The organism is Tissierellales bacterium, assembly GCA_025210965.1.
Lineage (GTDB): Bacteria > Bacillota > Clostridia > Tissierellales > JAOAQY01 > JAOAQY01.
In genome coordinates this window covers 1-57,671 of sequence record JAOAQY010000181.1, presented here as the reverse complement: position 1 = coordinate 57,671, position 57,671 = coordinate 1, and the positions used below count along the sequence as shown (strand labels likewise).

Annotated in this window: 54 protein-coding genes (1 of these 54 running past the window's edge); 27 read left to right on the top strand and 27 right to left on the bottom strand. The window is 28.6% G+C overall.

From position 1 onward, the window contains the following. Positions 1-78, top strand: partial view of a DNA polymerase IV gene (locus N4A40_12760; GenBank protein MCT4662725.1) — the final stretch only. 1,185 nt of this gene lie to the left of the window's left edge; the window shows 78 of its 1,263 coding nt (coding positions 1,186-1,263); its start codon lies off the left edge, out of view; it ends in the stop codon at positions 76-78. 17 nt (positions 79-95) lie between these two features. Here N4A40_12760 and N4A40_12755 read toward each other — a convergent pair whose 3' ends face one another. The 18 genes from N4A40_12755 to N4A40_12670 all read right to left on the bottom strand — a co-directional run bounded on the left by N4A40_12755 (position 96) and on the right by N4A40_12670 (position 18,240). Then, positions 96-446, bottom strand: coding sequence for a helix-turn-helix domain-containing protein (locus N4A40_12755; GenBank protein ID MCT4662724.1), 351 nt, complete (start codon positions 444-446; stop codon positions 96-98). Positions 447-938: 492 nt separating this feature from the next. Continuing rightward, the gene (locus N4A40_12750) at positions 939-1,670 is read right to left on the bottom strand and encodes a hypothetical protein (protein ID MCT4662723.1); all 732 of its coding nucleotides are present in this window, start codon (positions 1,668-1,670) and stop codon (positions 939-941) included. A 141-nt stretch (positions 1,671-1,811) separates the two neighbouring features. Continuing rightward, a complete protein-coding gene (locus N4A40_12745; protein ID MCT4662722.1) occupies positions 1,812-2,480 on the bottom strand; it encodes a hypothetical protein in 669 nt (222 codons plus the stop codon). Between the two features lie 38 nt (positions 2,481-2,518). Continuing rightward, positions 2,519-4,150, bottom strand: a complete 1,632-nt coding sequence (locus N4A40_12740; GenBank protein MCT4662721.1) for a hypothetical protein — start codon at positions 4,148-4,150, stop codon at positions 2,519-2,521. A 19-nt stretch (positions 4,151-4,169) separates the two neighbouring features. After that, complete coding sequence (locus N4A40_12735) at positions 4,170-4,865, bottom strand: hypothetical protein (protein ID MCT4662720.1); 696 nt, start codon at positions 4,863-4,865, stop codon at positions 4,170-4,172. A 6-nt stretch (positions 4,866-4,871) separates the two neighbouring features. Next, positions 4,872-5,285, bottom strand: coding sequence for a hypothetical protein (locus tag N4A40_12730; GenBank protein MCT4662719.1), 414 nt, complete (start codon positions 5,283-5,285; stop codon positions 4,872-4,874). 78 nt (positions 5,286-5,363) lie between these two features. Next, positions 5,364-6,179 carry a hypothetical protein gene (locus tag N4A40_12725; GenBank protein MCT4662718.1) on the bottom strand — a complete coding sequence of 272 codons (816 nt, stop codon included), beginning with the start codon at positions 6,177-6,179 and terminating at the stop codon, positions 5,364-5,366. A 67-nt stretch (positions 6,180-6,246) separates the two neighbouring features. After that, entirely contained in the window at positions 6,247-7,311 is a 1,065-nt protein-coding gene (locus N4A40_12720) for a hypothetical protein (GenBank protein ID MCT4662717.1), read from the bottom strand. Then, on the bottom strand, positions 7,312-8,982 hold the full coding sequence (locus N4A40_12715) for an NlpC/P60 family protein (GenBank protein MCT4662716.1): 1,671 nt from the start codon (positions 8,980-8,982) through the stop codon (positions 7,312-7,314). A gap of 58 nt (positions 8,983-9,040) precedes the next feature. Then, on the bottom strand, positions 9,041-11,980 hold the full coding sequence (locus N4A40_12710; protein MCT4662715.1) for a hypothetical protein: 2,940 nt from the start codon (positions 11,978-11,980) through the stop codon (positions 9,041-9,043). A 2-nt stretch (positions 11,981-11,982) separates the two neighbouring features. Further along, positions 11,983-13,932, bottom strand: coding sequence for a DUF87 domain-containing protein (locus N4A40_12705; GenBank protein ID MCT4662714.1), 1,950 nt, complete (start codon positions 13,930-13,932; stop codon positions 11,983-11,985). After that, entirely contained in the window at positions 13,925-14,929 is a 1,005-nt protein-coding gene (locus N4A40_12700; GenBank protein ID MCT4662713.1) for a hypothetical protein, read from the bottom strand. The genes N4A40_12705 and N4A40_12700 overlap by 8 nt, the downstream gene beginning before the upstream one ends. Then, positions 14,930-15,247, bottom strand: coding sequence for a hypothetical protein (locus N4A40_12695; GenBank protein ID MCT4662712.1), 318 nt, complete (start codon positions 15,245-15,247; stop codon positions 14,930-14,932). A 54-nt stretch (positions 15,248-15,301) separates the two neighbouring features. Continuing rightward, positions 15,302-15,685 carry a hypothetical protein gene (locus tag N4A40_12690; protein ID MCT4662711.1) on the bottom strand — a complete coding sequence of 128 codons (384 nt, stop codon included), beginning with the start codon at positions 15,683-15,685 and terminating at the stop codon, positions 15,302-15,304. Further along, the gene (locus N4A40_12685; protein ID MCT4662710.1) at positions 15,682-16,059 is read right to left on the bottom strand and encodes a hypothetical protein; all 378 of its coding nucleotides are present in this window, start codon (positions 16,057-16,059) and stop codon (positions 15,682-15,684) included. Before N4A40_12685 ends, N4A40_12690 begins: the two co-directional genes overlap by 4 nt. Positions 16,060-16,156: 97 nt before the next feature. Next, positions 16,157-16,807 carry a hypothetical protein gene (locus N4A40_12680; protein ID MCT4662709.1) on the bottom strand — a complete coding sequence of 217 codons (651 nt, stop codon included), beginning with the start codon at positions 16,805-16,807 and terminating at the stop codon, positions 16,157-16,159. After that, a complete protein-coding gene (locus N4A40_12675) occupies positions 16,794-16,964 on the bottom strand; it encodes a hypothetical protein (GenBank protein ID MCT4662708.1) in 171 nt (56 codons plus the stop codon). The genes N4A40_12680 and N4A40_12675 overlap by 14 nt, the downstream gene beginning before the upstream one ends. Further along, positions 16,957-18,240 (bottom strand): hypothetical protein, encoded by a 1,284-nt coding sequence (locus N4A40_12670; protein ID MCT4662707.1) that lies wholly within the window; start codon positions 18,238-18,240, stop codon positions 16,957-16,959. The genes N4A40_12675 and N4A40_12670 overlap by 8 nt, the downstream gene beginning before the upstream one ends. A gap of 210 nt (positions 18,241-18,450) precedes the next feature. On the opposite strand from N4A40_12670, the gene N4A40_12665 reads away from it, so the two are divergent. Beyond that, complete coding sequence (locus N4A40_12665; GenBank protein ID MCT4662706.1) at positions 18,451-19,341, top strand: tyrosine-type recombinase/integrase; 891 nt, start codon at positions 18,451-18,453, stop codon at positions 19,339-19,341. After that, the gene (locus tag N4A40_12660) at positions 19,342-20,892 is read left to right on the top strand and encodes a hypothetical protein (protein ID MCT4662705.1); all 1,551 of its coding nucleotides are present in this window, start codon (positions 19,342-19,344) and stop codon (positions 20,890-20,892) included. Positions 20,893-21,002: 110 nt separating this feature from the next. Here N4A40_12660 and N4A40_12655 read toward each other — a convergent pair whose 3' ends face one another. The 4 genes from N4A40_12655 to N4A40_12640 all read right to left on the bottom strand — a co-directional run bounded on the left by N4A40_12655 (position 21,003) and on the right by N4A40_12640 (position 25,794). Beyond that, on the bottom strand, positions 21,003-21,695 hold the full coding sequence (locus N4A40_12655; GenBank protein ID MCT4662704.1) for a helix-turn-helix transcriptional regulator: 693 nt from the start codon (positions 21,693-21,695) through the stop codon (positions 21,003-21,005). After that, positions 21,685-24,786, bottom strand: coding sequence for a type IV secretory system conjugative DNA transfer family protein (locus tag N4A40_12650; GenBank protein MCT4662703.1), 3,102 nt, complete (start codon positions 24,784-24,786; stop codon positions 21,685-21,687). The genes N4A40_12655 and N4A40_12650 overlap by 11 nt, the downstream gene beginning before the upstream one ends. Before the next feature lie 2 nt (positions 24,787-24,788). Next, positions 24,789-25,142, bottom strand: coding sequence for a hypothetical protein (locus tag N4A40_12645; protein ID MCT4662702.1), 354 nt, complete (start codon positions 25,140-25,142; stop codon positions 24,789-24,791). 442 nt (positions 25,143-25,584) lie between these two features. After that, a complete protein-coding gene (locus N4A40_12640; protein ID MCT4662701.1) occupies positions 25,585-25,794 on the bottom strand; it encodes a hypothetical protein in 210 nt (69 codons plus the stop codon). Positions 25,795-28,024: 2,230 nt separating this feature from the next. On the opposite strand from N4A40_12640, the gene N4A40_12635 reads away from it, so the two are divergent. The 6 genes from N4A40_12635 to N4A40_12610 all read left to right on the top strand — a co-directional run bounded on the left by N4A40_12635 (position 28,025) and on the right by N4A40_12610 (position 33,073). Next, the gene (locus N4A40_12635) at positions 28,025-28,963 is read left to right on the top strand and encodes a hypothetical protein (protein ID MCT4662700.1); all 939 of its coding nucleotides are present in this window, start codon (positions 28,025-28,027) and stop codon (positions 28,961-28,963) included. 833 nt (positions 28,964-29,796) lie between these two features. Next, complete coding sequence (locus tag N4A40_12630) at positions 29,797-30,045, top strand: hypothetical protein (GenBank protein MCT4662699.1); 249 nt, start codon at positions 29,797-29,799, stop codon at positions 30,043-30,045. A 476-nt stretch (positions 30,046-30,521) separates the two neighbouring features. Then, positions 30,522-30,899: a helix-turn-helix domain-containing protein gene (locus tag N4A40_12625; GenBank protein ID MCT4662698.1), complete on the top strand. Its 378-nt coding sequence runs from the start codon at positions 30,522-30,524 to the stop codon at positions 30,897-30,899. A gap of 7 nt (positions 30,900-30,906) precedes the next feature. Then, positions 30,907-31,938, top strand: a complete 1,032-nt coding sequence (locus N4A40_12620) for a hypothetical protein (protein ID MCT4662697.1) — start codon at positions 30,907-30,909, stop codon at positions 31,936-31,938. A gap of 188 nt (positions 31,939-32,126) precedes the next feature. Next, complete coding sequence (locus N4A40_12615; protein ID MCT4662696.1) at positions 32,127-32,729, top strand: hypothetical protein; 603 nt, start codon at positions 32,127-32,129, stop codon at positions 32,727-32,729. Positions 32,730-32,845: 116 nt separating this feature from the next. Continuing rightward, positions 32,846-33,073, top strand: a complete 228-nt coding sequence (locus tag N4A40_12610) for a hypothetical protein (GenBank protein MCT4662695.1) — start codon at positions 32,846-32,848, stop codon at positions 33,071-33,073. A 220-nt stretch (positions 33,074-33,293) separates the two neighbouring features. Here N4A40_12610 and N4A40_12605 read toward each other — a convergent pair whose 3' ends face one another. The 5 genes from N4A40_12605 to N4A40_12585 form a co-directional block, all read right to left on the bottom strand. Then, positions 33,294-34,112: a hypothetical protein gene (locus N4A40_12605; GenBank protein MCT4662694.1), complete on the bottom strand. Its 819-nt coding sequence runs from the start codon at positions 34,110-34,112 to the stop codon at positions 33,294-33,296. Positions 34,113-34,140: 28 nt separating this feature from the next. Beyond that, positions 34,141-34,353, bottom strand: coding sequence for a hypothetical protein (locus N4A40_12600; GenBank protein ID MCT4662693.1), 213 nt, complete (start codon positions 34,351-34,353; stop codon positions 34,141-34,143). A 491-nt stretch (positions 34,354-34,844) separates the two neighbouring features. After that, complete coding sequence (locus N4A40_12595) at positions 34,845-35,156, bottom strand: hypothetical protein (protein ID MCT4662692.1); 312 nt, start codon at positions 35,154-35,156, stop codon at positions 34,845-34,847. Beyond that, on the bottom strand, positions 35,153-36,055 hold the full coding sequence (dcm, locus tag N4A40_12590; GenBank protein MCT4662691.1) for a DNA (cytosine-5-)-methyltransferase: 903 nt from the start codon (positions 36,053-36,055) through the stop codon (positions 35,153-35,155). The genes N4A40_12595 and dcm overlap by 4 nt, the downstream gene beginning before the upstream one ends. Then, a complete protein-coding gene (locus N4A40_12585) occupies positions 36,052-36,600 on the bottom strand; it encodes a hypothetical protein (protein MCT4662690.1) in 549 nt (182 codons plus the stop codon). Before N4A40_12585 ends, dcm begins: the two co-directional genes overlap by 4 nt. 548 nt (positions 36,601-37,148) lie before the next feature. On the opposite strand from N4A40_12585, the gene N4A40_12580 reads away from it, so the two are divergent. The 18 genes from N4A40_12580 (at position 37,149) to cas9 (N4A40_12495) (ending at position 57,074) form a co-directional block, all read left to right on the top strand. Then, positions 37,149-38,156, top strand: a complete 1,008-nt coding sequence (locus tag N4A40_12580; GenBank protein ID MCT4662689.1) for an AAA family ATPase — start codon at positions 37,149-37,151, stop codon at positions 38,154-38,156. Between the two features lie 2 nt (positions 38,157-38,158). Continuing rightward, on the top strand, positions 38,159-39,079 hold the full coding sequence (locus tag N4A40_12575; GenBank protein ID MCT4662688.1) for a ParB/Srx family N-terminal domain-containing protein: 921 nt from the start codon (positions 38,159-38,161) through the stop codon (positions 39,077-39,079). Then, the gene (locus N4A40_12570; protein ID MCT4662687.1) at positions 39,057-39,608 is read left to right on the top strand and encodes a hypothetical protein; all 552 of its coding nucleotides are present in this window, start codon (positions 39,057-39,059) and stop codon (positions 39,606-39,608) included. The genes N4A40_12575 and N4A40_12570 overlap by 23 nt, the downstream gene beginning before the upstream one ends. A gap of 97 nt (positions 39,609-39,705) precedes the next feature. Next, positions 39,706-40,011 (top strand): hypothetical protein, encoded by a 306-nt coding sequence (locus N4A40_12565; protein ID MCT4662686.1) that lies wholly within the window; start codon positions 39,706-39,708, stop codon positions 40,009-40,011. 249 nt (positions 40,012-40,260) lie between these two features. Beyond that, positions 40,261-40,893, top strand: coding sequence for a hypothetical protein (locus N4A40_12560; GenBank protein MCT4662685.1), 633 nt, complete (start codon positions 40,261-40,263; stop codon positions 40,891-40,893). Positions 40,894-41,237: 344 nt separating this feature from the next. Then, positions 41,238-41,420, top strand: a complete 183-nt coding sequence (locus tag N4A40_12555) for a hypothetical protein (protein ID MCT4662684.1) — start codon at positions 41,238-41,240, stop codon at positions 41,418-41,420. Between the two features lie 110 nt (positions 41,421-41,530). After that, on the top strand, positions 41,531-42,280 hold the full coding sequence (locus N4A40_12550; GenBank protein MCT4662683.1) for a hypothetical protein: 750 nt from the start codon (positions 41,531-41,533) through the stop codon (positions 42,278-42,280). A gap of 205 nt (positions 42,281-42,485) precedes the next feature. After that, complete coding sequence (locus tag N4A40_12545) at positions 42,486-42,635, top strand: hypothetical protein (protein ID MCT4662682.1); 150 nt, start codon at positions 42,486-42,488, stop codon at positions 42,633-42,635. 29 nt (positions 42,636-42,664) lie between these two features. Continuing rightward, complete coding sequence (locus N4A40_12540; protein MCT4662681.1) at positions 42,665-43,102, top strand: hypothetical protein; 438 nt, start codon at positions 42,665-42,667, stop codon at positions 43,100-43,102. Positions 43,103-43,169: 67 nt separating this feature from the next. Further along, the gene (locus N4A40_12535) at positions 43,170-43,652 is read left to right on the top strand and encodes a hypothetical protein (GenBank protein ID MCT4662680.1); all 483 of its coding nucleotides are present in this window, start codon (positions 43,170-43,172) and stop codon (positions 43,650-43,652) included. A 159-nt stretch (positions 43,653-43,811) separates the two neighbouring features. Then, complete coding sequence (locus N4A40_12530; protein MCT4662679.1) at positions 43,812-44,627, top strand: hypothetical protein; 816 nt, start codon at positions 43,812-43,814, stop codon at positions 44,625-44,627. A gap of 48 nt (positions 44,628-44,675) precedes the next feature. After that, the gene (locus N4A40_12525) at positions 44,676-45,257 is read left to right on the top strand and encodes a hypothetical protein (protein MCT4662678.1); all 582 of its coding nucleotides are present in this window, start codon (positions 44,676-44,678) and stop codon (positions 45,255-45,257) included. 128 nt (positions 45,258-45,385) lie between these two features. Next, positions 45,386-45,748: a helix-turn-helix domain-containing protein gene (locus tag N4A40_12520; protein ID MCT4662677.1), complete on the top strand. Its 363-nt coding sequence runs from the start codon at positions 45,386-45,388 to the stop codon at positions 45,746-45,748. Positions 45,749-45,814: 66 nt separating this feature from the next. Further along, complete coding sequence (locus tag N4A40_12515) at positions 45,815-46,831, top strand: ParA family protein (GenBank protein ID MCT4662676.1); 1,017 nt, start codon at positions 45,815-45,817, stop codon at positions 46,829-46,831. A gap of 51 nt (positions 46,832-46,882) precedes the next feature. Then, positions 46,883-47,227 (top strand): hypothetical protein, encoded by a 345-nt coding sequence (locus N4A40_12510; protein MCT4662675.1) that lies wholly within the window; start codon positions 46,883-46,885, stop codon positions 47,225-47,227. Positions 47,228-47,341: 114 nt separating this feature from the next. Further along, complete coding sequence (locus N4A40_12505; GenBank protein MCT4662674.1) at positions 47,342-47,707, top strand: hypothetical protein; 366 nt, start codon at positions 47,342-47,344, stop codon at positions 47,705-47,707. Between the two features lie 364 nt (positions 47,708-48,071). Further along, positions 48,072-52,046, top strand: coding sequence for a type II CRISPR RNA-guided endonuclease Cas9 (cas9, locus tag N4A40_12500; GenBank protein MCT4662673.1), 3,975 nt, complete (start codon positions 48,072-48,074; stop codon positions 52,044-52,046). 1,101 nt (positions 52,047-53,147) lie between these two features. Beyond that, positions 53,148-57,074, top strand: coding sequence for a type II CRISPR RNA-guided endonuclease Cas9 (cas9, locus tag N4A40_12495; protein MCT4662672.1), 3,927 nt, complete (start codon positions 53,148-53,150; stop codon positions 57,072-57,074). Positions 57,075-57,671: the final 597 nt, after the last annotated feature.

Sequence of the window (57,671 nt, the reverse complement as noted above, 5' to 3'; positions counted from 1 at the left end):
TTAGATTCAGGATTCCATTCAATGACTGGTGGCAATCCTGGAGGAAGTGAAGTACCAAATATGAGAAGTGAGTTATAAATCTTAGAATATATTTTTTAAGGCTCTAGTAAACCGTGTGAATCAAGTTCTGTCTCCATTTCGGCAAGATTTTTTATAAGACTAAATATAAAATCCGCGAGTTCCTTATTCTCAATGTTACTATACAGGTGCTCTATCTCCAATTCATTCATTTCAATTTTTTGATTCTTTTGTAAAAATTGATTTACATTAACTTTTAAAACTTCAGCAACATTATTTAGTTCTGTGTTTTTTATTGCTTTCTTGCCAAGTATAATTTTATTAATGACTCCTACTGAAGTTCCAAGGTCATGAGCTAAATCAAGTCTAGACTTCTTTTGTTCTTTCATATACATTAATATTGTATTTCCAAGTTCCACGTTATTCATCAATCTCTCCTCATTATAATTTGATTGAAACAGAGTAATTTAAATCTATTTATAAGTATATACTGTCTATCCACGTCCTTATTCTTAAACAGTATATCATAAAAAAATAAAATTTATAAAATCCTAAAACTTTCTTATATTTTATCATAATAAGCTGATTTTAGGTTTTTTTATGTGTCTAAATAATACATGATATAAAAAAGCCTATCAAAAACTATAAAAACACTACGTGAGTTTATACATAAAAAATACAGCATTGTATTACTTTTTTTATGAAGTACCTAATATTCAAAGTAAGTTAATTTTTCATTTTTTCAATTTTCACTATACCTTTGTATCCCTATTCCCTTAATCCTTTTCTCAATCTTCTACACTTATCCCATTGCTTAAAATACTTTTGTGCAAATTCCTCACAGGTCATAATATTTACCTGAATATCATTGCAAAATTTTTATACATACATGCTATGATGATTATTTTCAAAGTACTATCCTATAATCTCAAATTAATACTTTCTATAAAATCATCTGTTTTCATACTAACTAATTTATATAATTCATCAAACTTATTAAAGTTACCTATCATCTCTTCATCAGACACTTCTTCTATATTATAGGAATCCTTGATTTTTGAAATTTGTTTATAACATCCATCCATACTTTGAGTTAACAACGACCAAGAATCTATTTCATCTTTCTCACAATATTGCGTAAAAGCTTTTCCAAACAACTGAAGTAATACTAATTCTTTTTTTAAAGAACTATTCATGCTTAATAATCTCAAGGAATCTTGAATCAATACTCCTGAGCTTGTTACATATCTTTCTTTGGCAATCCCTTCTTTTGAATATAATTCTAAGTCTTTTGAAAACGCTCTAATTGTTCTCATATGATTATTTCTCAAATCTTCAATTACAATTTTTAGTTCATCTATAATGACTATCACATTTGCAATACTCTTCATTACATTAGAATAATTTTCTTTCTTTAGTTCTATTTTCTTTTCTTCCTTCTTTTCCTCTTTATTATGATTAATTGTATATCCTACTCCTACTAAGGTACATAAGCCCCCTAGAATCCCTCCAGTATAACTTCCCCAAAAACCTATTAAGTCTGCATTACTTATAGTATCCTTAATAACATTAGAAAACGTATACAGCTTTACATCTAAGGCAATCGGTATAAAAATAGTTAAACCTGCTAACAAAAAAATAGTTCGTTTCATTTTTACTCCTCCTTAAAATATCTTTATTTATGAATCAATTTAGTACTTCTTATCTGACAATACTATACAGATTTACAAAATACATTGTCAAGTAAAATCAAAAAAAATACAACCATAGAATTACTCTATGGTTGTTAAATGTCATTTGCTTTTTTGTACATCTGTCATAAAACTTGCAAGATCATTTGATGAATAATCACATTTTGAGCAATATATTATATATGAACTATCCAAGTAATCTGTATACAAATATAATTTATTGTCACAATTAGGACAGTCATGCATATCCATACCCTGTTTTATTATTCCTATCGTTTCTTCAAATGATTTGTTTTTTTCTCTAAGCTCTTCTGCTTCTTTTTTTGTAATGAAATAAGTAATATTCTTTTTGCACATGTTACACTCACATTGAAATGAACTATACTTCAAATTATATTTGATCACATAGCTATCTGATTCATAACAAAAGGGACAAATAGAAGTTTTATCCCTATACTCAATATCAAAAATTAAATTTTTCAACCTCTTGCTAGGGATTCCTGTTAACTCTGTAAGTTCTTTAGAAGAGAAATCTAGTGACCATACCATCTTTAGAAACAAAGAATACTGCTCAGAGATATTATTCTTTAATACTGTATAAATAGAACCCACAATATAATACTTATCTTTTAGGTACTTTAGGCTGATACCTGGATCTTCCCAAAATTCATTAACTAAGTTAAAGATATCTATACTATCATACTCTTCAACAGAATTTTTTAGTTCTATAAATTTGTATTTCTTAATATAATCAAATATTTTTTCTTCCATTATTATTATCCTTTTAATTATTTAAAACACTATTATCTCTATTTCCTGAACGACAATAAGTTCTTAAGTTTTCCTTTGCTAAATATTCCACTTTTTTTAGCACTGCTTGTGTCGGGATATATATGTAAACAAATTTCATTTACTTGTTCCCTTACTTCTGCAGGTATACTAATTTTTTCACCAACATACATATAAGATGAAATTAGGTCCTGATACATTTCGTAATCAAAATTAACTTTAAAATGTGTTTTCGATATATTGATTTTATTTTCTTCAGTATCATTTTCAACATACTGAATAGGATTCATTATACTCTCTAATATATCTTTAGGACCAATTTTACCTTTAATATACTTATTAGTAATCAAAAACGTTCTCATCGGATTTACTCCACTATCAATAAAATCACGAAGTTTTTTCTTAGTTTGCTTAATATTGAGTACATTCAAGTCATGTACCAAATAAATTGAGTTTAAACCATAGCTTAACCAATTTGAATCTATTTTATCATTTAATGATAAGTCAGAATCAACTATTATTATATCATTATCATATCTTATTTTCTCAATAGCTTGGAATAAATCAACATCAGGATCAATTAACCAATTGCTATTACTATTTGAGCTATCTATAATAGAATATTCACTGGTATATAAAGTATAATATTCATTTACTTTTATTGGAGTTATATTCCCTTCGGTTAGATTCTTTAAAGAATTTTTCTGATCTTCAGTAATATCTCTATTACCCCAACACTTCATGTAATATAGAGTATTGTTCATCGATAAATCAATAACAGCAACTTTTTTCTTTTTTTCAGAAAAAAGTCTAGCTACAAAATCAACTATAGTAGTTGTTCCATTTCCCCTGTCGCCAACAAAAGCGACTATTTTATTATAATCCGAAGGGATACGATTTATATATTCCTTCTCTATTTTAGTTATAGTTTTTACTTTCTCAACGACTTCTCTTTCTTTATGTGAATTATTTTCAACATATTCATCATTCAGGATTCTTATCCTATTTTGATATTTTTCAAAATGATCGTTTCCTGATTTTGATAATTTCTCTATTACATCATCTGTTAACAATGAAACTAAAAAAGTTATTTGTTTATCATCGTATGTTCTTACCACTTCATCAAATACAACTGTGCAGTCCTTATTATCATTCTTCAAATTCCTAATAATGCTTTCTACCTGCTCATCAGGTATTAATGACATATCTATGTCAAAATTTGCAGTACCCATGTCATCAATATCTAAATAATGCTTAGCATCCAGTTTCCCTCTTGGGTTAGTAATTAAATTTACTACACTTGTCGGAGTTGTACTTTCTACATATAGAATATTGTAAATTCCTAAAGTATATAAGCCTCGTACATAATTAGTATCCTCATCTTTTCTTGCTACTACTATAATATTTAACTTTGGATATTTATCAGTTATTCTATCAAATATAAATAATGGCATCTGCCTATCTTCTAAATGATCATTTACAACTAGTACATCAAATTTCTCTTCAGCTAATTTTCTTTCTATGCCATTATAATCATATTCACGACTGTATTCAAACCCACAGTCATCAATTGTTTCCTTATACTTGCTTAAAATTCTCTCTTCATTAGATTTTTTTTCACTTTGACTTAAAGCAAATAAAATATTTATCATATTCCTACTACACTCCATTCTACAAGATAAAATTAACAACAGGTGGTAGTAGCCATAGAACTAGTAACATAATTATAGCTACTCTTTTATAAAATTGCCCTGCTACTTTTCTAGGTATATTATTTAATCCTAAAATACTATTCAGAACTCCTAATATAAATAGTACCGAACATATGGCTATACTATTATTCCTTAAGAATAAAATGAATCTGTACATTCCTATATAGAAAGAATCAATTGAACCTGCATTAGGGGTATTCTGATAATAAATTATAAATATTGGTACATTCATAAAAACTATAAATACCACAGTTAAAATAACAGAACCAATAATGTAAGCCTTTCTCCTACTAAGACTTTTTGAACCAATTGTTCCTGCTAGGAATATGTTAGTGATTAAAATAAACATATAGAAAGGCACTGCATATTTTCTAAACGACAGTGCCAATCTAAAAAGTCCTTCGACAGCATTTTTTTTAATATCTGTAAAGCTATTAATTTTTTCAGTACTTCTACTTGTACTTGATAGTATAGCATTAACAACTGCATCTATATCTTCATCTGACACTCCTTCAATTTTACTTTCCTTAATCTTATTTCTTATTTCTATATTCTGATTGCTAATCTTATCCTCTATGCTATTGATAGATTCCTCAGCAAATGTATTCATTGTTAAAAGTAACATTATCATAACTATGAGTAGTATTTTTTTCATTCCTTATTACCCCTTAATTACTAATATAGTTTCACTTTTTATATATTCTATTGGCATTTGATAAATAGCGTTTTCGCTTTTAATTATCAATATTTCACCGTAACCTTCAGCTTCTGAAGTTACTGAACCAATAAAGTTTCCTGATACGAAACCATATTTATAACTTTCACAGCTTATTCGATCACCTAATTTACAGGACTGAGAATTACACATTATATTTGTCTTATTAACATTAAACTTTTCCGCTAGTTTCTTTAGAAGCAAATTATTCTGAGCTTCTTCAAAACTAATATCTAACGACTGCATTTCTTCAATTATTTTATTTCTTTGAGCAGAATTTATTTTCAATTTTGGTACTACCTCTTTAACAATAAATATTGTTCCAGTTAGAAATAAGCTTGTTAGTACAATTTTCAACATGAATTCACCCTCTTTAATTTTATTCCTATTCAACTACATATTATCATATTTTATACTATGCGACAACAATATATATGTTTAGTTTATGAGATTGAATTCTATCAATTCGTCATCTAAAGTTTTAAATCCAATGATATCAAGATTATTCTTAGTATTAAATTCTACTATCAGAAGTTTAGATTGACCTTGCAAAACAGTATACTCTTCACCAAAATCAGTTTTTTGCATATTTAATATTTTGTGAGTTACATTTTGTTTATTAAACGAGCCATAAATTGAATCTGGTGTACCTTTTAAAATAAGTGGTTTATAACTATTATTCGTTATTAAAATTTTATATGCTACAAGATCTCCTATATGATACCTTTCTATGATATTAAGTTTTATACTTTGACATTCAATCTCCATATCAACTATTACCTTTTCACTTAGTCCATTCAGAGTGATAAAGTACTTTCCATCATTCTGATTCTTTATTATAGATAAACGTTCTGGAGTATAACTATTATTTCCATTCATATTTATCCTTGTAATGACGTACTTGTCTAGTCCTTTTTCATCAATACTAGATATTACATAATCTTTTCTGCTTTTTCTTGAATATAGTTTTTTAAATAACTCAAACGACATTCCAAATGTATCAGTATAATCTTTATCTAACATTTCATACGCTTTCTCATACTGACCTGAATAAATATAAGAATCGTAGTTGTGAAGTATTCCAATTAATAATTTTAATCTTCTATCTTTATCACTAACAATTTTTATTTTTCTTATCACTTTATTTACTAATAGGTTATCTCCCTCTAGGCCTAATTCTTCTGCCTCTGCATAATAACTCTCTTCAATTTTTAATTCATTACTATTTTCTTTTTCTAGTTGCTTTAGTTCCATTTGATTGAGCTTAGCAAAAATTAATAATATGAGAATCAGCGGTAAGATTAAAATTATGATTTTCCTTTTATGGGATATCATCTATGTTCTCACCTCCTGGTGAATAATATAAATATAGCTTAGTCTCATCAATAAACTTCTCTTTAACTATTTTAAAATTTAACACTACTGTTTCTGAATTCTCCATTTCTATAACCAAAGGAATTATTATAGTATTTCCTAAGCTCAAGATACCTTTATTACTTATTTTACAGTACTTGATATTTTCTACTTTAGAAATATCCTTTGTAAATTCATTAAATGTTGAAAATCTGAAAATACCATATACATCTAGAAATATATCTTGATTTAAAGAAAAGTATTCTTCTAATTTATTATCATACTTAATAATATCGTTATTAATCGTTTCTATTAAAGATACTGACAATTTTAAGTTATTAGATATTTTTTCTATGTCATCGATGGTAATATCATATCTCCAAAAAAACACATCTAAACCGGTTATATAAATTTCCTCAGCCGAAGAATCCTTTAAGGCAAATTTCTCCGAGTCTATGTCAGCGTTTAAGGTTACTTTGTTGTTTGTGTCAATTAGAAGATTTATATCTCTAATATCCTCAGAATATTCATCTGCAGATATATTAGTCTCAAAATCTAAATTGTAATCAAACATATTAACACTAATAAATACTTTCTCATTTAAAACCTCAAAAGCATTTATGTGAAACCCTCTAGGAGTATCAAAGGAAAATTCTTTTTCGAATTTTTCTATGGTATAGTCCATTCTTTCACAAAAACTTTTATTTATCATTCTATATGCATTAATATAGTCATTAGTATTGATATATTCAACAAACTGATTTATTATTATTTGGGCATCAGAATACTTTTCTAGATTATTACCGTATCTTTTTTCAGTTTCTGTTTTATATATCTTATCTATTTTTTTCCCGTACAACTCTGCTAATTCATCACTATCTGTTGTTTCTGAAATATTGACTTCTAGATTCTCAATTTCTCTTTCTTCGGATATTTTTTCTAAATCTAAATAATCACCAAAAGTATACATTATGATAAAAATCAGAAATAAGATTATTGACAAAACTAATAGCGTTTTCTTTAATTTTTCCATTTACTGATTTACACTCCCTACTACATTATCATCTTTGAAATTTACATACACTCTCCTAAAATACTTAAAGTTAGTAGATTTATTACCCTTATAAGATGTACCATCATTGTATGAAATTAAAACTCTTCCGGCTCGATGGGTAGAATCCTTAAAATGACGTCCCCCACAATGTATAAAAACATTCTTACCATTAACCTTCCCGGCATATATCCCCACATGATTATAACCTTTATTACCTAAATTAAGGAATCCTAGATCTCCTATTTTTAGTTCGCTCTCCGTTATTGGATAAGTATTTGCTACCTGAGAGGATGTACCTCCACCTTTAGCAAGAACTGTACCAAGCATTTGATAATATACCCAATCTACGAAACCGCTACAGTCCATACCATATGGTAAAACTTTATTAGTTGCCCAATTTGCCTTAGCTGATACAACTTTTGGTTTTCCCCATTCAGGATTTGCTCCTTTTTTAGGATATTTACCTCCCCAAAAATAGTATAAATCCAATAGAGACATCGCTGTATCAAGTAAATCTGCTCTAGTCCAATCTCCTTGAATAATAGGTATGTTAGGGTTAAAAGGAGTACCTTGTATTCCACCATTTTCTATACCTATTATAGCTATCGTGTTTATTAAGTCCTCAACCAGATATTGAGTATCTGGCATAGCATTTACTACTGAAGAAAGTAGGCCTATATCTACTACAGTTGCTTTATTTTCTTCAAAAACACCTGTTATTCTATCAATCCTAGGTTCTTGTTCAACAGATTTAGCTATATCCATGACTATTTTTTGTTTTTTTCTATAATACGAATAATATGTATCCGTATGAGTTTCATAATCACCTGGTCCAATTTTTACTCTATGCCTATAAGTTCTACTGGTAACGTTATACGGTTCGCTCCAGTCCTCATCTTTTGTAACTACATCTTCATCGTATGAAAAAGTATAGTCATTAAAAACACCTTCTACTTTCTTTAAATATGGAAGGGGGTATCTTTTTTCAGTGTGTGTAATTGTAATTGTTTCATCTTCGTCACCATCACATACTCTTTTTACATAATGATATTCTGAATTTGTAACATCCTTAGAGTATGAATCATATCCCCATTCATATTTAGGACTCATATAATCTTCTACTTGATTAATTATATTGTCATTATCAATAATAATATCTATACCTGCAATCAATTTCCATTGCAGTCTGTATGGATATGATGCATTATATAATTTTAGCTCGTAATCTTCTTCCCAAGTATCTATATCTCTATCTCCATCATCTATTACAGTCTCTTTAACTTCAATTTTAATTTTTTTGTTTGATTCTATACTTTTCTTTTCAGAATCAATATAATCAGGAATTTTTCTAGGATTTATTGTACTTCCACTTGCCATAATTTCTTCTATTTCTTCATCTGTTAAGTTTTTGGACCATTCTTGCATTTTCTCTATATCACTGACTAAAGATGAACTAAAAGTATTACTAAACCAAGTGAATATACTACTAGACCCCCCTATAATTAATGAAACTACAATTATGCCCCCAATAATAGGTAGTGCGTTTACACCTAAAAAAGCTAGTAATTTTCCTAATATTTTTTTTAGTATTACATTTTTGATTAATTGTTTTGTCTCTTCACTAGCAATATTTTTTAATCTTTTACTCATACTAATACCTCATGATAGAAATCTTTGGGAAGCTCATTATAGCTTCCCAAAGATTTTATTATTGAATATCGTTTATACTAGAATTATATTTGTTAGTATTATTGAATTGTGCAATCAAATTCTTTATATCATTTTTTTCACTTATAATTTTAGATATTTCAAATTCGACTGCTTTTTCTAACTCATAGCTTGAGAATGACTGCTTATTTTGAATTGCATAAGCATTATGCAAATCTATATCAGTCATACCTCTAGTTCCATTAAGTAGTATCCCTCCTGTTGAATCAGACTGGAGATGATACACTTGGCCATTCATTTCCATTCCTTTATTAATATAACTTTCAGGAATAGGTGCATTGCCAAGGAAATTATTATTACTTACATCGTATACTCCATATTCACCAGTCATTGATGAACTATCTAATGATACTGTAACCATCATTTGTGAATTCGGCTCTATTTTCTCTACTATTCGTTCTCCAAATCTTTGTTGTGGTTCGGTGAAATATTGAGTATTTGAAGGTGCTTTATTATAAAATCCATTTCCTTCTAATGCATACTTCACCTGATCTTCCAATATTTTTCCATTTTCAATTTTTACAGGGGCCATTTCAAGTTGATTTCCTGATAAAGTTTGTTTCCCTGGACCATAACCTATTGCTTGTCTATCTCCGTTATTTGATAAACTGAAATAAGTTGTTCCTGTGGCACTTGCTAATGAATATCCTGAACCACTTAATCCCATCAACTGATTTGGATCCATATTTGTATCCCAATTCGTTACCATGGATAAATTTTCTGAACTTTTACTTGCCATACTCAGTAGTTCAGAATCCATATTGAAATACATATCAGTACCTTCAAATGGTTTCTGAGCTCCATTTACTACTAAGTTATCCAAACCTAAATTATTTCTCATATTACTCATATTCTGTATTTCTTTCGTCTGTAAACTATTAAATTGAGTGTCCCTTATTTTACCAAAATTTTTAGACAGATTTTTATTATAATATGGACTATTTGAATCTAATAGTCCACCACTTGTTAATTCCGCGAATAGATTAGAAGCTTCAAGGGAACCTGTCTTTAATCCTTCTTTGTCTATAACCATATTTGCAGTATCAAATATAGATGAAGAAAGTTCTGCTTGGGCGAAATCATTTGCATTTCTCATTAACTGATCTTTTCTACTATCACTTAGAGCTAATTCACCATTATTGAAAGTTACTTTCCTTGTGGAAGGTTTACTTACGGTAGAGTCACCTTTTCCTACACGTAATATTTTTTTACCTTCATTTGTGTTCTTATATAAGACTGATTGATTTTTGTCTATATATAGTTCTGCATCTTTAACACCTTGAATTTCTTCAGATGACAAATTATTATTTGATAATAAAGAGTAACTAAGATTACCTAAATTAGGCATCCCGAAGTTATCAAATATTTTCTCTGCCATTCTTGCTCTTTGTTCTTTTTCTTTATACTTAGTATTCTGTAATACTGGTGACGTAATCCCCAGCTTCTTATCTTTTTCTGACTGATGTGATTGTGATAATTTAACTAAATCATAGGTTCCTTTTGAAGTAGAAATCGCACTTGATGTTATAGAGCCCACTTTATCACCAATTTGACTACCTAAGTATCCGGCTCCGGCTCCCATCATAATTGCTGTTGATGGGTTTCCAAAAGCCATTGCTCCTGCAGTAGTACCTAAACCAAAGGTTACTCCGGTGTATGTCGAAGCTAATCCCCTTAGTGTATTCTTTCTTGCAGTGTTTAATCTATTCTTAACATCAGCTTCAGTGATAACTTTCCCTCTATTATTTATTGTAGAAAGTTGACCCGTTTTAGGATCTATACTGCCAGACTCTCTTAATTGTTTATAATCACCTAATGCTCCAACACCTTGAGATAATCCTTCTTTAAAGTTTGACACTCCTCTTTTTAAGCCTTGGACACCCATCGTTCCTACTCTATACGCTCCATAAAGCATACCTATACCTGCCATAGCTTTTGCACCACCAACTCTTCCTTCAAGTCCCAAAAATCCTTTTAAAGTAGATGTAAATGGTATTACAAAGGCGAATGCTGTCATTACATACATCGCTTGAGAAAATGACATTTCTTGCCCAGTTACACTTGAAGAAGAAAAATATGCAATTGATATTGCTACAGTCATACATATAGAATGTATAGTCTGGGTAAAGATATTACTATTGATCTCTTGGAACCACATTGCAACAGCACCCCTTTTAAAAGGATGTATTACTGAGATGATTGGAAAGCACACAAATAAAAACGAAATGGATATATCTCTAATAAAGTAATAAAACACCATCCATACGTTTATAAATACTGCCATCAAATATGTTACTGCATGTACCGTTGTTCCAGTATCAAAGGCTTGTTTTTTCATATAATTTAATATTAAGCCTTGTTTCAATAACTCTTGATCTCCATTAATAATTCCTACAACTGCTGAATACATAATTTTTACCAAAGAATTATTAACTAAAATTATTACATCTAATATACTAGGCATACATGTCAGTAATAAAAAGACAAATAGTAATTTTGTTCCAAAATCTTTCATTTGAGCCTTTCTGATTGGATTATCACCTGCTCTTTGCAAGAAAAAAGTAAATAACAATCCTATTGGAATCATGAAAACTTCAGTTATATCATTAAATAATAAATATAACGAAGCCAATGTTTTTGTAATGCTATCAGCAGGACCTTTATTCATAGTAAGAACGCTTCCCTGATTATATACTACAGAATCTATTCTATTTACTAATCCGGATTCAAAAAACACAGCATCTAAAATTGTTGCAAATTGTCTTAAAAAAAAGGATAACACCGTATCTAGTACTGTAGTTGTAGCATCCATTATTATACCTGCATGAGTTGAATCCATGAAAAGCAGAATCAGTATTCCTAAAGTTATAAAGTACTTCTTACTCAAAATAAATTTTCTTACTTTATTATCTTTATGCATTACTATGCACCTACCCTCTTGTTTATCTTGTTTTGATTTGTTTCGATAAACTCCCACTCAAAATCAGGTATCTCTACTTTCAATTTAATACTGTTACTACTAACTTTTAGTAAACCCTCTCCTCGTATACAGTTTTTCAAATATTGTGCCTCACTATTTTTTAACTTAAATACTTTTGCAATATTTTCCAGAGATGTATCATCTGGAGGTAAAAATAGTTTTGTAGCAGAGTTTTCAATAATTGGTTTTGTATCCTCAGTGTAAAATGTATCAAACTGCTGAGTAACCACTACAAAACTAGTATTTTTCTTTCTTGCTCTTCTAAATCCTTTTACTAAAAACTTGACCGAATCTTCATAAGGTGCTAATCTCCATGCCTCATCAATTATCATTCTGATTTTATGCCCCTTATTATTTTTTTTAATAACTTGCTCCCATAAAAATTCACAAATTATATGCTGTGCAATTGGAAGCTCAGTTTCTTCATTTAATTCGCTTACATCAAAGTTTACAAATGGAATATCCTTAGTTATTTTAACTGTGCTTTGTCCATCAAAGCATGTGAATGTACCATTTTCTTCTTTACTAAATTTCTTTAATATTAAAAGTAAGTAATCATAATATGGTGTAAATGTATCTGTGACATTACTTTTTGAATGACTTTTTAACTCACGATAAAAATCTGAAAAGGTTGGCATTTGCTTCTTTATTTTACCTAGAGATAATCCTTCTTCAGAACTATCTACATCTTCATATAAAGACTCCACTTTGTCAGTTATATGTAAAGGTCTGTAAACCTCTACAACGGCATTTCTTATTAATTCTCTTGATGTGTCATCATAGAATTTATTTTTCCCAGATTGTCCTTTAGCCATTGTCATTATCATTCCAGTTACACTATCTATTTTCTTTTGCAACAGGACTTTCTTTTCTATAACTTTCGTTATTTTATTCTCAATTTCATCTGCTTCAATATCGAAAAAATTGATAATAGTCTCCGTATCATATGCTATTCTTATTATCTCTCCTCCTAGTTGAAGGCATGTGTGATTATATTCAGGTTCAACATCTATAGAAAAGTTTTGAATAACATCAAGAGTTGCACTTCTTGATGATAATGCCTTCATAAAAGAAGATTTTCCACCACCAGATTCTGCAAAAATAACAAAGTTATAGTTTGATAATTCTTCTGAAAAATTATTGTAAATTACAGGTAAACCATTATCTTTATTAACTCCAATTGGTACTCCACCGATGTGATTGAGATTTCCAGATGTAAAAGGAAAAATACAAGCTAATGAACGTTTATCAAAAATATGATTTTCTGTAAATTTATTGATCATTAACGGTTTATTACTCCTGAATACATCTTCTTGTGAAAATACAGCTGATCTAATACCTATATCAGTTTGCCCCATGATGCTCTTTAATTGGTCAGCATTATTATTTAATCCACGTAATGTTTTATCATAAATCGTGGAAAGTATAGTAACATTATATAATTTATTAAGACCATCCCTTATTTCTGCTCTCAGTCTACTTGCTTCATTAGTCTTACTTGCCATATCATCGGTACGGTTACTTCCTTCTGAAGTGAGTACCTCAGTTTCGAAGTTTGTTCTAGCTTTAGATAGTTCTCTCTTGGCTGTCTCTGTATCTATTGGATCTATTGAAATACTAGTTTCTATGTTTCCAAAACTGTATAGTTCATGAAGAAATGAAGCAAACAGTACTGATTCCGGCAAAAATCCTACATATAGATTTTTCATATAATATTGATCACCCATAATAGCATATCGAGGGTCAGTCTCAAAATCTATAGTATCAGAAGACAATAAATCTTTTAGCTTCCTTTGATTTTCTTCTAATATTGATTTAGAATTTTCTTCTACTTTAAGCTTCTCTTCCTTAGCATGATTGAAAATTTTTCTTTTTTTACGAAGTTTAATCAAGAATTAATCCTCCTTCCTTAATTTCGCCTTTCTTTTCATTTAATCCATCTTCTAACTTTTGTAACTCATCTACTCTTCTTTTAAGTGCTTTAACTTCTACTGCTTCTGAAGAAGTATATAAATGACTGAAATTATTAGCAATTGCTTTTTTGTATTTGTAAACTTCACTGTCACCTCTATTATAAGTTCTATAATAGAGCTCCCCTATTTCATGCCCAGTTAACACCTTTGAATTTAGACCACATCTATGAAGAGAACCAATAATTGACTCCGCTTTATTGCTTAAATCATAGAATGCATTAACTAAAATTTCTTCATCTGTAAGATTTTCTTTATATTGCGATGCATTATGATAATACGGAAAGCATATATAATACTTTTTATCAAGAATATTTTCATTTTCACACTTACTTAAAATATAATTATTAAGTTTTATCCCATACTCATATTGACTTCTCAACTTATCTAATTTATCTTTTACTTCTTCAATTTTTTTAGTATTATCTTTCTTACTTATTAACATATTCAATTTAGATTGTTCATGCATAATTGATTTTTCAATTCTTTTTAAATTTTCAGTATATTGTACTGCAAAATTATCGATTTCAATTTTTCTACTCTGTACTACAATTTTTATTTTATAATCTAAACCATTTAAAAGTGTCTGAAAACCACTTTCTAATGATTCTCTGTCACTAACATCTGTTAAATTATAATTAATACCATCTACTGATACTATTCCAAGATATACATTCCTTACATCCTCTATCACAACACCAATGGGATTGTCTGTGCTAAACGTTTTTATCATATCAAAATCAATCATCTTATCTAGACCATCAAAATTTCTTTGCTTAGATTTTGCTTTATTTTGTTTTTCGTTAGTTTTATTCGAAAGTCTATTTTGTTTTCTTAACAAAATAACTAAAAATACAATCCCATACAGTACAGCAATAAGCATCACAACTATTTTAATTTTATTTATCATCTCAAGCATTTATCTTCTTCCTTTTATATACGTTTTTTTACTATAATTATATCTAATCCTTCTTAATAGATATTTGTCCAAATCCATTCCTCCGGCCTCAAATCTATACTTCGGATATTGAAAGTTAGCTAGAATATACGCTAAAATGTTTAGTGGGAGTCCTAGTACAGGAAATAACCACCATAATGAAAAAGCTTTACTTACAAGAGAACATACTAGAGTCATACATCCGCAGTATATTAAAGATTTTTTATTGAAATGAAGATTCAATTGCTTAATGCTAAACAATCTTTCCTCTCCACCCATTTTAGTTGGTATCGGATACATTAAAATTCCTCCTTAATAGAAAATTGGATATAGTAAAAACTATATCCATTAGACTTAATTAAATAAACTTATGTTCGTAGTTAAGAATGTAAACATTTTAAAATAACTACCTAAGAACAATATTCCTAGTACAACAAATACGACTTGTGTCCTGACAACAGCTTTCTTCTGGGGATTTTCTCCTGCTCCTGCAATAGCTAAAGCAAGGAATGGTCCTCTAATCATAATAAATACAGTTACTATTATTACTATAAGATCAACAGCTCCTCTTCCCAAACCATAAACAGTACTCTTCAAATTGTCATTCTTATCTAATGTGTCATCAGCATTCATTACTTTCTCTACTGTTTCACTTATGTTTGTAGCATATGACGTCTGCAAACTACAAATCCCCGTAAATAGCATAAAAATCATTGTTAATATTATTAAACGTTTCATTTTGCCCCCCTAATTATTTTCTTTACTTTTATTTTATTTTTTTTCTTGCTTATCTGTATAAAAACAAATTTTCCAGTAATCGCATATGTATTATTCATATCTATTTCTATTATCGCAGATTCATCTCTGACGATTGCCACATTACCGCAACTTGATTCAACATATACTTTTACTAGTTTATTATTAATTGTCTCAGCTTTTAAGAGATCCGCAAGTGTTATAACACGTTTCTTATACTTGTCTTTTGCTGAAGAAATAATCACTCTCTTTTTACGATATAATTTAACGGGTCTCTTAATATTGTCCTCCTTTCTAAAACCATTTTTTTTACTATCCTCAATAGAATAGGATAATTTATTGTAAAGAATATTCATTTCATCAACTCCAATCAAGCTTATTTTAATACAATTTTAACACAATATATATATTTAATCAACATCGTATAAAAAGTAGAAATTCAAAATCGAATCTCTACTTTCCTGTCGTAAATGCAAGCCCTTGGCTTTTTCTATAGCCTCTTTTCTTTATGTTTATTTTTGTTTTCGTGTTTGAGGAATAAGTGGTGCCTATGTCTCTATCAATAGCCTCGCTTCCACTGACATTAAGTTGTCTATCATCTCCATTTTCAAGTTGCTCACTAATTAATACACTCTCATCGATTTTATCATCTAACTTTTTTACCTCTTCAGTGATTTTCGACTCTTCAATGACTTCCTTTTTATCTTCTGAATATGATTCCACCATTTGCTCATCACTAACATTATCCGAGTCGACTTTAGAATTTATTGCAGATATATTAGTATTAGTTTGAACAACCGTATCTTTGTTAACATATGGAATAGTTGGTATCTGAGCAATTTTAGGCTGTGTCATTGAGATTGTTAATAGCTCCTTTAAATCTGATATTCTTTTTTCATAATACAACGTTAAATCAGCAACTTCTTTTTCATGTAATTCAAGTTCTACAAGTTGACCTGTGGTAAATTTTTTTACTAAGTCATTTATTGACCCACTAACATTCTTAGAGCTTTCTATCCATTGCTCAGTTTCAGGTCTTAAATTAGTGTCGAAATAAACTGTATATTTTTTGCCGTTTTTGACATTCCTATTACTTCTTCCCATATATCTTTTCAGCCTCGCTTTCGATCAGCCTTATGATAAGATTTGAAGTATACTTTTGCTCATTTAACAGAGTTAAAGCTTCAGAGCTAATTTTTTCTGGTAACTGAACATTGATTCTTTCACCGGGAAAATAAGGTTTTTTCCTCATTCTAGCCATTGACAATTACACCTTCTTCCTCAGCTAACTCCAAATAGTCTTCTAATTCATTATAATACCCGACTACATTCAAAGCCACAGGATTAGGCTTTGATATAGCTATCACTATCTGAGGATTAATATCATCTTCTGCTAATACTCTCTTTACTTCATCAACTACAACCCTAATCATACTTCCACCACCAAGAAGATAAATTTTTCTTATTTTACCTTTAATCTCGTTGGTGTTTATTATATCTTGCAGACTCTCTGCAATTTCTTTTGCATATGCCTTTGCACTTCTTCTAAAATCTTCTAGGACGTTTATATCTGTCCCCGGAATATATCCATCTTTTCCTCCTCTTCTTCCTTTTGGCTTTAATGCTTCTTCAATATCTTTTCTAGTAAGCTTATCTATTTTAGGATTCTTATTTTTTAAAGCAGTTATTGTGTCATTCATAACATGGCCTATTCCTTTTTTTATTCCATCAGATAAATTAGGTAGAGTTCTATGCTCTACCACTAGTGGTTCGTCATCATACCCAAACTCTTCTTCGTTTATAACTTCTAAAAACATTTTTCCAATAACTTCTGTAGTAAACGCTCCCATATCTATAAAGAATATAGAAGTATCGAGTAACTCTTCTGGACTCTTGTTTTGAAATTCATTTTCAACATTATTTAAAATGTAATTTGCTGAAGATTCCCCTTCAACAAATACTTTTGTTAGACCTATTCTGATTTCAAGCTCAGTAGGAAATCTATTATTTTCAAACCATGGATGATTAAACTTCACAATATGATTTCCTAAAAAGTATTCTTTGAATTTTTCTCTCTGTTCAGGTATCATCCATTCATGGAATGGTAAACCAGTACCTAAATTTATACCTAAAGTCTTAATATCAGCAATATTTTTCTTTTGCTTATTTAATGAGTAAAGCATACTATACGCAATACTCCCTAACATTGAATCTACCAATTGTGGATCATTTCCCTTCATCTTATCAGTTCTAGGTCTTCTTGATGCACCGTTTTGTGCTGTCATTTTTCCAAGTAAGAATCTATTACCTATTTCTGAATAATCATCACTATTTCTATTATCTAATTTATCGAAATTTCTTATAACCGTAATGTCAAGTTTCGATAATCCGCTTCCTGACAGATTTTCATCTTGAGTATAATTTACCTTAGAAGCACTAGCTACAATATTATCAAATGCCATTATAGTACCATCTGGCATTTTAGATTTTATCGTGGAGTTCCCTCCATCTATGCTTATGTTAAAATAGTTATCCATACTTACTTCCCCTTTTCTTTAAATTTATTTGTTTGTTTAGCTATGTTATTTTAAAGCTTTCTGATTACTTCTCTGTGATAATTCTTTATATTATATAAACAATATTAACACAATGTATATGTTTAGTCAAACATGTTTTTAATATTGTCGCATAGTTTCTGTTTTTTTGATATAATTAATATAGAAACTTTCATGAAAGGTGGTATTTAGATGTTTCCTAATTTATTAGATGAATTAATTCACGATTTTAAATGGGATTTAACAAACAAGAAAAAACTAAATCAATCTGCAATAAGAGATTCTAATTTTGAAATCATAGCATTTTTCAATTTCATATACACTACTTCATCAAAGAAATCATTTAAAAATTTAAAAGAAAATGATATAGAAAGATATATTGAATTTTGTATTCAAAAGGGAGTTCAAAAGAAAACTATAAACGAGAAAATAAGAACAATTAGAAAATTTTACAACTATCTAATTGATGATAGACAGATATTGAGCTATAACCCAACTTCTTGTATATATTATTTTAAGATTGAGGCTCCATCTAGCCCTAAATTCATTTCCAGAAAAGAAGTAGAAAAGGTTATCCGCGTTCTATCAGAACGTGCTAAAAGTCCCATAAATAGTAATATCAATGATGAAGGTATCAGAGATATAGCAATTTCTCAAATGATGGCTTACTTGGGACTTAAATTAAAGGATATTCTAAATCTACGTGTAGATGATGTATCCCTGATTAATAAAAAAATCCGTTTAAATTATAAAGGGGAGAATAGATTCGTTAACATATCTTCAAATTTAATGATGAGTTTGCTTAAATATGAAAGTATGTCTTATTATTTTCCTGATGAATCAAATTATTACTTTAAGTCATACTCTGGCCATAAATATTGTGCTAGAACTTTTCAAAGACACTTTAAAGAAGCGGTATTAATATCAGGACTTAATAAAACTTTAACTCCAAGTTCTCTAAAAAATAGCTATGCTTATTATATGGCTTTAGAAAACTCAGAAGATGAGTTAAAGAAAATTTTAAATCAAGATAAAGTTACACAATATTATGATAATAATCCGAATCTAGAAAGCGAGGAATAGATGACTACTATAGAAAATTTGAGAGATAAATTTAATTACAGAATGGTAGATTTAAAGTTAGTTAATATATATAGTGATAAAATATTGAAATACCATAAATATGACATACTGTCCGGGTATTATATATCCTTAATTAAACACGATGAACTCCTTTACGTATTTACTGAAAGTTCTACAGCGTATAAAATTGATCTAAATGAAGTTTCAAAGACCTCACTGAGTGATTTGTTTTATATGGTAAGGCCCAGAAAAATCATATTTAATTATTCAGATCTCAGTAAACATCTCATTAATTTTGAAAAACATAAGGGTTTATATGATTTACAACTAGTGGCAAAAATTATACTAGGATTCTCGGCAAGCAGTATTGATGAGCTTTTCAGTCTATTTGCTAATAAACATTTAGAAGAAGGTATTGAGTCCGACTTATTTTTATTATTTGACATTAAAGATATTTTTAATGAATTTTTGTATGAAAATAAACTTTTCGATTTAGTAAACTTTGAGCACCAGATATTAATTCTAGTACACAATATGATGGCAAAAGGGTTACCCTACAATCCTGATAGATTCAGCAAATTTGTTGTTGATATTGAAAAAGAATATTCAAGAAATAAATTATTTTTTGAAAAATCCTACAATTCTAACTATGATGATGTTGAATCAATTTTTCTAGCTAACAGTAATCTCCTTTCAATAAATGAAGATATTTTGCTTGATTCACATGACACAGCATTGCTTGAAGCAGTTAAAACTTATAGATTGAAATCTGCTCTCAATAATTTTAACACTGCAATAAAAAATGATAAAAGAGTCTTTATAAATTATAATACATTCAATGAGTATAATAATATTGATAATATTAAATTGGAAAATGAGTTTGCATTTTTAGAAGATGATAAAAAAGTATTCGTCCGCGGAAAACTTAACAACTTATTTTGGAATATTTTCATAATTTGTAGTAATATTGATTATTTAAATGATTTTACATCAAAAGAAAACCTTTTTTTATTCTTATCTAAAAAGATATTCAATAAGGATAACACTTATAATAAAGTACTAACTGAAGCTTTTTTATTAGGTCTACTTCAGGGATATGTGCAACCTGATGATATGATTTCATTCCTACTATATGAATTTAAAATTTCGATTACTGAAGAAAAAGTATTAGAAATTGAGAAGTTATTCGTAAAAAATGTTCCTGATATTATTTACAATATTGAAAATTTTACTAAAGAACGTTACTTGGGGAGATATTCATTTTCGGGTAATTTAAAACTTTTCAACTATATTGAACTTATTAAAGCAGATATAATAAAGAAAACTTTAGTAAATATAGCTAATAATATAATCAATTTCAACTCTACAAATAAATACTTGATAGAACTAATACACTATCAAGATGATACTTTTATAATAGAGTCAGATCCAGAATGTTCTAATACAGCTTTCGATATTTTAAGTAGAGTGCTTCCTATTGAATATGAGAAGTTTTGTAGAAACAATACTTCTTGTTCTATAACATCTAATGACTGTTATATTATACTTTAGAACAAAAAAAAGGCACGGTGCCTTTTTTTATTTTCGAACCTTCCGTTTTACTGCAAAAAAAATAGAGCATCATACTTTACTTGTCATTAAAGAAAGTATGATGCTTTATTTTAGTTATTATATTTTAACCAAAGTTCATAATTTTCAACATCTATATGATGTTCTCTTTTTAGTATGCATTTATTTAACTTCGATACTTCTCGAATATCTGCTAGAGCTTTCTTTATCTTTATATTTATTTCTTTCTTCTCGCTCTTATCATGGCAATTATTCAAGTCTATTGTTAGCTTATCATATATTACATACAGTTCTGATAATCCCTCAACTTCTTCAAAACCGTTTACAGTGTGTCTCAATACTCTCAATCTCTTGTATTCTTCTTTTTCTAAATGTTTAATCTTATATAAATCATCAGCTGTTACTCCTAATACATCGGCAATTTGTAGAACTGTTTTCAATGTAGGTGTATTAAGAGGTTGTTCTATTGAACCAAATCGCTGTTCAGTAATACCTAATGCTTGGCCAACGAGTTTTTGTGAAATTTCCTTTCCCATTCTTATTTTCTTAAGGCTACTCACAATAATTGGTACGAACTTATCTTTATTCTCTATATAATGTTTTATTTTTAAACTATCAATTTTTCTAAGAAGTCCGACTTCGCTTCTTCTGTCTAAAACTTGCTCCCCACAATTTAAACATTCAAAACCCTCTGTTTCAATATATTCAATTTCATCGTAAATCTTCGCCGGGTAATCAATCCAAGTTTCTTCAAAATCAGAACTCCCACAATTTTTACACTTCATTCTTTCCCTCCATACTTGTTGTTATATCAATACTATTTAAGTTAATATTCAATATTTCTTCTTTTTTTACGCTTTCACTATTCAGTATATCATAATCTTCATTGATTATTAAATTATCCTCGAATACTAAATTGTCTATATCCTTCAATAGTAAACTATTATCTATAACATTTTTCTTTTCCTTATTTTCTTTCTTAATGATTTCATCCGAATCAGTATTACTGCTATCTAAAATCAATACATCATTATCTAAGCTTATTTCCATACTGTTTTCATCTGAGAAATTTTCACTACCTTCTTCTTCAGGAATAAATAATTCTAGATTACTAACATCAACTAATGATAAATCTTGAATTTCTTTTTCTTGATTATCAATAGCTTCTATAATCTCTAATGGAATTTCACTATTTGTGGCAATACTTGTATTAATATTGTTTGGTGTTAACTCTATATCTAATACCTCTTCTATAGTTTCCTGTACTGGCTTATCAGACAATAATTTTTCAGCCTCATGAACTGGATTGAATTTTTCAAAATTGAAATTTGACTTATTAGGGTCCTCACGCATTTGAACAAAGTCAGTAATACCTTTTCCTCGTTTTAATCTACCTTTCTTGTTAGTATATACATAAATAGCTTCCTTGAAATGTAGGTCTTGTATATCTTTCTCTGAAATTATAGATTCCTCTTTCATTGTCCCTCTGTGTGTCTCACTATATTTAGGACTATCAGATAGTACTGAGGTAGACATTATACCTGTCTGCATCTCAAAGTTTTTATAATATCCTAAATACTCACTCCAGTGTTTTCTATCATCCAGTTCAGAACCTGGTAATAGTATTTTCGTACTTGTATTTGTGAATATTGTCTTTCTAAATTCTTCGGATATGGAATCCAATTGTGACATTCCCTGTAATGCAATAGTCACAGAGCATTTGTATTTTCTTGCAAAAGTAAAAAAAACTTTGGTATTTTCATTAATATAGAAATCAAACTCATCGATAATTAAATAAAAAGGAATTTCTGGGTTCTCCATTTCAGAAAATCTGCTTAACACTACATTCTGTATAGATAAGATAAAGAACATGGCAAATGCCTTGCCTAGCCTTTCACCTAATTCGTTTTGTCGTGTTGCAATAGCAATACAATCACCATTCTCAAGAGCTTCGTATAAATCAATACTATTGTCATTATCACATAATATATGAGAAACTTCTTTCCTAGTAATAAAGTTATCAAGCTGATTTATAATTCCACCAATAGCCTCTTCGGTTTTTTTTCTTTGCGAACCTTGAGTAGCTCCTCTAATTACATTATTTTTATCATCTACCTTAGGAGGATAAAAATTTATAACGAAATATGATATTACACTGCTCCATAATACTTTTTTACTTTTATCATTTTTCATAGCTTCAACATATGGTATAACCTTACTTGGATCAGAAATACAATCATAAACATCCTTAAGGGTTGGTTCATTACCGTATAATATTGGATGCATTTCTTTAAGTAAAATAATTGTATTTCTAATCGCTCTTACTGATGCATTTGTAAAATAGGAGTTGCCTTTATTACTCCCCCCTGCATTATCCATACCAACAAAAATTGATGAAATAATATCACCTGTTTTGTCAGAACGTCCACCCTTAAGAGGATTGAACTTAGATACTCCTCGCTTAATTGAACTCATTGTAGGATCTATGTTATGAATATCAAACCCGTATTTTTTTGCTATCTCTACTGCCTCTGCAGGTAATCCCTCATCTGGAGCTATAACACATAGCCCCAAGTTTCTAAAAATAATTTTTCCAGAACCATGTTTATTAACTATAACATGATAGACTAAATTGTTATCATCCAGTTCTGGTAAAGTAATAAGAACATTTTCATCATCATATTCTTCATTTACAATATCATTATTTAAAATTTCATCTACTTTTTTATTATCATCCTTGATATCTTTTAATATCTGACTATTCATTATAGAAACTGTTTTAGAGCTTTCATAACATATATCAAGACTTAACAACTTATTTGTGTATTCTACTGTTTTCTCTTCCAATTCCATATTATTTTTTAATATATTTATAGTTATTTTATACTTATCATCATTAGATATCTTTGGTAATTCAATTACTCCACCATACGACTTTTTATCAATGATCTTTTCATCATAATCTCTTATACCAATTATATATTTTTCAAATCTCTTAATGAACTCATCTCTATTTCCTTCTCTTGGTTCAATCATATTAATGTTAAAATTCTTATTAAACCAATTATTAGTGATCGGCTTAGTTATTATTGCGATATTATCCTCTAAACAAGAGTATGCAATTTTTTTCATACCTTCTCTTATTTCTGCTTTCAAATAAAACAATTGCTCTAAAAATGGTATGATAAAAGTTGAAGTTTTTCCTGAACCAGTGCCACCTTGTAGGTAAACATGTTCAAACATTTTTTTTTCTGGAACAATACAGTCTTTACCTGTATCAAAGTCTTTACACAGTTTTATATCTATGGATACATCATTCTCCTCAAAAACAGTTGGTAATAATAATTCCACTTCATATTTTCTTATTTCTTTCTTGATGTCTTTATCACTTATTATCTGAAGAATTAAACCTGCCATTGGACAAATAATAAGTAGTGGCACTCCAAAAGTTACTAATCTAACATTTCCTATCATTAAACTACTTGGTATAACATCGATATTATTAATACTATACACCCAGTTACTGAAACTTAAATTTGTTAACTGAATTATATAACCTGTTACAAATACCATTGTTGAGAAAACTGAAAAAACCAAAATACTAACTCTTCTTGATGGGGCACTAAAGAACTTTCCCATCAATGATACATAATATACTCCTAGAGGATATATAATGAGTAATAAATATATGTATGTGTTCATAATATTTGGAATCAATGCATCATCTGATTGTATAGTCCTTTTTATTATCCACATTACTATACATGTAGCGATACTAATAATAAAATAGCTGACCCAACAAAAAATATCTACTTTTTTGCCATGAATTTGGTCAACTATTTTTTCGATTAACTTTTCAATTTTATTACTAATCAAAATCAACTCTTCACCACCTTAAAAATATTAGTATAGTCAAACTCAATACCATTTTTATATTTTCCTGTTAACTTCCCATTTTCTCTTATTTGTACTTTTAGTCTACTGCTCATTTGATTAAGTTCAATTGAATTATAGTTTATGTTTCTCATAGTATATAATTCTTCAACAGCTTCCTTAAATACAGGTGAAGAACTTAGGTTACTTTTTGAAATTTTTGATATATATAATATACCTTCTTCATTGGTCAATAAATACTCTTCAACGCTTTCTTTCAAGAATAGATCTTCTTGTTTAGAATAAAATATATACTTATCCCCTTCTTTAATAATCTTATTTAATAAATACATCTCCACTGTATACCTCCCACTACAATTACACAATATATATATTGTTATGTTACCACTTTCTTCTATCATGTTCAAGATGACAACTACTATAATAACTTTATGCAACTTAACATATGTGCTAATACTGGTGACAATTATATTGCTCTATTTTTAAAGCTATATCATTGAATTTTTAATAGTTACAAGCGTTTAATAGTCGAACATAAAAAGTACCATACTTATATACTTACCTACTACCATTTTTCCACTTTTTCTGCTATACTATAGCAACTGCTACTTCAACAATAGTAAAAAAAAATAGACCAGGAGACAATCCTGATCTATAACTTTCGCACTAATACACTATTAATTTCAATATTCAAAAAATATTTATAACTATAAATTCTTATATTTATTCCAAATCCTTTATAAATCTTATAACACTTCTAGTATCTTAAAATAAACACCCTTATTGAGTAAGCGTATCGAGTACACTTACGATAGAAGAATTAACTTCTACCATGTAGGCACACGGTTCAAGTATACCTATTTCAACTAATTCAAGGATTTTTTCCTCTACATCTTCTATCTCTATATTTATGTCTGCATTATGAATTAGTTGATTATTTTCTACTATGTTGATTAAGCTATCTTTCACAAAATACTTGTATAGTTTCACGTTCACTATACCCCCTTATGATTGTATTGGGTATAAGCACTTTTTCTGTTAGTAAGTAGTAAAATAATAATGTATTATGTCTTATAATAGTATACTATCTATATGCTCTTTTGTAAATATTTAGGGATTGTAATTTTCATTTTTCAGTATTTTTACTGAATTTTGCGAACTAATAAAAGTTTTAATACGGTTTATGAAAGTATTGAAAATACTGTATTTCAAGTTGATTGGAGTTTAAAAACAGTTTTAAACCATTTTTTTCACTATAAACTCAATTAGATACTAGTATAAACTATGTAATTATCTTTCAGTTATAATAAACAGTTTATGACAGTTCATGTAATCATTGATATGACTGACTTTCAAATGATATAGTTTGTATATACCTTTCTATACGTTTTATTAATTTAGTCAATATTAAGCCATATTTAACCTATTTTAATTTTTTGCATTTTTTGGTTCCACATTTTGTAAATTTTGCTTTTCCCACAACATAAACCGTTAAAAACATCACACTGATTACTTGGTATTAGCTTATCTCATAATTTATGTCTTTTATAAACAGTTTAAAACAGTCTATGTTTTAGCCACATATCTACTTAATTATTAATTCATTTAGGTATTAATATACTTATTTTTACGTTATAGTTTAAACTCCTATATATATCTTTTTATCTAGCCCTGCCTTTTTGTGTATCTCAGTATTGATAGGAAATATATATTACATATTAATTATTTTATTAAGAAATATACACTATGTAATATCATGGGTTAAAATTAAGTCCACAAGGTAGTAGTATGTGTCTCAGTATATATTGCTTATACATTTATAAGTATGCTACTTTCTACTTATTCTCCATCCCATGCTCAGTAATAGATTACTTGTATTATCGATTCATAATATCCAGTGACTCTAGATTAATCAGTATGTAACTTAATGTAAAAGTCCAATTCTTTATAAATACAGCTACACGTATAAAATATCCTAAGTGTTTCTAACTCAATAGTAGGGTCTATAAATGTCAGTAACACACGGTAACATTTAGTTAAAATGTATCTATTCAATGATTCATATTTAATGATCTAATTATCTACTTATTGTATTTATCATCTCCATTTATGTTATAATTAGTTGTGTTCTTACTCATCGTAGGATCACCACCTTTACGAGCTCGAAAGATTATTATTCTTTCGAGCTTTTTATATTCAGAATTAATATACTTACTCACCCTATCTATCTTAACCAACTTATACTATTATCCATACATATACCTTCTCCAATGTAAGCAGAAAACCGTCTCCATAAATCTAATATCATTACAGAGTTTTGATTTATTAATTAAGTCTTTATTCTATCTAGCTGTTCTAACACTATTATATTCAGTGAAGTTACTATCGATTACTTTTCATTTGCTAAGTACTTATTAGTGACATCAGAAAATATAACCTATTAGCTCAGAACTTTAATATATCATTATGTAAGAAATATATTATAGACTGTAGTACAATCATATTTATTGCATTATTGTCTACTTAATGAAATATTTCAAAAATAACCTTGAAAGTATACTTTACCTCTTCATTATTAATTTATACCTAGAATACTTTATTATTGTAACAATAGGATATGCTTATAAATTTCCCATATAATATAAAAAAACTCCTAAACCAGAACTATTGTTCTGGTTTAGGAGTTCATATTTTTTTTATGATTTTTCTTTTTCTTTTGTTTGTATTTTTAAATAATATCTGATACAATTTATTCAAAGAGTTGAAATAAGCCACTTCTACGATACGGTGGTTAATTTTTACATTTTGTCATTATTTGGGTTTGTCTCATTTAATGGATATTTTAAATATAATTGGAATTAACATATAAAAATTACTATCGTTCGTATTTTAGTAATTTATAGATAAATTAGCAAACATTTTTTTAAAAAAACGGCATAAAAAAAAGCCCTGCACCCTGTGTTTTATAATCTTTTACTTTGGCGAGTATATTATAAAACACCAATCGAACAGAACGGGATATCCAGAACTTTTTATTTATTAACTTATACCCCAATTTTATCATAAAAATCGGGGTTATACAATAAAAAAGTTAATAAAATATCGTGGTTTTTTTGGTCTATAGACCCTAAAATTACTACATTTTCCCGGTCTGCAAGTATACATAGAAGTTGTATATAACTGTGGATTTTTTTATGCCTCCAGAAAGGAGGCTAAGTATATGGCAAAATCTAAGAGAGTTACAGGTAATACTAAACTATCAAAGAAAATAATTAATAAAATCATGTCAGAGCGAATGACAACTACTGAGATCAGTTTATTACTTCATATTGCCTTAAAACAAGATGTTTATGGTAATGTTGATGGTTTGTATTATAAAGATGTATGCCTTGAGCTTGGGGTAGTTACACAAAGCTTTCTTAATGCTCTTACTGGCTTACAAGAGAAGGGGTTTATATACATTAAATCCTCTAAGTCAGATGCTTGGGATGTCCGTATCCTTAATAACCAATTCAAAGATAACAGCGATTATGCTAAGGGATACCTTAACATAAACCATAAAGTTCTATTCACATGGGATTTTAAGAGACTTAAAGCTAATGAAAAGAAGCTTTGTCTTAAAATTCTATCTATTTATGACCCTTCCAAGAGAATTATGCCTAGTGCTAAAACTATTGCAGATTGGTTAGGGATCAAATCACAATCTATGGCTATTATTTATAGCTACTGCTATAACATTCGTAATTTTTTCCCTAACACAAGAGTTATGGGGAAAAAAGGACCACTGGTTAAATTCGATATGTCTATTGCAAAATATCCTGTTGAATTTAGACATACCGCTAATAATCATTATCTGCTTCATAAAATTAAACACATCTGCAGACAAAAGCATGTGAATTATACAACTGCGGACTTAAACGACCTTGTTATACTGATTAATCAATATTATAAAAAGGGCTTGAAGAAGGTATTTTCTATTATTGGCGGTGTTATGGCTACTACGAAATCAATCATACCTAGACTTATAAACCATTTAATCAATATGTCAGAAGAGGACAAGAGTGACACTATTTTTAATTTAGAGCTGAGTGAAACATTACCAGGAGTTGTTGTTGAGTATGATTCACTTGATCTACCAATTGTTATTCCTGACTCTTGATGAGATTTTTTCATCAAAAATTAAATATTTATTTTAGTGACCTACGTAATGCAGGTCTTTTTGTGGTGCTCAAATTTATATAGGGTTCTATTTTTTTTACCCTTTTTTAATATTCCTCTTCATTATTTTGATTAAAGTACGTAATTAGATTGATTGTTATACCTTTTTTATGAGAACTTAATAACATATTGTCTTTATCTACATTCCAAATTTATGACTTATAAAGTATTTATGTTATACAGTGTTGATAATCTAAAAACATAACTTATATATAAGAGAACATTCTAGATATATAACTTAATTACAATCATCTAATCTAATTTCAAGTCTACTATACAGATAACTGTTCTAATTTCTTAGCATTATTAAATCTCTATACACGTTCTAGTTAGACAAATGTAGCGATTATTTTTCAACTTGCAATATCTTCTATATAAATACCTTATCTATATATGAACTATAACTATATATGAATATAGTAAACACACACTCTTGTATTAATTAATTACTCAAATATATAAGTGACTCTCTAAAACTATTAGGAACAAATACTAATAGAGTTATATAGATCGTTCTCTTCATGTATGTTATTTACAAATAGCAAATATAATAGCAATATAAATTGACTGACTAAATATATATGTTGTATTATATTAGTGTGAAGTATTAATAGGAGGAGGTTTTAAAATATATGAGTAAGAAAATATATAATTTAATTGTTTGTAGATGTGGTTCAGCACAATTTTATGATCATCCTATTAGAAATAAAGTTAGTTGCTGTAGATTATGTAATAACCAAATCAAAGAATCTAATTTTGCCAGGAGGGAAATTAATGATAGTAAAAAATAGTGAGGACAATTTAATTGATATAAATTATGCTGAAGCCATAGAAATGTATATTGGAGAAATCCAAAATGTGATTTTTAGTAAAATCCAAAGTCAACATCAAAATTCTTTACAAGATGAAGAGGTTATTAAAATTTTGAAAGAAACAATAGAGCTCTCTCTTAGAGAGGGAATTAAAATTTCCACTAAATCTCTTGAGGTAATTGATAATTATCTTTTGAATAAAAGTAAGTGATTTTTCTGTAATAAAACAAGATTGCTAAATTTAGGTAAAATATTCTTGTTACGTTACAAAACCGGGTTATGAGGATAGCTTGTTTAGCGATTTGAGACACAGCCTTATGATTTGTGTATATATAGTACTAAATGTTCTTAAAAACGAAATATGAGCCTTACAACAACACTGATGATTGAGCTTTATTTAATAATTCTGTGATTACTATTTTACTAATTTCTGTGAAATTCCCTACAGAAATGTTCACGGTTTATAAAAGCCAGTATTTACAATTGTTTTGAAAACACTATTCAAAATAAAATGTTTTAAACAGTTTTAAAATGTTTAATTGCAGTTCTAAAATCAATTTTGAAAATAAAAGGTTTAAAAAGGTTTAGAACGTTTTATTTTGATTGTGTTATTTATATTAGTTATAGCCAGAAGATAAATATTGATAGATTGCAACTTTTAAATTGATTAGATATGGAGGTGCTATGGTGATAGATATTGGTAAAAGAATTAAAGAACTGAGAAATGAAAAAGAACTAAGTTCAAAAGAGTTAGCAAAGAAGGTTGATATTTCTCCCGGATATATGTCACTCCTGGAGGCTAATAAAAGGACATGTAATATCGTTAGATTAGAAAAGATATGTAATGCATTGGAAGTTCCTATTGTCGATTTCTTTAGTTACCATGGTAAGAAGGATAGAGATGAATACGAAAGCAAAAGAATGGACATGGCTCTAAACTCATTAGATTTCAATCTAGGTTTAAAAGCAATGTTTAATAATAATCGTGATGAGAACATTTCAACACTTAGAGATAGTATGTCAGTAATTAATAATTTAAATTCCATAGGTAATGAGGAGGAGTAGTTAACTTATGAATGACGTAATGTATAGAGTTACACAAGAAGATATATTAAATAAATTAATATATTTTTCATTTTCAAAGGATGAGGTAGTTAATAAGGATTATGAAAGAATAAACGATGTAATTGAAACTTTTAAAAAGGCTAAGATCATGGGAAAAAATAATCTTATGCTAGCTTTTGAAGGATATGAGGAAGATATTAAAGATATTTATGAAATAGAAGAGATAAGAGAATATATTCATAAGTTGATTGATATCCATCCTTACTTATTTTATTTCTTATCAGATATAGATAATAACAATGGATTAATATTAGCATGTATATCTAGCTTTGAGATTAAAGAACCACGCATAGGTATACAACTGACATTTAATAAAGAACTAATTGGAAAGATAACAAGAGATACTTTTGAGTACGGGAAGTTAATTAATGAATACCCTGGTACTATTCTTAAGTTACTAACTGATCTAATTGGTTTAGTTAATGGACCTAACACTATATCAGAGGATGTGGCTATTGACTGTATAAGACTAGCAATAAAGAATAAGTATAAGGATCTATACAGAATGTACATTAGTAGAGAAAATTATATTCATGTTCCTGAAGAGGAGGTTAAGGATGTTATCAAGAATAATGAAATGTTTATTAGATCGGTTTATAGGCATGGATATTTATCAGTTCCTATTATTTTTACTAGTGAGTTTACTAATTTTAGTGAAGATGATCCAGAAAAATTCTATAGTAATCTTTTCATAATTGTAGATAGGATGGGAAATAAAATATGTCCTGAGTGTGGAGGTAACATAGCAGTGGTACATAAGAAAACTATAGAGTTTAAGGAAAGCTTGTGGAAGAACATAAATATACTCCCAACATCTGAATTTTACTTTGAGAACAATATAAAATTTACGGACAGTTTCTTTTTAAATCAAGTCCCGGTACCTATTAATATTGAAGAGGATACATGGTATTGTCCAAATTGTTTAGAAAAAAAGAATTTCACTATAAGTTGTTCAGATAATTTAATCTTTGCTGATTAGCATCATATATATTGCTAGCATATCCTCTCTTTTTCTAGTAGTATATATAGTGAAATAAAAAGGCACGGTGCTTTTTTAAAGAATGAAAATAAGTTGAACAAAAAAGGCACGGTGCCTTTTTCAGAATAAAAATAAGTTAAACAAAAAAAGGCACGGTGCCTTTTTTAAGAATAATGGGGGTATTGTTTATGAATACAGAGCAAAGAATGTTTATAGAAAAACTTTCTGCATACTTAATAAAAAATTGTAAGGCAGTATATGGTGAAGAATATATTGCTAGATTAGTTCATCAGATATGTTTGCATAAAGGGATAGATACAGGCCTTTATAAAGGTCATATGACTATTAAAAAAGATAATGTAATGTATAAGGTTCCACACGTTGTTAATGTCTATGATGGGGAAATAATAGATCTAAGTCTATTCGTCTTTAGACATGTTTTTACTGATAGGTATTTGGGGAAAGTGGGTAAGTCGAGAAGAATATATAGTGTCACAAAATTTGAGAACTTACCGGATTATTTAATCACAAAAAACAATGAACTATTGAATATAACTCCAGAAATAGATTATGTAAAGTATGAAGTTTTACCGTGTAGAAATTTAGAAGGAGTGAAATTTGAGACAAATTCGTTGTTTTTGAATGATAAATTGATATTAGGAATTTATAATGATCTCTATGCACTACATTTATCAGATGAAGTTGATAAGATTGATTTATCTAGGGAGGTAATTCGTTCCAAAATCGACACAATTACTTATCCTTATTTGACACAAGAAGAAGCGTCTTAATTAATAAAAACACAAAATGAAGAATACAATAGTATTTATCATTTTGTGTTTTTTTACGTCTTAAAGAGATAGTACAATAAGCTTAGAAATATAAATAAGGAGAAGATAAATGAAAATTGACACAAGCAAGAATAAAAAAATCGCAATTATTAAGTTATGTAGTACTGACTATACTATTGATTTTGGTATGGAGGCATATTGGTAGTGGGGAGGATATTAATAGTGATAAGTACCAAAATTCTATACAAGGCAAGGCTATAGAATCTAATAGTCAGAAGTTGAAGCATATAATGAAGAGGGTAAGTGGGCAACAAAGAATGATACTGAAAATCTCTTTAGGATAAATGATTTTGATATAGGTGATTTAAGCAGAGTTTTTAAAATTGACTAGAATTAAAATACTCTATAAACGCTTGAGGTTTTCACATGTAGATTTAATTTGTATAATCACTGAAGGCACAATATAGCAGTAGAATTATCTATTGCTTATATTGTGCCTTTTGTATTAATAATTTTCCGTGAAGGATGATAATTAATTAAATTCCGAAAGTAAATTAATTAGAATCAGTCAAAAAAATTCTCAATTGTTGGGGTTTCGCGATATACTTCATCAATATTTATTTTTAATCTGACAAATATCAGCCAAAAAATAATAGCTATAAGTATAAACAAGAACATATGGGTTATAATATTGGAGTAATTGAGTGTTTTTTTCTGAGGTGATATTTCACTTAATTCAAAAAGTCGTCTATTAACCATGAAGTACGCTAGATTGCCTGATAAGTTTAAATAGTTGCTCTTAGACTCATACATTCTCAATATATCTTCTAACTCTGATTTAGTTACATGATTAATAAGTGATTTATCAGTTGATAGGTATTCTTCAAATTCGAGTAGCCAAATACTATCATTTAATCTTTTCATTACTATAGGCTGAGATAATTTAGTAAGACGAGCCTTGATACTATTTAAAACACCAAAAAAATGATGTGATTCAAATAAGTGATTCACTGGAACCTCTAAGTTTTCATTGTCAATATAGCTTAAATAGGAGGCATAATATTCAGAGCTCATATATAGTTTTTTGAGATTATCATCACTTTTCATAAATAAGGAGTCTAGGTCGTCTATACTGCTTATTGAGTTGATTAAATAAGTTAACGGTTTAATTATTTCAGATAATGGTTCGTTTAGATCAGGAAATCTAATATACATGAGGAATAAAGTTATAAGTGATTCATCAGCAGTATTAAAAAACGAATTTGGTTCACTTATACAATCGTTATTACTTGAATTAATGTTAGTTTCAGTGACTATTAGATTTGCAATTTTAGAAGAGTATGAGTTAAGTATCTTCTCTTTTCTATTAAGTTCTTTCTTCATAGTTATCTCCTTTTATTTGTATAAAATATTAAAAAAACAACATTGGTATTATATATGGTACTATATCAATCATCTCACCAGATGTCGAACCACTCTTTTCACTAATGAAACCTATAAAGCAAGCAAGCAGAGTGATTATAATTATAAATTCAAGAGTTATAAAACCTTGATTATTGAATATACTTTTATAAACCGTTTTTAACGTTTTAAAACGGTTTATAATTTTTTTAAATGTGAACATTTGCATACCTTCTTTCTTAAGTAGTTAATGATTACAATTTTAGATGAAATAGATTAAGTATTGCATAATAATCAAATAAAATCTTTTACACTAAGTTTTCATCGTAGTTTACTCCTATATACAATTAGTAGTTATTTTATTAAAAACATTGGGACTAAGTATGGGACTATAACATCTGTATCTAGTGAAGAGGTATTTGTTCTGTCACCAAATAAGAGCATGATTAAAAGAATTATAGCTAGTGAGACATAAAATTCTAGTACTATTGAACCTTGATTGCTGAATATACTTTTACAAACCGTTTTTAAAGGTTTAAAACTGTTTAAAACTTTTTTTAATGTGTTCATATGCATACCTTCTTTCTTAAGTAGTAAATGGTTAAAAATTAGAGGGAAATAGGTCAAGCATTTCTTTTTCTTCCTTAGTCATATTGAATATAAAATTAGAAGAGGACAAGGATCCTCTTCATTGATTGATTACTTGTTTAGTTTTTAATTTCTATGTATAGAAATTACTAGACCTATACATGAAATAGCAGTAAATATTTCTAATGGTAATAAGGTACCGATTACTATTGATATTATTAGTAAACAAATTAGTTGCAATAACCAGTTAGAAATATATTTAAATTCAAATACATTGCTGATTATTTCAGTTGTAAAATATACTGCAGGTGCATAACTTAAAGCTCCAATGTTTATATAATGATCTATCAATAATAATGCTACACATTGTACAAATAAGATTGTGAACTCCTTCGTTAGTTTTTTCTCTTTTTTCTCCTTAGAGTTTTCATTTTTCATTGTAAAATCACACTCCCTTTATCATTATAGTTTCTAAAGTAATTGTTAAAGTATCTAATTACATTTTTCCCTATCCATCTTGCAACTGGTACTGCTACTGCATTTCCAATCTGTCTATAAGCATCATTGTCGGTTCCATAGAAGGAGAACCAATCAGGAAAGCCTTGTAGTCGTGCATATTCCAATTTTGAATATGGTCTGATAGATATTCCATCATTAATTAATCTTGTAGACCTATCTTTACTGTAATGTGCAACACATGTTGGTGCTATACCCTCTAAGTCTGTTATTATCGGAAGATCTCTATAATTACCGTTAAGTCTTTTACTTACATAAGCAGGAGTATGAACTTTTGCACCTACTTCTATTATGTCTTTCATTTTCACTGGATTGTTATCCGGGTAACTAATATTGTTGAAGGGTTTCTTGGTCCCAATAATAAATACACGTTCTCTCTTTTGAGGAAGCCAGTTTTTTGCATCGATAGGACATTCTACTCTTACGTAGTACCCCGGAAGTTTTGTAAAACATTCCATAACAACTTTAAACTTTAACATTCCGGGAACATTTTCAATTATAAACATTTCAGGGGTAGCGATAGCTATATGGCGGAAAAAATCTAAAAATAAAGCATCTCCATTTCTAGTTCCATTTATATCTGCAATTTTACTGTAATGTTGGCAAGGAAAAGTACCAACGTATACATCTGCATGAGGCTGATCTAAAACAGTTAATTTTGTAATATCACATTCTCTGATAGTATGTTTGAAATTTCTTCTAAGTGTTTCACAAGCTTTCTTATCAATCTCATATGACTCAACAATCTCTAATCCAGATTCTGCCAATCCAAGATCCATACCACCAATGCCACTGAAGAAACTCTTCACAGTAATACTCATTTTAATGCCTCCATTAACTCATCCTCTTCTACCCATATTGAAGAGGTGTGTTCCTTTTTAAAAGTCTTAAGTGCTATATTCTTATTATTATAAATTGTTAGTATGTTCTCATATATTGAGAAATATACGGTATCATTTGAATACCTTCCGTATACTTTAGTATCACAGATGTAAAAACCAAAGAAAATCTTACCAGTGTCTTTGGATATTATTAAGTCATCCTTTTGTATTGTGTGAGCACAGTATATTGGTTTATCAGTATAGTATTCATAAGATAATTCATGTGAAATAACTGATGATGTTTGAAATAGTAAAGAGAGTATTACTAGTACTATTATAGGTATGGCTGCAAACGGGATAAGCCACATAACAAAAGCAAATAGTATAAAAAGTCCTACAGTAACAAGTGCTAAATATTTAGGGTCAATTTCTCCCCTTTGGATGTACATATATGATGTAAGTCCTACAACAAATAGGTAGACTAAAATAAAAAATGCTGTTTCTTTTATAGATATGACTAGTAAAAGTATACCTACAATAGCCATTATTAAGATGTTTATATAGAGAATATTTATTTTGAATCACTCCTTTCTATAATTGCATCACAATTTATGCAGTGTTTTCCTATTGGTAGATCATCTACTAAATCTGAGCAGTTAGGTGAGCAAGGTATTGAATTGTCTAGAACACAGTTTTTTGTACATTCTGAACAATCATTACCACACCATTGACTATGTGCCATTAAATCCCCTTCTTTCTTTTATATTATGTAAAGAGAGTATCCTCTTCACAACTAAATATAGTATAAATGTTTTGACTAAATATATATATTTAGTTTGTCTATACATATTTTACTTCATAATTTACTATTTGTAAATACATATGCGTAACTTTTGTTACACACATGTTGTAACTTTTATAATATTAGTGATAGTAAGAAAACTATTTTTATGATATTATTGCAACTTTGGTTACAAAAAAACGTTGACAAAGTTTTCCCTGTTGATAAAATGAGTATAAAGACAATATTAGATAGAATCTTGTGAATATAATGTGGATAAATATAAATCTTATTTATAAAGGGGGAGAATTTATGATATTTGGTGATAATATCAAAAAGTTTAGAACAGAGATTAATTTAACTCAGCAAGAATTAGCAGATATATCAGGAGTAAATATAAGCATAATTAAACACATCGAGACAGGGAATAGAGGGACTGCAATAGATAATTTAAAAAAAATTGCAGATGCACTTAATGTTCCACTAGCTGAAATCTATGTAGATGATTATAGACCAACAGAAATATATACTGTACTTAATAGCAAGGGTGGTTGTTCTAAAACAAGTATAGTTTCAAATGTTGGATACGAATTATCGAAAATGGGAAAAAGAGTGTTACTAGTAGATGCAGATCTACAATGTAATCTAACATACTCATTAGGTCAAGATTTTGAAATGAGCAGAAGTATCTATAAAGCATTAATAGATGTTGACCATGATGTAAATCCAAGTAATATAGAAGATTTTATTAGAAGTACTGGTTATGAAAATCTAGATGTTGTTATTAGTGATTTTGAAATGGCTACAATAGAGATGGATTTAACTCTGAAAAGCTATAGAGAATCATTGATGGAGACTCTTATAAGACCACTAATTGATAAGGGAGTATATGATTATATAATCTTCGATTGTAATCCTATGTTAGGTTTGTTAAATCAGAATATATTATCAGTAAGTGACAATATTATTGTCCCGGTGGAGCTTTCGCCATTTGGGGTCATGGGACTTGATGTATTAATTAGATTTATTAAAAAGGCTCAGAGAGTTAATAAGAATCTACAGATATCTGGACTAATCAAAACAAAAGTAGACAACCGATACAATATGACTAGTAAGGTTAATGAGACTCTAGAGCTTCTTACTAGTAAAGTAGATATTAATATATACAAATCGTTCATACCTACTGATGCTAAGATTCCAGAAGCACAGTGGGAAAGAATGCCTCTAAATGTATATATTGAAGGAAAAAATAAAAAGAGTAAAGCAGACAAACAATTTAAAGCTTTTGCTAAAGAAATTATGAGTAATAGTAGGGGGTAAATATGTCTAAGAATAATGAAAGTATAGATAAGGGTGCAAATACCTTACTAGATAATATAGTTGGTGCTTATAATGATAGTTTAGAAGTTGAAGAGGAAGAGTTATATAAATCTTTGGAAGTAGCTACTAATGTTAGAATAATTCCTTTAGATAAACTAGTAGAGGCTCCGAAGGACTGGAACTTCTATAGTCCTATAACGGACGAAAAATTTATTGGAATGAAAGAATCAATGATAAAATTTGGACTTTTCCACCCAATTTTGGTATGGGAAAATCCAGATGGAAAAGACTTTATGATTTTATCAGGTCATAATCGTACAAGAGCATTCAGGGAACTTCTAGAAGAGGGACACACTGAGTTTAGAGGTATTGAAGCTAAGATTTTTAGAACTGAAAAAATTGATAAGAAAAGTGCTGAAGTTGCTATTAGTTATGCCAATCAAGCACAAAGAAATTCTACAACAAAAGAATCATTTAAAGCATTAAAGAAGATATACTTAGATAATCAGGAGTCTGAAGATGTTGAAAGTAAGAAAGAGAACTATAAAAAAATGGAGGCACAGACAGGAAAAACTACTACTACTATTCGAAGGATTCTTAATCTTGATAAGTTGATTCCTGAAATATTTGACATGGTTGGTGAAGAATTAAATTATAAACATGTCCAAGGTATAACAGGTAAGGATAAAGAAACACAGCAATGGATTTTTGAAAATTTCAAGGAACAGTTAACAAATGATACCGCTAAAAAAATAAAAAAATTTACTGAAAAAGAGCAGATTGAAAAAATCTTTGATCCTGTAGAAGAAATAAATGAATCAGAAAAGTATCTTTCAGTAAATATTCCACCTATTATCAAAAGTGAAGTAAAGAAGCTGATCAAGGAGTGGGAAAAAGCCAATGGGATCAAATGGACGTATTAGGATGATAGAGAAAGAGAAAGATATTCAGTTGTTAAAAGCTATTGCAAGGACTGGCTTTACAACTGAAGAGTTCTTTCCTCTTCTAGATATGAATGACAAAAGGATAAGACAACATATTCAATGCGGAAACCTTATTAAAAAGGGTCCGCATTTAGTTTATGGGATTATGAGAAATATTTACGTTCTTTCTGAAGAGGCTAAGAGAAGATGTAGAAGTGAGTTTCTAATTAGAACATACAAATCAGATATATCACAGCTTGAACATGACTATGTTTTAACCAAGATATATACTAGTTTAAAGTTTGAACAAAAGCAGTCCTGGAAGACAGAGACAGAACTTGCTAATATCTATAAAGATAGTGCTAAGACAACTGATGGAATGTATATATCAGCTGAAGGGTTAACTATTGGTGTTGAGGTAATAACCTCTTCATATAGTCAAAAGGATATAGATGATAAGTTGCAATTTGTTGAAAAATACTGTGATACGTCAATGGTTATTCATGCTCAAAAGTTGGAGAAGTATTGAGTATGAATAATATGAAGAGGATAGGAGTCAGCAAGAAAAATTTTTAGATTATGGTATATAGAGATAATATTAATTTGGAAAGATAGGAGTGGTAGAAATGAACAATAAAGGATTTGCTTCATTTCCTGTAATTTTGTGTATTTTAATTGTTCTATTTTTTGGATTTTTTGGGATTAGAGAATATGTTAATTATAAATATGCTCAAGTAAATTATGAGGAAAGATTAGAATATGAACAAAGATTTTTTGCAAGTATGGATGATGATAGTATAGAGGTTGGTAAAGCACCAAATAATGTATATTCTTATCGTTGGGTTACAAAAATTGCAGAGCATAAATTTATGATGTTGCTATATTTTATTTGTTTTTGTAGCTTACTTTTGAGAGTTATTGCTCTAGGATAAAAATTGTGAATTTTGTTAAGCTTAAGTATTAAAATAATATACAAAGTTATAATGAGCAAAGGGATTATAAGAGTCACAGTGGTTTTGTTTTTGCTTTTAGTATTTTGTGTCAGGATATTTGTTTTTTAACGAATATAGGGCATTAAAGCATTCTGATAGTGTTTTAATAGAGAAAGGAATTTTACTGCAGAAAAGTAGTAGTTTCATATGGCTAATTACTTGATAGCAGAGATTTAAAGTTTTTGTAGAATGAAGAAAGGAATGAAGAGGATGTTTAAGAGTTTATTCTCTCCGAAGGAATTAAGTATATCTGAAGAAAAGTTTTTAAAAAATATATCAGCATACTTGATTAAGAATTGTCGTGCAATATATGGAGAAGAGTATATACCAAGATTAGTTCAAAGGATTTGTAGAACAAGAAATATAGACGTTGAATTACATAAGGGCTTTATTCACCTTAGAAAAAATAATAAGAACTATTCCATTCCTTATGCATACAACATGTATAAAGGAAATATTATTGATCTGAATTTATTTGTCGTAAAAAGCAAATACCAGGATAAAAAATATGTTGAGGGAAGTACTGCTCAATTTACTGAAAAATCAATATTTGATAATCTTCCAGACTATTTGCTATGGAATACTACTGATATAGATTTGATTATGGATACTGATATACAAGCATATGAAAGTACAAAACTTATTACTAATGATATTTTTCAGCCAAATAATATTATTACTGATGATAAGCTGATATTAGCTATTTATAATAATTGTTATGCTAGTTCTATAGCTGTTGAAGTGTTAGAAAAAGATTTTAATGTTAGCGATGATATTACTGCTTCTCTCAATTATATCAGTTGGGGAAGTTTTGAATATTAATAGGGTTATAAATAATTCAAATATTGGTTGTTTGTAATATAGAACTTAATGTTTCAAGTGATAATCCTGAAGGGACAAACTAGTTTGATATACTGGTATTGAAGTGATAACTGGTACCTCTTCATAGTATAAGACTAGTTTACTGAAAATCATAATTTGATAACTACTATACCATTTGCAATGTAACACTGTTGATGTATGTATATAGGACAAATATAAAAAATTAATAAAAACGGATAAAAATACTTCATAATGAAGTATTTTTTTGTTACAATAAATATGTGAACAGATTAAAAAAGACAAAAATAATTTATATTTAATTAATAATCTTAGGAGGGAATGTATTGCAGTTAAGTATCAATGAAGAACTATCAGAAATAAATATAGAAATAGCTGAATATACTATGATGATTGATCGTTCAATTCAGACCAATGAACGAGAATTTTTGAGTATGTGGCGAAGAGCATTACAAACAGCTAAGGTAAGAAAGAGAAAAATTAAAAGGAGACTTGTTGAAATATCCTAAATGGGGTTATGATGGTGAGTTGCGAAAACTGAAATGCAGAAGCACTTGGGAGACTAGTATAGTCTTAAGCGTAGTCAAGATGCAGTCATGGGTATTCAACCCATGTCTCCGTGAAATACATTTGCAGTTGGTCTGGAGGTAAAGATAGCACAGCTAGTATAATATTAGCTCATGAGAATAAAGAACCGCTTGATACTATAATATTTTCAGAAGTATTATATGATAAAGAAAAAAACATAAGTGGTGAAAATCCTGCACATATGGATTTTGTAAAAAATAAAGCTATTCCATTGTTTAAGTCTTGGGGATATGAAGTTTTAATAGTACAAGGAGAACGTGATTATTTAGATGTTTTTCATAGAATAATAAAACATCCAAGAAAACATATGGATCATAAAGGTAAGAAATATGGTTTTGCGATTAGTGGATTATGTTCTGTAAAAAGAGATTGTAAGCTAAAACCTATAAAGAATTACTATAAAAGTCTTGCTAGTGAGTATATTGAATATGTAGGAATTGCAATAAATGAACCTAGAAGGTTAAAAAGTCTGCATAAAGATAATTGTAAGATCTCTTTGTTGGAGAAGTATCATCTAACAGAAAATATGGCAAGGGAACTTTGTATAAAGTATGGTTTGTTGAGTCCAATATATGAATACACTAAGAGAAATGGATGTTGGTTTTGTCCTAATGCAAAATATCAAGAGCAGAAGGATATAAAGTTACAATATCCTGAAATATGGAAAGACTTTGTTTCACTTGAAGATATGGATAATTTAGCTCAGAATAAATGGAATGTCTTTGGTGAAACATTGAAACAACGTGATAAGAAATTGAATAGTATTATAAATTTTAAGTAGTTTATTATAGATTTAACCGTATCGAAATCAATTTCTGATACGGTTAAATTATTTTTATATATAGTATTAAATTTAAGTAATAGAAGTTAAAAAAACATTATGAATGCAATTGACAATTTCCCGATATCGGGATATAATTGAATTAGATAATCCCGATATCGGGAAATGTATTATTAGAAGGATGATTTTGAAAGGAGAAGATTTAATGTTTAAAAGAATGTTAATACAATATGCTATAGAAAGTGGATGTTTTTCTGAAAATGAAAAAGGAATCATTATGAAGGTAGATGGAAGAGAGTATTTTAAAGTAATTGAAGGGTTTAGTGATTTTTCAGGGATATTGAAATTTGTGTAAATCCTGATGAAAAAATAGCAGAATATAAAATGAAAAATGTTTGGGCTAAAGCTGATTATCAACGAGTACTGGAGTTTTTTAAACAATACTTAAATGATATCGTGTATAAGGAATCAAAAAGAATTAAGGAGTATTTTGAAGATGAAACATTCTTTGATATTTTGAATAACAATACTACATATGAAAATGGTTGTTACTGTTTAAAAGATATAGTAAAAAGCTTTCGTTCGATAGAGGTTGACCGTATTGAAATAATGGATATGTTTGTTGATATATTTGACTTTACAAAAATTGATGATATTGCCTTCAAACGTATAAAAAATGAATGGATTATATTAGAGGAGCCATTTTCTAAGGAGAAATTAGAAGAGAACGGAAATTATGATTTAGGTAATTGTTTGAAGTGGGAGTATTGGGTTACTCCTGGTACAAGGGACTTAATGAATGTTATTAAATCATTATTTTAGCGTTTGGAATATAAAAAAGTTAGATTAAAAATCGCAACTTAAAAACATTAAATTATGGAGGTACAATATGAAGAATCTTAGCAAGATAGTAAAGGAACTTAAAAAAACATACTTAAATATTTATGCACTAGTATCAGAACTTGAAGATAAAGGATTTGATGATCCTACTGTAGTAAGTGAGTTCGGTGAATTTGCAACAGATATACATGAAAAGAAATCATTTATATCAATTAAAGACGAAGAGTATTATTTAGTAACAATTGATTATGAGGACCCTCAAGAAGAAATTACATTTATAGATATTAAAATAATGGATAAGATAGAACTTTTTGAACATGAGCTATTAGGATTACATGCGGATATTGTGGAATTACATTCAGAGTTAGTAAGATTAGGATTTGGAGATCCCTCTGATAGTTCGGGTTATGAAGAAAATTTTTTAGAAGAGAAATCCTTTGCTGTATTTACTGATGAACACGAGTATGTAATTTTTGTAGAGTACGATGATCCTAACGGTCAAATTAAAGTAACAGAAGTTTACGAAGCATAATCCAAATGCTAACTAAAGCTTAAGAGTTTAATAAAAGATGAGATTGAACCAAGTTCAAAATAAATGGATTAGGAAAGCTATAAAGATGGACAAATGGTTTATAGCTACTTTAAATCTGTAGTATGTAAGTATATATAGATTTTTATAGGAGGAATAAGAATGGAAAATTTAAGCGGAGTTTGTGAAGCGTATCAAAGTCAAAGAATTGACTATAAACTAGGAATGATGGATATTTCAGAAGAGATGAATCAAGAAGAATATATAGAAATGTATTCTTTGCCAGAAAAAGAAGCTAATAAACTAGCTTCTATTATACAAAAGAGAATAGAAAGCGATAGTGTTATACACGCAATCAAAAGATCAATAATATATACTCCAGGAGAAAGAGATTTCTTAGAAGTCACATATTCGAGGGGGATAATAAACTTAAATTGGGACTTTATAGAACAAGATGAAGTATTATATTTACTTTGGGACGGAAAATTTAACTCAATAGAGTTAGACGAATATAGATTACAAAAACCTTTCAAATCGGAATTGTTGCCGATATATATTAGAATATTAGAGATTTTTATAGAGTCTTTGGAAACATTAGATAGAACTGAGGTTACTGAGGTTGTAGAAAATCTAATAAAACTATTTGAATCAAAACTGAAAAGATATACGAACGTTCCAGAGAGGTTCGAAGTTGAAATTAATGGTTTTGTATTTAAGCTAAGTGATATATGGGAAAGGACTAAAGAATGGATTTATAAAGATAAAAAAGATCATTATAGTTACTTGATAGAAGGTAAGTTTCATCTGACTAGCGAGATCTTGAGAAAAGAAGATTTATTTATACAGCTGATGCGTCAAGTTGTATATTATGGATATGTGGTTAGAAGAGAGAAGAGAGAACTTCAAACTTGGGAAAATGTAGAACAATGTTCTATACAAGAAGAAATTTTGAATAAAATAATCCAAGGTAAGTTGTAAAAAGCTTAACATAAGCATAAAATAGGTAATATTAGGGAGGGAAATATAATGAAAAAATATACACAAGAGGAATATAATAAGTTTGAAATGGACGATGTTAACAATATTAGATTTTGTCCTACGGGTGATTATTCTAATATAAAATTATTTGATAGATGTGAATTTGGAGATGGTTGTAAATTTGGGGAACATTCTATATTTGGTTTCGGATGCACATTTGGAAGTGGATGTGAGTTCGGAGGTTATTCAAATTTTGCACAATGGTGCGAATTTGATGAAAATTGTACTTTCGAAAGAAACTGTAACTTCTCTCTAGGAGGTTCCTTTGGAAATGGAGGTTCTTTTGGGGTATCTTGCGAGTTTGCAAGTAATCATAATTTTGGTAGTAATTGTGATTTTGAGAATAGAAGAGTAAAGAACGGTAGTTATATAGCAGTAGAAGGTATTGGTATTAAGAGAAAAATATACTTTTTCGCTGATGAAAATAAAGAACTTTTCGTTAGGTGTGATGTTTTTTTTGGAACGTCTGACGAATGGCTCGGAGATATTAAGAATTCTGAATTCGATTCAAAGTTCATAAGCAATTATACTCTGGCTTTAGAATTAGCTAAGATTGAGCTATTAGATTAACATTCATCTTATGAGGAAATAAGATAATTTGTGTAAGTCTATATAGCTATATATTAATGAAGTCAAAGAGTTAAGAAGAACATAAAAATATAGTCAACAATGTAATTAAGTCGGAGGCGAATAAAGCAGTGAGAAAGAAAATTAATGATAATAAAATACTAGATTATGTTTTCACTTCCTCAGAGGCAAGTATATTATGGGGATTAGAATCAAGTACAGTAAAAAAAGCGTGTCAGTCCGACACTATTTACTGTAGGAAATCCGGTAGATCATGGCTAGTAACAGATAAATCTATGAATGATAGATTTGGAAAAATCTTAGACCGCATAGTTAAGGGTAAACATAAGAATCCAGTAGAGGGGCTGTTAAGATTATATACACTAAATGAAATAGACATAGTGGATATTAAGTTTAAACTACCTCTTCCACCTAAGATAAGAATGGATACAATTGATAAAATTCAAGATATAGATGATGTGGATTGTGAATAGACAGGTAATTACTATATGGAAATAATACGAGCTTTAAAATGTTGATAACTGAAGGAGAGTAATAAAATGAAGATAATTTCAATGATAAGTGGAATGGGTGGAGCAGGCAAAAGTATAAATACTTTTCATTTAGGACATATTCTAAGTGAAATGGGAAAAAGAGTTTTGATGATAGATGCGGATCCGCAATGTTCACTTACTTACAATTGTATTGATAAAGATTCGTATGAGCGAATGTGTATTGAAGAGAAAGAGTATTCTAATAATAAGACTAAAGATAATCTAAATGAAGAGGATACTAGACCATGTAAAACACTTTACTACATTATGAAAAATGCAGTAGATGGTTTGGAGCCCCCGAACAATAATGTAATGCCGTTTAATGTGAAAAACAAATTAGATATAATTCCAGGTAGTATGCTTATGGAGAGGTTGAATTATTCATATGATACAAGTGTACATTGTGAAGAAGCAAGACTTAGAGTTAGTAAACATGATGAAGAAGAAATACTAAGAGTTACTAAAAGCATCCGAAGTGTCGCTGAGGATAATGGTAAAAGTTACGATTATGTATTAATAGATACATCAATAACCAGTTCAGAGTTAACAAGAATGGCTCTTCTTATTTCAGACAATTTTCATGTATCTATCAATCTGAATAGACTTTCTTTTATGAACTTGATTTCATTAGATAAAAGATTAAAAAATATTGAGAGTGATTGTTTAGACTCTAAATCAGAGTTCCCAAGTTTTTTAGGATATTCTGTCATACATACACGCAATAAAATAGAGGAGTATGTAGAGTTATATGAGGACTTTAGAACTTTTGAAAAAGAGAACTCTTCAAATATCATATTTGCTAATAGTGATATGTTGCTAGGTAATGACATATACAATAAGCTTGATGAGAGACTTATAACAATCTCTAGTATTCATAGGTGTCCTGTTTGGGATATCACAGACATAATGTTAAAGGGAAATATTGATAAATTAGATAAGATATCTGAAAAAAAGAATGAGTTTAAAAAGTATTATATAAGTTTTGCAGAAGAATTAGTAAGACGACTTGAGAATAAAGAATAGTTTTTATGGTAACAATATGGGATACGATTGGAAATTTAGGAGGCTAAAAAAATGAATTTACCGGTATTACATGAACGCGTTGATATAACTGAAGATGCGGAGAATGAGTTTAGATTTAGACTTTCAAAAGAAGTTTGGTCAAAGTGTGAACTTACATTAGATAAGTGTATAGAAATTCTTAGTCAGTGCATACTTAATTTAAATAGTGATAATAAGATGATTAAAACAGAGTACCAGGAACAAGTAGAAAAATTATTAGATGAAATATCAGAAAAATACGAATTGACATATGGTGAAAAAGTTAAGATATTAGCATCAAGGCTACTGGATGAAAGTAAATATGTCATCAGATGGGAGAGACATAGAAATTTAAATAAAGAAGGGGATTGGGCTTAAACAAACTATAAATATCTTAAATAAAAGTGAATTGAAAAAATAAAAAAATACTTCTTTCAGAAGTATTTTTTATGTTATAATAGAATTATAAAGTTATTAATATTGGAGGACCATATGAATAAACAGGACTTTGATTTATTAAAGAAAATAAATGAATTGTTCAAGAAGATACCAACAATAATACCTGGTGGTGGAGGAGCTACAATAACAGCTGATGTATTTATTGCTAGTGCAACAGATTTACGTATAGGTCGTGATTTATATTTAGTAGCAATTGAATCACATATGCATGCACAGATATGGAAAAATATATTGAGAACTCGTGATGATATTGATGTTGATGATGCCAAAGAACAAATAGATAGTTACATAGTATCGAGAAATAAAGCTATGACTAGTCTTTCAAAATTTGTTGCAAGTAGAGAAGAGGAAAAGTGGTGTAAACCGAGTTTGTCAAAAGTTTATATTGATTATACTTAATTTGGACATAAAAAAGCCAAATACAACAAAATCGTATTTGGCTTATAAATTATGAATTAGGTAGGGTGACAATCCTACATCTCCAAACTAGGGTGACGGATGCCTGTTCCGTCCTCTGAATTCATAATAGTTATCTTAGTAATATTATATATCTGAATGCTTACTAATACAATATGATATCTAGTTAATTTTCGTAAGTATTTAAGTAAATAAAAAGAGTTGCTTTTCAGCAACTCTCTAATCCTCTAAAGGATAGCCATATAGACATTTAAGTTAAAACTTTATTTTAACTCGTTATAGAATTTGGAATAGAATCAAACTCTATACATAGTATATCATTAAAAAATGAAAGGAGCAACACTAAATGAAAAAAATTGACGAATATGACATTTCTTTGGACATTGGGACTGGTTCAGTAGGATATGCTGTTACAAGCGGAACTGACCTGCTTAAATTTAAAGGTAAAAATATGTGGGGAGTAAGTATTTTTAGAAGTGGTGAAACTGCCGAAAAAACAAGACTCCATAGAAGTACTAGAAGAAGGTATGATAGGAGAAGAAATAGAATAAATTTGCTCCAGGAACTTTTTAATGAAGATATACTAGCTATAGATGATGGATTTTTTATTCGAATGAAAGAATCATTTCTGCATAAAGAACATAAGTCATTAGGCTCTTTAAATGGTTTGTTTGCAGATAAAGATTTTGATGATAAGAAATACTTTAAAAACTATCCAACGATTTATCATCTTAGACATGCATTAGTAAATTCAGAAAGAAAATTTGATATAAGACTAGTATATTTGGCGATCCACAACATAGTTAAGTATAGAGGAAATTTCTTATATGAGAGACAAAATTTTGATATATCAAGTGGTATAGTGGAATCTTTTGAGGTAGTAGCAAATTATCTTTGTCTGAATGAAATCAGCTATACAGATTTTGAAAGGATAATTTTAGATTGGGAGTTATATAAAAAAGAGAAAGTGAAGAGGCTTCAAAATCTTTTAGCAGGAGGAACAAAAGACCAAAGGGTAAATCAATTAATTAAAATAATAATGGGTGATAAGGCTAATGTGGTAAAAATATTCGATATAGAACATGTAGATGGGAAACTGAATTTGTCCTTTTCTAATGAAGGTGATGAAAACTATAATGAAGCAGTTGAGTTGATTCAAAATAAATCTGATGAAGATGGCTTATTATTTGAAGCTCTGAAAAAGATTTATAGTTTCTATATTATTAGAAAATTAATGAAGAATGATAGTAATACTAATAGTGATGAGTGTTCAATTTCAAAGGCGATGATAAATAAGTTTAACATTCATGCAGAAGATTTGAAGAATTTGAAAGTTATCTACCGAAAACACTTTAGTGATTATCATTATAATAAAATGTTTAGGCACTATAATGGAGATAAGTATAAGAACGTAAAAAATTACAATGTTTATATAAATAATATTTCAAAGTGTTCTAAGGATGAGTTATATAAGGCTATTAAAAAAGATATTTCTGATATTAATGATACTTTGGTTGATGATGTAATTACCAAAATTGATAATGAGGAATTTCTTCAGAAATTAAATACAGTGGATAATGCTCAAATTCCCTATCAATTGAACTTATCTGAACTAGAATCAATAATAGATAAGCAAAGTAAATATTACCCAAACTTATTGGAGAATAGAGATAAGATAATAAGTCTTTTCAAATTTAGGATTCCGTATTATGTAGGCCCACTAAATGCTAATAGGGATAATAATAAAGTGTTTTCCTGGATGGAAAGAAAGGCTCAGGATAAAATCTACCCATGGAATTTTGAGGAAGTGGTTGATCTAGAAAAATCAGCAACTAACTTTATTCTAAAGATGACAAATCAGTGTACATACTTTCCTAATTGTGACGTATTACCTGATAATTCGCTTATTTACTCTGAGTTTAAGGTTTTAAATGAGTTAAATAAAATAAGAATTGATGGAAAGCTTATAAATAAACAAGTGAAACATTTAATATATAATGACTTATTTAGAAAAGAAAAAAATATCACAGTGAAGACATTAGAGAAATTTTTAAAAAATAATGAAGTCATTGATAGAAGTAGTTCACCGATTATTAAAGGATTTCATGAAGAAGATAAGTTTTCAAATAGTTTAAAGGCTCATATTTTCTTTGAAAGATTAGGGTTTGATGTTGATGAAGAGGATAGAGAGTTAGTTGAAAATCTGATCAGATGGATTACTCTTTTTTCTGATAAGAAAATTCTAAAAAAGGAAATAAGAAATAACTGCAGTAAAGATATGATTAGCGATGATGTGTTGAAAAAGGTTTTAAAATGTAATTTCAGTGGTTGGGGGAGATTGTCAAATGAACTTATTAATGAAGTAGGTTCTACTAGTAGAAAATATAGGGAAAGTACCATTCTTGATATATTGAAACATACTAACTTGAATTTCATTCAAATTATATCTGATGATGAATTAGGATTTAAAGATATTATCGAAGAGAGAAATACGAATATTAAAGATAAAATTACTTCTAAAGATATTCAAGAGCTTCAAGGTTCACCTGCAATAAAAAGAGCAATATGGCAATCAGTAAAAATTACTGAAGAGATTGTTGGTATTATGAAAAAACCTCCTAGAAATATATTCATAGAAGTAGCTCGCTCTGAGGAAAATAAGAAAAGAAAAGATACAAGATTTAAGAAAATTGAAGAAATATATGAAGCTGTTAGTAAGTCGGGTAGTTTCATCGTAACTGAGAATGTAAAAGAGGCTATGGACTATATTAAGAAAGAAAAAAATGAAAAGATAGATAATGAAAGATTGTATTTGTTTTTGTTGCAGAATGGTAAATGCATGTATTCTGGAGTTGACTTAGATTATAAAAGTTTATCACAATATGAAGTAGATCATATCGTTCCTAGAACTATTATTAAAGATGACAGTATAGACAATAAAGTACTAGTTACATCAAGAGAGAACCAGAACAAATCAGATTCACTGGTACTTAAAAGTACTGTAAGACATAAAATGAGTTGTATTTGGGAAAAACTACTAGCGTGTGGACTAATGAGCCAGAAGAAACACTGGAACTTGAATAGAAATGAGTTTACTAAAAATCAAGTTGAAGGATTTATTAATAGACAACTTGTTGAGACTAGGCAAATTACAAGGCATATAGCTAATCTATTTAGAAACTATTATGTTGATACAGATATAGTTATGGTGAAAGGTAATATTGTTAGCAATTTAAGAAACAAGCATGATTTATTTAAGTCGAGAAGTTTGAATGATTTTCACCATTCACATGATGCATATTTAACAGGCCTTTTAGGGAACTTTATTAAAATGCGATTTCCTGCTTTTAAAGATAGATTTTATTATGATATGTTGTCTAAGTATAATTTTAAGGATTATAGACAAAAGTACGGATTTATAATTAGTGAGTTCGAAAAACCTATATTTAATCATAATTCAGATTTAGTATGGGATCCAGATTCAATTATTATTAAAATGAAGAAATATATAAATTATAATGATTGTTATATATCGTATAAAAAAGAAGAGAACACAGGAGAATTTTACAATCAAAATGCTCTTAAAAGGGGGAATGGTAATTTAATGCCTTTGAAAAAAGGATTGGATCCAAAACTATATGGTGGATATGGTAATGTAAATAAAAGTTATCTTATGGTGGTTAAAGTTGTTAAAAAGGGAAAAGAGAATCTGTGTCTTATCGGGTGTCCGATATTTTTGAGAAATAAATCTGTTGATGATAAAATCGAATATCTGAAAATAATGAATGATTGTGATGATATAGAGATCATCAAAGATAAGATATTGATTAATCAATTAGTAATTAGTGAAGGTATGCCACTGATTCTAAAGAGTGATAAAGAATTATCTAATGCAGTTAATTTGCTTTTAAATAAAGAATACAAGAGAATAGTACATTTAATTGAAAGAGAGAATTATAGCAGTCTCCAAGCTCATGAACTTGAAGCATTGTATGATATTATTTTAAAGAAAATTGTACAATTCTACCCGGTATATAAGAATATTCATAAAAAATTGTTAGGAAAAAGAAAAGTATTTTTAGAATTATCTATTTCAGAAAAGAGTTATATAATTTTAGAACTTCTAAAAATGCTAAAAGCTAATTCAGGACAAGGAAATCTAAAAAAAATTGGCTTACAAGAACGTTCAGGGAGACTGAATAAAAAAGTTAAAGTTGAAGATCTAATATTTATAGAGACTTCAGTAACAGGTATGTATGAGGAAAGATGGAGCGTTGTAAAAAATGCAGAGGGTAAGTATAAAATTGTATATGAAAAGTAATTAATGTATATATTGTAGAAAATATGTTATGATTGTTTATAAGAAGGATAATCATTTAAGTTTAATTACTCTAAATTTTATTAGAGTAATTAAACTTGGAATAGAAGCAAACGTGATTTATTGCGATATTTGTTGTATTATGTGTTTTAGAGTTATGGAATTCGGAATAGGATTAAATGGAAATAGCATATGAAATATATTCATATGGTGTTTTAGAGTTATGGAATTCGGAATAGGATTAAATGAAATATTGAAAAGGCAGATACAAAGTATGTGTTTTAGAGTTATGGAATTCGGAATAGGATTAAATGGTCAAATAAGTAAAACTAAATAATAATCGTCGTTAGATTAAAAGCAATTCCATCAAATACTAATTTGGTGCTTAGAATAGCGATATTTAGTTATAAATGAATATTTTGTATTGGCACTTATATCATAACACTAGTTTTAGATTTATTGATTTCGGAATAGGAGTAAATATTAAGCTTCATGTAGTGGGTTGAGTTATCGGTTTTAGAGTTATAGAGTTTGGAATAGGAGCAAATGACGCATATTTATTTTAACACTTGAAGTCAAGTTTTAGAGTTATGGAAAATGGAATAGGACCAAATGATCAAAAGGCAAATGAAGAACTAGCGGGACGTTTTAGAGTTATGGAAAATGGAATAGGACTAAATGGTTAAATAAGTAAAACTAAATAATAATCTTCGTTAGATTAAAAGTAATCCCATTAAATAATAATTTAGTGTTTGGATTATGATATTTAGAAAAAGTCCTCACGGTGGTTTTAGAGTGAAGGATTTGGAATAGAGTTATATAAATAGTACTGCTTTTGTTATATAAATCATGTGTTTTATATTTCAAAAAGCAGTATTTTTTGTGATATAATTAAATGGTGAAATTAAGTTAGATTAACGATTTGAACTGAATCTAGACAAAGAAAAAAAGAGATGCAAATTTGCAACTCTTTAATCATCCCCTACGGGATGGTCCTAGGACATTTAAGTAAAATACTTCATTTCGACTCGTATGATAACTTAGGATAGAATCAAAAGATTCTAGAAGTATTATAGCATTAATGAAGGGAAGGAGCAATAAGAAATGAAAAATTATGAAGAGTACGATATTTCTTTGAATATAGGTGTTAATTCTGTGGGTTATGCAGTTACTAATGATACAGAACTTATTAGGTTTAAAGGTAAGAATATGTGGGGGGTAAATTTATTCCAAAAAGGAGAAACGGCAGAACAAACTAGATTATTTAGAACTGCTAGAAGAAGATATGTTAGAAGAAGAAATAGAATACTTTTGCTCCAGGAACTTCTTAGTGAGGAAGTATTAAAAAATGATGATTCATTTTTTATACGCATGAAAGAATCGTTTCTGCATAAAAAGGACAAGTCTATAAATGTATCTAACGGTCTTTTCATTGATCAAGATTTTAAAGACAAAGATTTTTTTGATAAGTATCCTACAATATATCATTTAAGAGAGGATTTAATAAATTCTGATAATAAAATTGACATTAGGTTAATTTATTTAGCAATACATCATATTATAAAATATAGGGGAAATTTCCTTTATGAAGGTCAGAGTTTTAATGTGACGAGTGGTATTGAAGATATGTTTCTTGATATGGTGAGTTATTTTAAGATAGAGAAAGTAGAATATAAAGATTTTGAAAACATCTTAACAAATGAAAAGCTAAGTAAAAAAGATAAAGAAAAAGAGTTAAAAAATCTATTTACTGAAGAGAAGAACCAACAAATTAACAACTTGATAAGGTTGATGTTAGGGTATAAAGCTGATATTGTAAAAATTTTTGATATAGAGGATGTTAATGATAAAGTAAGTATCTCATTTTCTGAGGAGGGTGATGATGGTTACAATGAAGCAGTAGAATTATTAGAGTCAAAATTGGAAGAGGATTTCTATATATTTGAATCACTTAAGAAGATATATGGATATTTGATCATTAGTGATTTATTAAAAAATTCTAATAGTTCGGATGAAGAGAATACTATTTCAAGAGCTATGATTGAAAAATATAATGAACACTCTGATGATTTAGTAAAACTTAAGAAAATATATAAGGAGTTTATTCCACATAGATACAGCAGTATGTTTAGGCATGATAATGGTAATGGATATAAAAATGTTAAAAATTATAACGTTTATATAAATAATATTAGTAAATGTACTAGGGAAGAGTTGTATAAGGCAATAAAAAAGGATATAGCTGATATTAAGGAACCAGAAGTAGAAGAGATATTGAATAAAATTGGTAATGAGAAGTTTTTACTTAAGCTTAATTCAACAGAAAATGCTCAAGTACCGTATCAATTAAACTTAGCAGAGTTAGAATCTATAATAGATAATCAGGGACAGTATTATCCAATACTAAAAATGAATAAAGATAAAATTATTAGTATATTGAAGTTTAGAATACCGTATTATGTGGGGCCACTTAATAGAAACAATGATAACAAGAGAATATTTGCTTGGATGGAAAGAAAGTCAAAAGATAAGATCTATCCATGGAACTTCGAAGAAGTGGTAGATTTGGAGAAGTCAGCGGAAAATTTCATATTAAAGATGACAAATCAGTGTAGCTATTTTCCTGATTGTGATGTTCTTCCTAATAACTCTTTGTTGTATTCGGAATATAAAGTTTTGAATGAATTGAATAAAGTTAGAATTGATGGGAAATTACTAAGTACACAGGTTAAGTTAATGATGTTATGTGATTTACTTAGAAAAGAAAAAAATGTAACAGAAAAAATGATTGTGAAATTTTTAAAGAATAAAGGTGTAATTGAAAAAAGTGATAATCCTTTGATTCAAGGAATGCAGGGAGAAAAAAGGTTAGCAAATAATTTGAAATCTCATATCTTTTTTGAAAGTTTAGGCTTTGATGTAGATGGTAAGGATAGAGAAACTGTAGAAAATATTATCAGATGGGTTACATTATTCACTGATAAAAAAATCCTTAAAAAGAAGATTAGAGATACTTACAACTCTGAATTAATCAGTAATGAAGTTCTTAAGAAAATTTTAAAAAGAGATTTTAAAGGTTGGGGGAGCTTATCTGAAAAATTAATTGATGGAGTTACTACAACTAATAAAAAATTTGAAAATGGAACGATTTTAGATATATTGAAAATTTCAAACATGAATTTCATGCAGATAATATCTGATGAAAATTTAGGATTTAATAAAATTATTGAAGAGAAAAATTCTAGAGTAATTGAAAAAATAACTATTGAAGATATCGAATCTCTTCATGGTTCACCATCAATCAAGAGAGGAATTTGGCAATCTGTAAGAATGGTTGAAGAAATTATTTCAATCATGAAAAATCAACCAAGAAATATATTTATTAAGGTGAATAAAGAGGAAGGTCCTAAACGTAGAACTATTCCAAGAATAAATAGAGTAGATAACTTATATGAAGAAATAAAAAAATCTAGGATTCTTAATATAGATGAACAAATCCAAGAGGTAATAGATAAGACAAAGAAAGATAAAGGAAACATAGATGATAATAAGTTGTACCTTTACCTATTGCAAAATGGGAAGTGTATGTTTACTGGTGAAAATTTAGTATTAGAAGATTTATCTAAGTATAGAATAAGTTATATAATTCCTAAGTCGATAATTGAAGATAATAGTATATCAAATAAGGTTTTGGTCAAGTACGCAGGTAATCATAGGGGGCCCAACGGAATAATAATAAAAGAGGATATCAGAAATAACATGAAGCCTCTGTGGGATAAAATGTTAAGAGTAAAGCTAATTAGTTTCAAGAAGTATAAGAATTTAACAGCATATAAATTTTCAAAAGAACACATAGAAAATTTGATGAATAAGGAGTTGGTAGAAACTAGACAAATAACTAAGCATGTTGCTAATTTGTTTAGAAATTGTTATATAGATACAGATGTAGTTACTGTAAAAGCTACTTTAGTAGAAAGACTAAGAAGAAAATACGAACTATTTAAGGTGCAAAATCTGAATGATTTTCATTATGCCCATGATTCATATTTAACTGGCCTTTTAGGAACTTTCTTAATGAAAAGATTCCCTACATTTAGAGAACGTTTTTATTTTGATGTCTATGACAACTTTAATTTTAGAGAATCGGGGGCAGAATATGGATTCATAATTGAAGAGTTTGGAAAAGATATAAAAAATCATAATCTGGAATTAGTATGGAATTCTAAAAAAATCATAGAAAAAATGAGTAAGAGTCTAGATTATTATGACTGCTTCATTTCATATAAGAAAGAAGAAAAAGTAGGGGGATTCTATAACCAAAATCCTTCTGCTAAATCTTCGGGTAATTTAATGCCGTTGAAGAAAGGATTAGATACAGAGTTGTATGGTGGATTTAGTCAAATAAGTAAAAGTTATTTGTTAGCAGTTGAAGGGAAAAGGAAGAATAAAGTGATTTCTACTTTAGCAAATTGTCCTGTTGTTTTAAGGAATCGAACAATGGAAGAAAAAATAGAGTATATTTCTAGAGACAAGGGATTAGAGAATTTAAAAATATTGAATGATAAGATAATGTTGAATCAGTTAATATTGAAAGATGGCATGTATCAATTATTAAAAAGTGATATAGAAATTATTAATGCAGTACAAATCGTTCTGCCAAAAGGACAAAAGCGAGTTTTATACAATATTGAACGTAAAATGTATAAAAACATTTCATCCGACGAAGTTACTATACTATTTGATGTTCTTATGGAGAAAATTGAAAGATTTTATCCTGTTTATAATAAGATAAGGGGAAAATTGTTAGAAAATAGAGGAGTATTTATTGACTTAAGTATTATAGAAAAATGTCAAATTATATTGGAAATCTTAAAGCTTTTACAGGCAAACTCTACAAGAGCGAATTTTAAAATACTAGGTCTATCTAGTGATGTTGGAAGACAAACGAAAATAGGTATTAAATTATCAGAGTTAATATTTGTAGAAAGATCTGTAACAGGATTGTATGAAAAAAAGTGGAAAGTTGTCTAAATAATAATATTTATTTATGGTTTATGTTAAAATAGAATAAATGAGATATTTCAGTATTTGATGTTTTATAGCACGAAGATGTGGGATATTAAAAAATGATTTTTGCTATTAGGTAATAGTGATATTTTAGAAGCATCATATTATAGTATAGGAATAAAGAGTCCAACTTATTACTATTTTTAATTAGTATCAAAGGCGATTATGATATGTATTATAGAATGAGGAAGTTTTGGAAGTATGGTGATTTAGGATGGCATCAAATGTTGATTTACAACTGATTAGCATTCGTATTACAGTATTTTTTAGAGAAATTTATATTATTAATAGGGATTTTATTAATATATCAGATAGTTATAGAAGAGTAATAAATAAAGAGGTTACTATCTTGAGTAATAATCATCGTAAGATTAAAAGTATTTCCCTTTAAATAATAGTTTGAGGTTTCGGAAGTATGATATTTAGGATAGTATAAAAACGAAGGGGATATTTATCATATTGCGTGTAGGGTTTCGGAAGTATGATATTTAGGATAGTATAAAAACGAAGGGGATATTTATCATATTGCGTGTAGGGTTTCGGAAGTATGATATTTAGGAT

Excerpts from the sequence above, each read along its gene's own strand:
- N4A40_12755 (MCT4662724.1), bottom strand. The coding sequence starts at position 446 with ATGAATAACGTGGAACTTGGAAATACAATATTAATGTATATGAAAGAA.
- N4A40_12750 (MCT4662723.1), bottom strand. The coding sequence starts at position 1,670 with ATGAAACGAACTATTTTTTTGTTAGCAGGTTTAACTATTTTTATACCG.
- N4A40_12745 (MCT4662722.1), bottom strand. The coding sequence starts at position 2,480 with ATGGAAGAAAAAATATTTGATTATATTAAGAAATACAAATTTATAGAA.
- N4A40_12740 (MCT4662721.1), bottom strand. The coding sequence starts at position 4,150 with ATGATAAATATTTTATTTGCTTTAAGTCAAAGTGAAAAAAAATCTAAT.
- N4A40_12735 (MCT4662720.1), bottom strand. The coding sequence starts at position 4,865 with ATGAAAAAAATACTACTCATAGTTATGATAATGTTACTTTTAACAATG.
- N4A40_12730 (MCT4662719.1), bottom strand. The coding sequence starts at position 5,285 with ATGTTGAAAATTGTACTAACAAGCTTATTTCTAACTGGAACAATATTT.
- N4A40_12725 (MCT4662718.1), bottom strand. The coding sequence starts at position 6,179 with ATGGAACTAAAGCAACTAGAAAAAGAAAATAGTAATGAATTAAAAATT.
- N4A40_12720 (MCT4662717.1), bottom strand. The coding sequence starts at position 7,311 with ATGGAAAAATTAAAGAAAACGCTATTAGTTTTGTCAATAATCTTATTT.
- N4A40_12715 (MCT4662716.1), bottom strand. The coding sequence starts at position 8,982 with ATGAGTAAAAGATTAAAAAATATTGCTAGTGAAGAGACAAAACAATTA.
- N4A40_12710 (MCT4662715.1), bottom strand. The coding sequence starts at position 11,980 with ATGCATAAAGATAATAAAGTAAGAAAATTTATTTTGAGTAAGAAGTAC.
- N4A40_12700 (MCT4662713.1), bottom strand. The coding sequence starts at position 14,929 with ATGCTTGAGATGATAAATAAAATTAAAATAGTTGTGATGCTTATTGCT.
- N4A40_12695 (MCT4662712.1), bottom strand. The coding sequence starts at position 15,247 with ATGTATCCGATACCAACTAAAATGGGTGGAGAGGAAAGATTGTTTAGC.
- N4A40_12690 (MCT4662711.1), bottom strand. The coding sequence starts at position 15,685 with ATGAAACGTTTAATAATATTAACAATGATTTTTATGCTATTTACGGGG.
- N4A40_12685 (MCT4662710.1), bottom strand. The coding sequence starts at position 16,059 with ATGAATATTCTTTACAATAAATTATCCTATTCTATTGAGGATAGTAAA.
- N4A40_12680 (MCT4662709.1), bottom strand. The coding sequence starts at position 16,807 with ATGGGAAGAAGTAATAGGAATGTCAAAAACGGCAAAAAATATACAGTT.
- N4A40_12675 (MCT4662708.1), bottom strand. The coding sequence starts at position 16,964 with ATGGCTAGAATGAGGAAAAAACCTTATTTTCCCGGTGAAAGAATCAAT.
- N4A40_12670 (MCT4662707.1), bottom strand. The coding sequence starts at position 18,240 with ATGGATAACTATTTTAACATAAGCATAGATGGAGGGAACTCCACGATA.
- N4A40_12665 (MCT4662706.1), top strand. The coding sequence starts at position 18,451 with ATGTTTCCTAATTTATTAGATGAATTAATTCACGATTTTAAATGGGAT.
- N4A40_12660 (MCT4662705.1), top strand. The coding sequence starts at position 19,342 with ATGACTACTATAGAAAATTTGAGAGATAAATTTAATTACAGAATGGTA.
- N4A40_12655 (MCT4662704.1), bottom strand. The coding sequence starts at position 21,695 with ATGAAGTGTAAAAATTGTGGGAGTTCTGATTTTGAAGAAACTTGGATT.
- N4A40_12635 (MCT4662700.1), top strand. The coding sequence starts at position 28,025 with ATGGCAAAATCTAAGAGAGTTACAGGTAATACTAAACTATCAAAGAAA.
- N4A40_12630 (MCT4662699.1), top strand. The coding sequence starts at position 29,797 with ATGATAGTAAAAAATAGTGAGGACAATTTAATTGATATAAATTATGCT.
- N4A40_12620 (MCT4662697.1), top strand. The coding sequence starts at position 30,907 with ATGAATGACGTAATGTATAGAGTTACACAAGAAGATATATTAAATAAA.
- N4A40_12615 (MCT4662696.1), top strand. The coding sequence starts at position 32,127 with ATGAATACAGAGCAAAGAATGTTTATAGAAAAACTTTCTGCATACTTA.
- N4A40_12605 (MCT4662694.1), bottom strand. The coding sequence starts at position 34,112 with ATGAAGAAAGAACTTAATAGAAAAGAGAAGATACTTAACTCATACTCT.
- N4A40_12600 (MCT4662693.1), bottom strand. The coding sequence starts at position 34,353 with ATGTTCACATTTAAAAAAATTATAAACCGTTTTAAAACGTTAAAAACG.
- N4A40_12595 (MCT4662692.1), bottom strand. The coding sequence starts at position 35,156 with ATGAAAAATGAAAACTCTAAGGAGAAAAAAGAGAAAAAACTAACGAAG.
- dcm (MCT4662691.1), bottom strand. The coding sequence starts at position 36,055 with ATGAGTATTACTGTGAAGAGTTTCTTCAGTGGCATTGGTGGTATGGAT.
- N4A40_12585 (MCT4662690.1), bottom strand. The coding sequence starts at position 36,600 with ATGGCTATTGTAGGTATACTTTTACTAGTCATATCTATAAAAGAAACA.
- N4A40_12580 (MCT4662689.1), top strand. The coding sequence starts at position 37,149 with ATGATATTTGGTGATAATATCAAAAAGTTTAGAACAGAGATTAATTTA.
- N4A40_12575 (MCT4662688.1), top strand. The coding sequence starts at position 38,159 with ATGTCTAAGAATAATGAAAGTATAGATAAGGGTGCAAATACCTTACTA.
- N4A40_12570 (MCT4662687.1), top strand. The coding sequence starts at position 39,057 with ATGGGATCAAATGGACGTATTAGGATGATAGAGAAAGAGAAAGATATT.
- N4A40_12565 (MCT4662686.1), top strand. The coding sequence starts at position 39,706 with ATGAACAATAAAGGATTTGCTTCATTTCCTGTAATTTTGTGTATTTTA.
- N4A40_12560 (MCT4662685.1), top strand. The coding sequence starts at position 40,261 with ATGAAGAAAGGAATGAAGAGGATGTTTAAGAGTTTATTCTCTCCGAAG.
- N4A40_12545 (MCT4662682.1), top strand. The coding sequence starts at position 42,486 with ATGTTTAAAAGAATGTTAATACAATATGCTATAGAAAGTGGATGTTTT.
- N4A40_12540 (MCT4662681.1), top strand. The coding sequence starts at position 42,665 with ATGAAAAATGTTTGGGCTAAAGCTGATTATCAACGAGTACTGGAGTTT.
- N4A40_12535 (MCT4662680.1), top strand. The coding sequence starts at position 43,170 with ATGAAGAATCTTAGCAAGATAGTAAAGGAACTTAAAAAAACATACTTA.
- N4A40_12530 (MCT4662679.1), top strand. The coding sequence starts at position 43,812 with ATGGAAAATTTAAGCGGAGTTTGTGAAGCGTATCAAAGTCAAAGAATT.
- N4A40_12525 (MCT4662678.1), top strand. The coding sequence starts at position 44,676 with ATGAAAAAATATACACAAGAGGAATATAATAAGTTTGAAATGGACGAT.
- N4A40_12515 (MCT4662676.1), top strand. The coding sequence starts at position 45,815 with ATGAAGATAATTTCAATGATAAGTGGAATGGGTGGAGCAGGCAAAAGT.
- N4A40_12510 (MCT4662675.1), top strand. The coding sequence starts at position 46,883 with ATGAATTTACCGGTATTACATGAACGCGTTGATATAACTGAAGATGCG.
- N4A40_12505 (MCT4662674.1), top strand. The coding sequence starts at position 47,342 with ATGAATAAACAGGACTTTGATTTATTAAAGAAAATAAATGAATTGTTC.
- cas9 (MCT4662673.1), top strand. The coding sequence starts at position 48,072 with ATGAAAAAAATTGACGAATATGACATTTCTTTGGACATTGGGACTGGT.
- cas9 (MCT4662672.1), top strand. The coding sequence starts at position 53,148 with ATGAAAAATTATGAAGAGTACGATATTTCTTTGAATATAGGTGTTAAT.